This window comes from Arthrobacter crystallopoietes, assembly GCF_017603825.1.
Classification (GTDB): Bacteria; Actinomycetota; Actinomycetes; order Actinomycetales; family Micrococcaceae; genus Crystallibacter; species Crystallibacter crystallopoietes_B.
Genome location: NZ_CP072014.1, coordinates 165428 through 221090, shown reverse-complemented (window position 1 = coordinate 221090; position 55663 = coordinate 165428). Strand labels below are relative to the sequence as shown.

General features: G+C 64.2%; 60 protein-coding genes and 2 riboswitches (2 of these 62 cut by a window edge). Of the genes, 34 read left to right on the top strand and 26 right to left on the bottom strand.

Going from position 1 to position 55663, the window contains the following annotated elements:
* The 7 genes from J5251_RS01165 to J5251_RS01135 all read left to right on the top strand — a co-directional run.
* Window positions 1-1427: the 3' portion of an amidohydrolase gene (locus J5251_RS01165; RefSeq protein ID WP_139004331.1), read on the top strand. The gene continues 295 nt to the left of window position 1, outside the view; 1427 of the gene's 1722 nt are visible here — the last part of the coding sequence; the start codon falls outside the window, past its left edge; the stop codon is at window positions 1425-1427.
* A 66-nt stretch (window positions 1428-1493) separates the two neighbouring features.
* Window positions 1494-2486: an ABC transporter substrate-binding protein gene (locus J5251_RS01160; RefSeq protein ID WP_208574978.1), complete on the top strand. Its 993-nt coding sequence runs from the start codon at window positions 1494-1496 to the stop codon at window positions 2484-2486.
* Between the two features lie 25 nt (window positions 2487-2511).
* A complete protein-coding gene (locus J5251_RS01155) occupies window positions 2512-3285 on the top strand; it encodes an ABC transporter permease (protein ID WP_139004333.1) in 774 nt (257 codons plus the stop codon).
* A complete protein-coding gene (locus J5251_RS01150) occupies window positions 3285-4058 on the top strand; it encodes an ABC transporter permease (protein ID WP_139004334.1) in 774 nt (257 codons plus the stop codon). The genes J5251_RS01155 and J5251_RS01150 overlap by 1 nt, the downstream gene beginning before the upstream one ends.
* Window positions 4059-4120: 62 nt before the next feature.
* Window positions 4121-4915 (top strand): ABC transporter ATP-binding protein, encoded by a 795-nt coding sequence (locus J5251_RS01145; protein WP_139004623.1) that lies wholly within the window; start codon window positions 4121-4123, stop codon window positions 4913-4915.
* On the top strand, window positions 4912-6510 hold the full coding sequence (locus J5251_RS01140; protein WP_139004335.1) for a sulfatase family protein: 1599 nt from the start codon (window positions 4912-4914) through the stop codon (window positions 6508-6510). Before J5251_RS01145 ends, J5251_RS01140 begins: the two co-directional genes overlap by 4 nt.
* A 204-nt stretch (window positions 6511-6714) precedes the next feature.
* Window positions 6715-7032, top strand: a complete 318-nt coding sequence (locus tag J5251_RS01135; RefSeq protein ID WP_139004336.1) for a DUF3040 domain-containing protein — start codon at window positions 6715-6717, stop codon at window positions 7030-7032.
* Between the two features lie 17 nt (window positions 7033-7049).
* Here the strand turns inward: J5251_RS01135 and J5251_RS01130 are convergent, their stop codons facing one another.
* A complete protein-coding gene (locus J5251_RS01130) occupies window positions 7050-7466 on the bottom strand; it encodes a ChaB family protein (protein WP_139004337.1) in 417 nt (138 codons plus the stop codon).
* Window positions 7467-7759: 293 nt separating this feature from the next.
* On the opposite strand from J5251_RS01130, the gene J5251_RS01125 reads away from it, so the two are divergent.
* The 5 genes from J5251_RS01125 (at window position 7760) to J5251_RS01105 (ending at window position 11312) form a co-directional block, all read left to right on the top strand.
* The gene (locus tag J5251_RS01125) at window positions 7760-8032 is read left to right on the top strand and encodes a hypothetical protein (protein WP_139004338.1); all 273 of its coding nucleotides are present in this window, start codon (window positions 7760-7762) and stop codon (window positions 8030-8032) included.
* A 79-nt stretch (window positions 8033-8111) separates the two neighbouring features.
* Window positions 8112-9197, top strand: a complete 1086-nt coding sequence (locus J5251_RS01120; protein ID WP_139004339.1) for a LolA family protein — start codon at window positions 8112-8114, stop codon at window positions 9195-9197.
* On the top strand, window positions 9194-10165 hold the full coding sequence (locus J5251_RS01115) for an ABC transporter ATP-binding protein (protein WP_139004340.1): 972 nt from the start codon (window positions 9194-9196) through the stop codon (window positions 10163-10165). Before J5251_RS01120 ends, J5251_RS01115 begins: the two co-directional genes overlap by 4 nt.
* 40 nt (window positions 10166-10205) lie before the next feature.
* The gene (locus J5251_RS01110; RefSeq protein WP_139004624.1) at window positions 10206-11054 is read left to right on the top strand and encodes an ABC transporter permease; all 849 of its coding nucleotides are present in this window, start codon (window positions 10206-10208) and stop codon (window positions 11052-11054) included.
* Between the two features lie 48 nt (window positions 11055-11102).
* Window positions 11103-11312, top strand: a complete 210-nt coding sequence (locus J5251_RS01105; RefSeq protein WP_139004341.1) for a hypothetical protein — start codon at window positions 11103-11105, stop codon at window positions 11310-11312.
* Window positions 11313-11434: 122 nt separating this feature from the next.
* On the opposite strand, the gene J5251_RS01100 is transcribed toward J5251_RS01105, so the two are convergent.
* Complete coding sequence (locus J5251_RS01100) at window positions 11435-12382, bottom strand: D-2-hydroxyacid dehydrogenase family protein (protein ID WP_139004342.1); 948 nt, start codon at window positions 12380-12382, stop codon at window positions 11435-11437.
* A 185-nt stretch (window positions 12383-12567) separates the two neighbouring features.
* On the opposite strand from J5251_RS01100, the gene J5251_RS01095 reads away from it, so the two are divergent.
* Window positions 12568-13953, top strand: coding sequence for an MFS transporter (locus J5251_RS01095; protein WP_139004343.1), 1386 nt, complete (start codon window positions 12568-12570; stop codon window positions 13951-13953).
* Window positions 13950-14639, top strand: a complete 690-nt coding sequence (locus J5251_RS01090) for a FadR/GntR family transcriptional regulator (protein ID WP_139004344.1) — start codon at window positions 13950-13952, stop codon at window positions 14637-14639. Before J5251_RS01095 ends, J5251_RS01090 begins: the two co-directional genes overlap by 4 nt.
* A gap of 25 nt (window positions 14640-14664) precedes the next feature.
* On the opposite strand, the gene J5251_RS01085 is transcribed toward J5251_RS01090, so the two are convergent.
* The 4 genes from J5251_RS01085 to J5251_RS01070 are packed head-to-tail and all read right to left on the bottom strand — an operon-like array spanning window position 14665 to window position 16594.
* Complete coding sequence (locus tag J5251_RS01085; protein WP_139004345.1) at window positions 14665-14877, bottom strand: DUF2945 domain-containing protein; 213 nt, start codon at window positions 14875-14877, stop codon at window positions 14665-14667.
* A gap of 12 nt (window positions 14878-14889) precedes the next feature.
* Window positions 14890-15435: a hemerythrin domain-containing protein gene (locus tag J5251_RS01080; RefSeq protein WP_240792975.1), complete on the bottom strand. Its 546-nt coding sequence runs from the start codon at window positions 15433-15435 to the stop codon at window positions 14890-14892.
* A complete protein-coding gene (locus tag J5251_RS01075) occupies window positions 15429-16025 on the bottom strand; it encodes a protoglobin domain-containing protein (protein ID WP_208574977.1) in 597 nt (198 codons plus the stop codon). Before J5251_RS01075 ends, J5251_RS01080 begins: the two co-directional genes overlap by 7 nt.
* Before the next feature lie 56 nt (window positions 16026-16081).
* Window positions 16082-16594 (bottom strand): class I SAM-dependent methyltransferase, encoded by a 513-nt coding sequence (locus J5251_RS01070; protein ID WP_208574976.1) that lies wholly within the window; start codon window positions 16592-16594, stop codon window positions 16082-16084.
* A gap of 121 nt (window positions 16595-16715) precedes the next feature.
* Here J5251_RS01070 and J5251_RS01065 point away from each other — a divergent pair, with 121 nt between their 5' ends.
* The 5 genes from J5251_RS01065 (at window position 16716) to J5251_RS01045 (ending at window position 22794) form a co-directional block, all read left to right on the top strand.
* Window positions 16716-17813 carry a DNA alkylation repair protein gene (locus J5251_RS01065; protein WP_139004348.1) on the top strand — a complete coding sequence of 366 codons (1098 nt, stop codon included), beginning with the start codon at window positions 16716-16718 and terminating at the stop codon, window positions 17811-17813.
* 580 nt (window positions 17814-18393) lie between these two features.
* Window positions 18394-20115 (top strand): FMN-binding glutamate synthase family protein, encoded by a 1722-nt coding sequence (locus J5251_RS01060; RefSeq protein WP_139004349.1) that lies wholly within the window; start codon window positions 18394-18396, stop codon window positions 20113-20115.
* Between the two features lie 62 nt (window positions 20116-20177).
* Window positions 20178-20293, top strand: a riboswitch (SAM riboswitch).
* Between the two features lie 36 nt (window positions 20294-20329).
* A complete protein-coding gene (locus J5251_RS01055) occupies window positions 20330-20869 on the top strand; it encodes an OsmC family protein (protein WP_139004350.1) in 540 nt (179 codons plus the stop codon).
* Window positions 20870-20925: 56 nt separating this feature from the next.
* Complete coding sequence (locus J5251_RS01050; protein ID WP_139004351.1) at window positions 20926-21111, top strand: DUF1918 domain-containing protein; 186 nt, start codon at window positions 20926-20928, stop codon at window positions 21109-21111.
* 252 nt (window positions 21112-21363) lie between these two features.
* Window positions 21364-22794 carry an APC family permease gene (locus tag J5251_RS01045; protein WP_139004352.1) on the top strand — a complete coding sequence of 477 codons (1431 nt, stop codon included), beginning with the start codon at window positions 21364-21366 and terminating at the stop codon, window positions 22792-22794.
* A 106-nt stretch (window positions 22795-22900) separates the two neighbouring features.
* Here the strand turns inward: J5251_RS01045 and J5251_RS20445 are convergent, their stop codons facing one another.
* From J5251_RS20445 to J5251_RS01010, 8 genes are all read right to left on the bottom strand, one after another.
* Window positions 22901-23035: a hypothetical protein gene (locus J5251_RS20445; protein WP_276608378.1), complete on the bottom strand. Its 135-nt coding sequence runs from the start codon at window positions 23033-23035 to the stop codon at window positions 22901-22903.
* A 41-nt stretch (window positions 23036-23076) separates the two neighbouring features.
* Complete coding sequence (locus tag J5251_RS01040; RefSeq protein ID WP_139004353.1) at window positions 23077-23256, bottom strand: hypothetical protein; 180 nt, start codon at window positions 23254-23256, stop codon at window positions 23077-23079.
* Window positions 23257-23352: 96 nt separating this feature from the next.
* Window positions 23353-25011, bottom strand: a complete 1659-nt coding sequence (locus J5251_RS01035) for a long-chain-fatty-acid--CoA ligase (protein WP_139004354.1) — start codon at window positions 25009-25011, stop codon at window positions 23353-23355.
* A 19-nt stretch (window positions 25012-25030) separates the two neighbouring features.
* The gene (locus tag J5251_RS01030) at window positions 25031-26212 is read right to left on the bottom strand and encodes an acyl-CoA dehydrogenase family protein (protein WP_139004355.1); all 1182 of its coding nucleotides are present in this window, start codon (window positions 26210-26212) and stop codon (window positions 25031-25033) included.
* Window positions 26205-28247, bottom strand: coding sequence for a 3-hydroxyacyl-CoA dehydrogenase NAD-binding domain-containing protein (locus tag J5251_RS01025; RefSeq protein WP_139004356.1), 2043 nt, complete (start codon window positions 28245-28247; stop codon window positions 26205-26207). The genes J5251_RS01030 and J5251_RS01025 overlap by 8 nt, the downstream gene beginning before the upstream one ends.
* 49 nt (window positions 28248-28296) lie before the next feature.
* Entirely contained in the window at window positions 28297-28992 is a 696-nt protein-coding gene (locus tag J5251_RS01020) for a TetR/AcrR family transcriptional regulator (RefSeq protein ID WP_208574975.1), read from the bottom strand.
* A gap of 79 nt (window positions 28993-29071) precedes the next feature.
* The gene (locus J5251_RS01015) at window positions 29072-29659 is read right to left on the bottom strand and encodes a hypothetical protein (RefSeq protein ID WP_139004358.1); all 588 of its coding nucleotides are present in this window, start codon (window positions 29657-29659) and stop codon (window positions 29072-29074) included.
* A 245-nt stretch (window positions 29660-29904) separates the two neighbouring features.
* Window positions 29905-30747, bottom strand: coding sequence for an IclR family transcriptional regulator (locus J5251_RS01010; protein ID WP_279633606.1), 843 nt, complete (start codon window positions 30745-30747; stop codon window positions 29905-29907).
* A 192-nt stretch (window positions 30748-30939) separates the two neighbouring features.
* On the opposite strand from J5251_RS01010, the gene J5251_RS01005 reads away from it, so the two are divergent.
* From J5251_RS01005 to J5251_RS00995, 3 genes are read left to right on the top strand one after another with little or no spacing between them, the layout of a single operon-like run.
* Window positions 30940-31878 (top strand): ABC transporter substrate-binding protein, encoded by a 939-nt coding sequence (locus J5251_RS01005; RefSeq protein ID WP_244250747.1) that lies wholly within the window; start codon window positions 30940-30942, stop codon window positions 31876-31878.
* Window positions 31879-31887: 9 nt separating this feature from the next.
* On the top strand, window positions 31888-33096 hold the full coding sequence (locus tag J5251_RS01000; RefSeq protein WP_208574972.1) for a cytochrome P450: 1209 nt from the start codon (window positions 31888-31890) through the stop codon (window positions 33094-33096).
* 24 nt (window positions 33097-33120) lie between these two features.
* A complete protein-coding gene (locus tag J5251_RS00995) occupies window positions 33121-33435 on the top strand; it encodes a 2Fe-2S iron-sulfur cluster-binding protein (protein WP_208574971.1) in 315 nt (104 codons plus the stop codon).
* A 275-nt stretch (window positions 33436-33710) separates the two neighbouring features.
* Here the strand turns inward: J5251_RS00995 and J5251_RS00990 are convergent, their stop codons facing one another.
* On the bottom strand, window positions 33711-33938 hold the full coding sequence (locus J5251_RS00990) for a hypothetical protein (protein ID WP_139004363.1): 228 nt from the start codon (window positions 33936-33938) through the stop codon (window positions 33711-33713).
* Between the two features lie 155 nt (window positions 33939-34093).
* Here J5251_RS00990 and J5251_RS00985 point away from each other — a divergent pair, with 155 nt between their 5' ends.
* The 4 genes from J5251_RS00985 (at window position 34094) to J5251_RS00970 (ending at window position 37432) form a co-directional block, all read left to right on the top strand.
* Window positions 34094-35047: an aldo/keto reductase gene (locus tag J5251_RS00985; RefSeq protein WP_208574970.1), complete on the top strand. Its 954-nt coding sequence runs from the start codon at window positions 34094-34096 to the stop codon at window positions 35045-35047.
* A 189-nt stretch (window positions 35048-35236) separates the two neighbouring features.
* A complete protein-coding gene (locus J5251_RS00980; protein WP_208574969.1) occupies window positions 35237-35611 on the top strand; it encodes a cupin domain-containing protein in 375 nt (124 codons plus the stop codon).
* Between the two features lie 237 nt (window positions 35612-35848).
* Window positions 35849-36316 (top strand): DUF3237 domain-containing protein, encoded by a 468-nt coding sequence (locus J5251_RS00975; RefSeq protein WP_139004366.1) that lies wholly within the window; start codon window positions 35849-35851, stop codon window positions 36314-36316.
* 63 nt (window positions 36317-36379) lie between these two features.
* Window positions 36380-37432, top strand: a complete 1053-nt coding sequence (locus J5251_RS00970; RefSeq protein ID WP_139004367.1) for an alpha/beta hydrolase — start codon at window positions 36380-36382, stop codon at window positions 37430-37432.
* A gap of 15 nt (window positions 37433-37447) precedes the next feature.
* Here the strand turns inward: J5251_RS00970 and J5251_RS00965 are convergent, their stop codons facing one another.
* The 5 genes from J5251_RS00965 to J5251_RS00945 all read right to left on the bottom strand — a co-directional run bounded on the left by J5251_RS00965 (window position 37448) and on the right by J5251_RS00945 (window position 41822).
* Window positions 37448-37834, bottom strand: coding sequence for an RNA-binding S4 domain-containing protein (locus tag J5251_RS00965; RefSeq protein WP_208574968.1), 387 nt, complete (start codon window positions 37832-37834; stop codon window positions 37448-37450).
* 124 nt (window positions 37835-37958) lie between these two features.
* The gene (locus J5251_RS00960; protein WP_139004368.1) at window positions 37959-39365 is read right to left on the bottom strand and encodes an NAD-dependent succinate-semialdehyde dehydrogenase; all 1407 of its coding nucleotides are present in this window, start codon (window positions 39363-39365) and stop codon (window positions 37959-37961) included.
* Between the two features lie 127 nt (window positions 39366-39492).
* Entirely contained in the window at window positions 39493-40311 is an 819-nt protein-coding gene (locus tag J5251_RS00955) for an IclR family transcriptional regulator (protein WP_139004369.1), read from the bottom strand.
* 132 nt (window positions 40312-40443) lie between these two features.
* Window positions 40444-40839, bottom strand: coding sequence for a universal stress protein (locus J5251_RS00950; protein WP_139004370.1), 396 nt, complete (start codon window positions 40837-40839; stop codon window positions 40444-40446).
* Window positions 40840-40871: 32 nt separating this feature from the next.
* A complete protein-coding gene (locus J5251_RS00945; RefSeq protein WP_139004371.1) occupies window positions 40872-41822 on the bottom strand; it encodes a 2-hydroxyacid dehydrogenase in 951 nt (316 codons plus the stop codon).
* Between the two features lie 295 nt (window positions 41823-42117).
* Between J5251_RS00945 and J5251_RS00940 the strand changes: the two genes are divergently transcribed.
* From J5251_RS00940 to J5251_RS00915, 6 genes are read left to right on the top strand one after another with little or no spacing between them, the layout of a single operon-like run.
* The gene (locus J5251_RS00940) at window positions 42118-43689 is read left to right on the top strand and encodes an ABC transporter substrate-binding protein (RefSeq protein WP_205676783.1); all 1572 of its coding nucleotides are present in this window, start codon (window positions 42118-42120) and stop codon (window positions 43687-43689) included.
* 31 nt (window positions 43690-43720) lie between these two features.
* Window positions 43721-44650, top strand: a complete 930-nt coding sequence (locus tag J5251_RS00935) for an ABC transporter permease (protein WP_139004373.1) — start codon at window positions 43721-43723, stop codon at window positions 44648-44650.
* Window positions 44651-44659: 9 nt separating this feature from the next.
* Window positions 44660-45700: an ABC transporter permease gene (locus J5251_RS00930; RefSeq protein ID WP_139004374.1), complete on the top strand. Its 1041-nt coding sequence runs from the start codon at window positions 44660-44662 to the stop codon at window positions 45698-45700.
* Window positions 45700-46785 (top strand): ABC transporter ATP-binding protein, encoded by a 1086-nt coding sequence (locus tag J5251_RS00925; RefSeq protein WP_139004375.1) that lies wholly within the window; start codon window positions 45700-45702, stop codon window positions 46783-46785. Before J5251_RS00930 ends, J5251_RS00925 begins: the two co-directional genes overlap by 1 nt.
* Window positions 46778-47824, top strand: coding sequence for an ABC transporter ATP-binding protein (locus tag J5251_RS00920; RefSeq protein WP_139004376.1), 1047 nt, complete (start codon window positions 46778-46780; stop codon window positions 47822-47824). Before J5251_RS00925 ends, J5251_RS00920 begins: the two co-directional genes overlap by 8 nt.
* Window positions 47821-48540, top strand: a complete 720-nt coding sequence (locus J5251_RS00915; protein WP_139004377.1) for a sulfite exporter TauE/SafE family protein — start codon at window positions 47821-47823, stop codon at window positions 48538-48540. Before J5251_RS00920 ends, J5251_RS00915 begins: the two co-directional genes overlap by 4 nt.
* A 68-nt stretch (window positions 48541-48608) precedes the next feature.
* Here the strand turns inward: J5251_RS00915 and J5251_RS00910 are convergent, their stop codons facing one another.
* From J5251_RS00910 to J5251_RS00900, 3 genes are read right to left on the bottom strand one after another with little or no spacing between them, the layout of a single operon-like run.
* Complete coding sequence (locus J5251_RS00910; protein WP_139004378.1) at window positions 48609-49628, bottom strand: 2-hydroxyacid dehydrogenase; 1020 nt, start codon at window positions 49626-49628, stop codon at window positions 48609-48611.
* Window positions 49622-50920, bottom strand: a complete 1299-nt coding sequence (locus J5251_RS00905; protein WP_208576006.1) for a glucarate dehydratase family protein — start codon at window positions 50918-50920, stop codon at window positions 49622-49624. The genes J5251_RS00910 and J5251_RS00905 overlap by 7 nt, the downstream gene beginning before the upstream one ends.
* Window positions 50921-50945: 25 nt before the next feature.
* The gene (locus tag J5251_RS00900; RefSeq protein WP_205676794.1) at window positions 50946-51857 is read right to left on the bottom strand and encodes a 5-dehydro-4-deoxyglucarate dehydratase; all 912 of its coding nucleotides are present in this window, start codon (window positions 51855-51857) and stop codon (window positions 50946-50948) included.
* 123 nt (window positions 51858-51980) lie between these two features.
* Between J5251_RS00900 and J5251_RS00895 the strand changes: the two genes are divergently transcribed.
* Window positions 51981-52907, top strand: coding sequence for a LysR family transcriptional regulator (locus J5251_RS00895; protein WP_208574967.1), 927 nt, complete (start codon window positions 51981-51983; stop codon window positions 52905-52907).
* An 88-nt stretch (window positions 52908-52995) separates the two neighbouring features.
* Here J5251_RS00895 and J5251_RS00890 read toward each other — a convergent pair whose 3' ends face one another.
* Together J5251_RS00890 and J5251_RS00885 are read right to left on the bottom strand one after the other, a co-directional pair.
* Window positions 52996-53502 (bottom strand): flavin reductase family protein, encoded by a 507-nt coding sequence (locus J5251_RS00890; protein ID WP_139004381.1) that lies wholly within the window; start codon window positions 53500-53502, stop codon window positions 52996-52998.
* 60 nt (window positions 53503-53562) lie between these two features.
* Window positions 53563-53681, bottom strand: a riboswitch (SAM riboswitch).
* Between the two features lie 65 nt (window positions 53682-53746).
* A complete protein-coding gene (locus J5251_RS00885) occupies window positions 53747-53995 on the bottom strand; it encodes a hypothetical protein (RefSeq protein ID WP_139004382.1) in 249 nt (82 codons plus the stop codon).
* A 260-nt stretch (window positions 53996-54255) separates the two neighbouring features.
* Here J5251_RS00885 and J5251_RS00880 point away from each other — a divergent pair, with 260 nt between their 5' ends.
* Entirely contained in the window at window positions 54256-54975 is a 720-nt protein-coding gene (locus tag J5251_RS00880; protein WP_139004383.1) for a PIG-L deacetylase family protein, read from the top strand.
* Between the two features lie 15 nt (window positions 54976-54990).
* On the opposite strand, the gene J5251_RS00875 is transcribed toward J5251_RS00880, so the two are convergent.
* Window positions 54991-55663: the 3' portion of an aldo/keto reductase gene (locus tag J5251_RS00875; protein ID WP_139004384.1), read on the bottom strand. 314 nt of this gene lie beyond the right edge of the window; only the last 673 of its 987 coding nucleotides appear in the window; its start codon lies beyond the right edge, outside the window — the gene reads right to left on this strand; the stop codon is at window positions 54991-54993.

The following is a 55663-nucleotide window of genomic DNA, read 5'->3' as shown; positions in this document are numbered from 1 at the left end:
ACGTCTGCCGCATCATCGAGCAGGCCCGCCCGGAGGCCGACGGATGGGTCAGGGCACATGGCTGGGATGAACTGGTGTTGGGCCCCGGCGGCCCGGAACTGATCCTCGATTGCAAGCCCGGTACACCCGTGGTGGTTTTCGACCAGACCGGCCACCAGCTCCTCGCGAACCGCGTGGCCTTGGAAATTGCTGGCATCACGGTCTCCACTCCAGCTCCCACAGGAGGTGTCATCGAACGGGATGCGGACGGTTCGCCGACCGGCCGCCTGATCGACGCCGCCATGGAACTGATGACCCGAGCGCTGCCAGCCCTGCCGGTTCCGGTCATGCGCGATGCTGCCCTGAGGTTCCAGCAGGTCCTGCATGCCCAAGGCATCACTTCGCTGACGGAGCCGGGCCTTGGTCCCGGCGCAGGCGGACTGTTGGACGGCTCCTGCACTACGGCAGCACTCGACCTGCTGGGGAATCTGGCGCTCTCCGGGGAGCTCACCCTGCGCATCAACACGCTGCTCCTCTTCGCCGGCACCGGGGGGATCAGCGCAGGCTTGGTCCGCGACGGCCTGGCATCCGGGTTGCACCGGGCCTACACCGAGCGCGGCATCGACAGCAGTCAGCTGCGGATCGCCGGCGTCAAAGTCTTCGCTGACGGTACCCCACGCAGCGGAACGGCCTGGATGACCGAACCCTACGGCCACGCCTGCACCCATGGCTCGATGGTGATCGCGGGTAACACCGACGCCGAGCGTTCCGCCGAGCTGGATGAGATTGTCCGGCTTATTCACTCCGAAGGCCTGCAGGCCGGGATCCATGCCACCGGCGACGCCGCAACGGAGGCAGCCATGAACGCCGTCATCCGGGCGCAGGCAATCCAGCCGGGGGATAACCGGCATTACGTCATCCACGGTTCCTTTCCTTCCAACCAGTCGTTAACCGGCTTGGCGGAACACGGCATCGGCTACAGCACTAACCCGATGATCCGGTCTGGCGGAGGCAGCTTGCTCGAGGGCATCCTGGGTCCGGAACGTTTCCGCCGGCACCAGCCGCTGCGCTCGGCCGCGCGCCAAGGAGTCCGGTTCAACATTGCCTCGGATTCGCCGGTGACCACAACGGACTGGCGGCGGACCATTTTGGCTGCAGTGACCCGCTCAACCGTCGACCATCCGGAACCCGTTGACGACGGCGAAGGCCTCGGTCTGGTCCAGGCACTGGCGGCGATGACCTCGCAACCAGCCTGGCAGGACCACGCGGAACAGTTCAAGGGAACCCTGCGCCCCGGGCTGACGGCGGACCTCTGCATCCTCGACGCGCCCTGGCCTGCCGATTCCGAACCGGATGCCCTGCTCGAACGCCACGTCGCTTGGACCATCAGCGGCGGACAGATTGTCCACGAACCTTCTATGGCGCCGGCGGCCGGGCTGACCCTGTAGCCGGACCAATTGACACTGCGTCTCCAACTGCAACTTCGAAGAACCATCCTCAACCAAGGAGAACTCATGCGTTTCAAGCTTCCCCTCGCCCTCGCCGCCACGGTGGCACTGGGCCTCACTGCCTGCGGCTCCGAGTCATCGCCACCGGCGGCGGCGGACGGCGCCAACGAAACCACGCTGAAAGTCGGCACCATCGGCATCGCCGCCGATGCGGCCATCCAGTCCGCCATTGACAAGGGCTACTTCGCCGAGGAAGGCATCGACGTCGAAGTTTCCGTCGTCGCCAATCCTCCGGCAGGCATTGCCGCCGCCCAAAGCGGCCAACTGGACCTGACGTATACCCCGTCGATTCCCATGCTCAATGCCAAGAGCCAAGGCGTGCCGCTGACTGTGGCGGCCGCCGCCGATGGCTACCCTGACGATGCGCTTGAGCAGGAAGACCTGAGCCAAGTGGACGACACCGGGCTCTACGTCGCAGCGGACAGTGGAATTGATTCGCCCAAGGATCTGGAGGGCAAGCGGGTATCTGTGCCTGCCCGCAGGGCACAGCTCGAAGTAACAGTCAGCCAATTGGTGAAGGACGACGGCGGCGACCCCGCCAAGGTGAACTGGATGGTGCTGGATCCGGCCTCCGCTCTGCAGTCTCTCAAAGACGACCGGATCGATGCAGCCTCGTTGGTCACGCCGTTCACCGGTCAGGCCGCCTCTGCGGGCAACACTCTCCTGGCCTCGCCCGGCGTCGAGTTCTTTGAAAAAGGTGCCATTGGCCTTTGGGTAGCGGGATCCGCGCAGGCGGAGTCCAAGCAGGACCAGTTGCTGGGCTTCCAGCGCGCCATCTATAAGGCCAACGCGTACGCCAACGACAACCTGGACGAGTCCCAGAAGCAGGCGGCCGAAATCACCGGGTTGGAACTCGAAGCCGTCAAGGCTGGCGCCACCCCGTTCTGGCCCGTGGAAGTGCGGTTGGAGGACGTCCAGCGGACCGCAGCCCGGATGACCGCACTCGGATTCCTTGCCGAGGAGCCGAAGCTGGACCAAAGCCTGTTCCTGTCCGAGTAAACCTGGCGGAAATCCTGGAGTAACCGTGAAAACACAAATCAAACCTGCCGCGGTAGGTGCGCTGGGGATTGCCGGGGCGCTGCTCCTGTGGCAATTCGTGGCCACCGGGCCGATGAACGGCAGCGCTCTGCCTGCCCCGGGTCATGCCGTCGCCGAACTGGCCGCCCTGCTGGCCACCGGGACTTTCTGGGCGGACCTGGCCGACACGATCCTGATTGCCCTCGGCGGGCTGGCAATTTCCGCCGTCGCCGGTGTTGCCGCCGGGCTGCTGATCGGCAGTTTCGGGCCGGTGCGCTACGCGACCATGGCAGTGCTGGAGTTCCTGAAGCCCATTCCGCCGATTGTGGTGCTGCCCCTGGTAGTGCTGGTGCTGGGGCCAACGGCGCAGATGTCCTGGGTCCTGGTTGTCATTGGCTGCGCCCTGCCGATCGTGATGCAGACCGTCGCCGGGGTACACGACACCGACCCGGTAGCACGGGACACAGCCCGTTCCTACGGCATGGGCCATGCCGAGATCCTGCTGCGCGTCACGCTGCCTGGCGCCATGCCCTTTATCGGTACCGCTATGCGCGTGGCGGCCCCGGCTGCACTGGTCGTGGCGGTCGTCGCCGGCCTGCTAGGCGGCGGGCCGGGACTTGGCCAAAGCATCTACCAGGCGCAGGCTGCCGGCGATTTCCCGGTGCTGTACGCGCTGGTATTGGTCCTGGGTCTATTGGGCCTAGTGTTCCAGGGCGCCACGCGGCTGGCCGAACGCCGGCTTCTCCATTGGCACGAGTCCTACCGGGAGGTGGTCCTGTGATGAAACGCAAGGCTTTGAATTGGTCCCTAGGCATAGCGACCCCGGTGCTGCTGGTGGCCGCGTGGTGGGCGGCCTCGGCCAACTCGATGAATACCTTCTTCCCGCCACTGAGTGCCATCATGATCCGTTTCCGCCAGCTCTGGCTGTTCGACCACTTCGGCTCGGACATCCTGCTCAGTCTGCGCAACCTGCTGCTTGGCTACGCTGTGGCGACCGTTGCCGGCGTCGTTATTGGCTTTGTCACCGCGCTGGTGCCGGTCGCCCGGTGGGCGCTGGATCCTGTGATCCATTTCCTGCGGGGAATTCCACCAGTGGCACTGGTGCCGATCTTCATCTCACTGATCGGTTTTGGAATCGAGATGCGGGTGGCCAGTATCGCCCTGGCGGCCCTGTTTCCGACCTTGATCGCCACCGTGGACGGAATCCGCAGCGTGGACACCACACTGAAAGACGTCAGCTCGGTCTATCGGCTGACCCGTGGCGAAAAGCTCGCGCAGGTCTATCTGCCGGCGGCCGGACCTCAGATCGCCTCCGGTATGCAGGTCAGCCTGCAGGTAGCGTTCATCGTAATGATTGCGTCCGAGATGCTGGGCTCTTCCGAGGGCATCGGCGCGATGACGCTGCTGGCGCAGCAAAGCTTCATGATTCCGGACATGTGGGCCGGCATCCTGCTGCTCGGCGTGATCGGGTTCGGCGCGAACCTGGTCTTCGAACTGCTCAAGAACCGCATTCTGGCCTGGCATGCAGGCTCCCGACGATTGGCTAACTCATGACCGCGACTGCCCCTAACCGCTACCGGCGCACCGCAGGCCGGCACACCGTCCAGGAGGACCCGATGACCGTCCGCAACGCAGCTGCCGCTCTGCCCCGGCTCGAAGTCACAGCACTGTCCAAGACCTACGGCAGCGGCGCGTCCGCCAAATGCGTGATCGAGGACCTGACCTTCACCGTGAACACCGGCGAAGTAGTGTGCATCGTAGGTCCGTCCGGCGTCGGCAAAACCACGCTGCTGAAGTGCCTGGCTGGGCTGCAGCCGGTCACCTCCGGAGCCGCCGCTATCGACGGGCGGAAAATCGACGGTCCGCCCGCCGAGATGGCCCTGGTCTTTCAGGATTACAGCCGGTCCCTGATGCCCTGGCTGACCGTCCGCAAGAACATCCGGCTGCCGCTGCGCCACCTGCGACTGCCGGCAGCCGAGCTGAACCAGCGCATCGACACGGCACTTGAAGCTGTGGGGCTGACACATGCCGCGAACCAATATCCGTGGCAGCTTTCCGGCGGTATGCAGCAGCGAGTGGCCATCGCCCGGGCCCTCGCGTACCGGCCCGAAATCCTGATTATGGACGAGCCGTTTGCCTCGGTGGACGCGCAGACCCGCTTCGAGCTGGAAGACCTGTGCCTGAAGATCCGCGACGACTTCGGTATGACGATCCTGGTGGTCACGCACGACATCGATGAGGCCGTGTACCTCTCCGACCGTGTGGTGGTGCTTGGCGCCAAGCCCGCCCGGGTGCTGGACGTGGTCGGCATCGACCTGCCGGCGCCGAGGGACCAGATTTCCTCGCGTGCACTGAAGGAATTCGCGGACCAGCGCACCAATGTTCTGTCGATGATCCGGAAGCCCGCATGAGCGGCGGGGAGACACGGCGGCCCAATGTTTTGGTCATCATCGCCGATCAGTTGCGTGCCGACCATCTGGGTTTCGCCGGCAACCAAGTGGTGCGGACTCCGCATTTGGACAGGCTGGCCGCCCAAAGCATGGTATTCACCGAGGCAACCGTCACCAATCCCACGTGCATGCCCAACCGCGCCAGCCTGCTGACCGGCCGATGGCCGTCGACGCACGGCACACGTTGCAACGGGATAACCATGGACCCGGACGCAAATAATTTGGTTAAGCAGTTGTCCTGCGGCGGGTACTTGACTCGGGCCGTAGGAAAACTTCACCACCAGAACATGGGGTGGGACTTTGAGCCCATCCAGCGTGCCGAGATCGAAGCCACGGACCCGCTGCTGCTGGATCCGCGGTCCTCCGATGCCCGCACGCGGTCCGGCCCGGAAGGCTGGGACCAGTGGGAAAATGCGGCGGCGCATGCGGAGGGCTTCATTCCGCTGCCCGAGGGGTACTACGGCTACCAGCACGTGGACCTGGTCATCGGGCATGGCGACCGTCCGGGTGGGCACTATGTGCACTGGGCACGTGAACGTGGCATCGACCCTGTGGCGGTCGGCGGTGCCGAGAACGCTCCGAAGCGTCTGGATACCTGGGATCAGGTGTACCAAACCGGCATCCCGGCAGAGCTGCATCCAAGCTCCTATGTGGGCGAACGTGCCGAGGAGCACCTGGCCGGGTTCGCCGAATCTGCGGAACCGTTCTTCATGTTCGTCTCCTTCCCGGATCCACACCATCCGTTTTCACCGCCGGAAGGGTACGCGGAGATGTACTCTCCGGATGAGGTGGAGCTGCCCAGCGGGTTCTACCAGGACCACGCCAAGTCCCCATCGCACATCCGCCGGATGTTCGACCGCCGCGGCGAACCGAATGAAGACCCCACTATGACTTTCGCCGCCGATGAGGCGCAGTACCGCCAGGCCGTCGCTGCCCAGTACGGTTTGATCACGCTGATGGATGAGCAGATCGGCCGGATCCTTGCAGCACTCGATGACAACGGATTGGCTGAGGACACGATTGTTGTCTTTACCAGCGACCACGGTGACCTTTTCGGGGATCATGGTTTGATGCTGAAGCACTTCAGCCACTACCGGGCCGTCACCAACGTGCCCCTAACGATCAAAGTCCCCGGCATGAATCCGGGCAGCACCGATGCCTTGGTCTCCACTGCGGATCTCGCACCCACATTGATGGAGCTCACTGGAACACACCTGTATAGGGGAATCCAAGGCACATCCCTGCTGCCGTTGCTGGAGCGGAGTGCCGCCTCGGTTCGGGACGCCCTCATCATTGAGGAGGACCAGCCGTTCGGACTTCCCGGGCTGCCGGGCCCCGTTCGTACCCGCTCGGTGCTGACCAAAGCAGGACGCCTGACGAGGTACTTCGGCACCGACATCACCGAACTCTACGACCACCTGTTGGACCGCGAAGAGCTCAACAACGTTGCCGGAGAGGCTAAATTCAAGGACCTTGAGGATGTCTTGGCCCTGGCGATGATGGAGGGGATGGCAGCACTGGCGGATACCGGAACGGCGCCAACGGCAGCGGCTTGACCGCTTGCCGATCGTGAGGACTTCCTCCTCCTGAAAGCAGCTGTTTTGTGTCCCTATGACTGCTTGGAATCAGCTAGTAGGGAAAGCACGCTCTAAAACTAGCAATTTCCGATTTAGAAGCGGATGATAGCTATACCGGCGAAAGCCCGGCCTTCATCGGCCGGCGCTTTTGTTTCTCCGGACTTCTGATCAAGGGGGTGCGTTATGCCGCTGTCGGATGAGGAGCGGGAGCAGCTTCATGCGCTGGAGTTGCAGTTGGCCGCCGAGGACCCGGAACTCGCCCAGATAATGCGGTCCGATCTTTTAGGACCCGACCATGGACAGCTTGTTCTGGCGGTGCTTGCCTGGATCATCGGTTTGGTCTTGTTGATCATCGGCGTTGCCACACAGCTGACCGTCGTGGGTGTCGGTGGCTTCCTGGTGATGGGCGCGGCTGGTTACTGGGCGATGCGCCTCTACCGCTGGGGAAGCGGAATCGATGATCACGTCGCAACCGACAAGGGGACGCACGGCGTCAGGTGATGCTTACCTGCAAGTAGCTACCGGGACTTCCTGGTCTCCCTGTCGTTTGCCTTCTGTATGGCGTCGACCAGATCGGACTTGTTCATCTTGGAGCGTCCCGGCACGTCGAGCTTCTTGGCCAGGTCGTACAGGTGCTCCTTGGAGGCGTTGGCATCCACGCCGCCGGCAGTCTTTCGGGAGGTGTCCTTGCCTCCCTTGGCCTGCTTGTCCGAGGGCCCGGCCTTCTCCTTGGGCTCCCAATGGTCGCCGACTTTCTCGTGGGTGTGCTTCAGGGCGCTGTAGGCCACACGGTGTGCGCGCTCCTCGTCCCCATAGCTCTCGGCGGCCGAATCATGAGCCTCAGCGAAGGTTTTCTGGGCCTTCTTGCCGGAACGCTTGAGAGTGCCGGGAAGCTCGCTCTTCTTCGGCTTCCCGCTCTTATCTGTCTTGGGCATCCGGATCGCCCTCCTTGAATTGTTGGTAGATCCACTTTCCAACGTGGCACAGTTCGATGCTTCTGCCAAGGGGGTGTGGCTTCCCCTGATACCAGGGCCGCCGGAAGCGGCCATAGCTTTGTGACCTGCGAGTTCACTCCGTCTTTGTAATAAAGGTCACTATGACGTAAATTACAGTCTGCTATTCCAACTTTGGCCTCAACCGCCTATGGTTCGATAAAGCAATCAAACAGAATCGTCGAGGGGAAACGACTTTTCTGTTGCACAAAGACGTATATATAGGGGAGAAATACATGAACGAGCGACTGGCGGAAGCTATCGCCATTTTGGGTGACGTCGAGGCCGACGACGCGAGCAACGATGCCCGCGGGCGTCGGGCTCATGCGCGTGTCATCGCCATGATCGAATTCGCCGACGAAGTCTCAGGCATGCGGCGCGAGCAGCGGATCGCGAATTTGCTGACGCTGGCCCAGATGGACAAGAAGGATTCAAAGACCGCGCTCGAAGAGGCTCGCCGGCTGCTTGAACTCGACACGGCGTCTCGGGTTCTGAAAACTGCGGCCTGACCTCGGCCAGAAAAGCCCGGTGAACACCTGATCGATTGAGCGTAGTCTGAAAAGAAGACTTGCAACGTCGGAGGTTGTCATGACACCTGTATGGAAGCGCTGGCTCCCTGCCGCCGTCGTCCCTGCGGTCATCGCGGGCGGCGCGTTGCTGGGCACAGTCCAGGCGGGCGCGGCCACGGACTTGCCGGACAAAACACCTCAGGAAGTCCTTGAAATGGTGGCGAACAGCTCCGTCCGCTCGCTGTCCGGAACTGTTGAGCAGTCGTCCGAACTGGGTTTGCCGCAACTGCCTACGGGCGGACCATCCGGGGAATCCGATGCTTCGTCCGGTATACCTTCCGGCGTAGCCTCCGCCCTTGAACTCCTCAGCGGATCCCACACTGCACGCGTTTATCTGGATGGCCATTCCCGGGCGCGCGTGCAGGTGATGGACCGGCTGGCCGAACGCGATGTCATCCGCAACGGCCGGGACGTATGGCTGTACAGCTCCAAGCAGAATGCCGCCGCCCATCTGATCCTTCCGAATGCCTCAACGTCCGAGGAGTATCACGGCGATAAAGCGTGGACCCCAGAGGATCTGGCCGAGCACTTCCTGTCCTCGGTCGAGCCCAGTACGGAAGTGACTGTGGGCTCGGACTCGGAGGTTGCCGGTCGTGAGGCCTATGAATTGGTGCTCACCCCCGACAGTTCGGAGACGCTGGTCGGGTCCGTCTCGATCGCTGTTGACTCGGAAACGGGGCTGCCGCTCAGTGTGGACGTCCAAGCCCGAGGCCAGGATGCTCCTGCTTTCGAGGTTGGCTTCACGGAACTGAGCCTTGAGGCGCCGTCTGATGATCTTTTCAACTTCACGCCGCCGCCGGGCGCCACCGTGACGGAGCGTGTTGTCAAGGACCATCATGCTAAGCACGCCAAGGGTGACCGCGGCGAGCACAGCAAGGACTACGTGAAGTACGGATCCGGCTGGGAAACGGTGATCGGTTTGCCGGCAGATGAAGTGCCTGCGGAATTCATGGACTCGCCGCTTATCGCCGAAACCGCCCAAGAGGTCGACGGCGGCCGGTTGCTTTCCTCAGCGCTCGTGAACGTCTTCGTGACCGACGACGGCCGGGTGTTCGCCGGACCGGTGCCGTTGGAGCAGCTGCAGGCGGCAGCGGAGGGCCGGTGAGCGGCACCTTCCCATCTACCGAACTCGCGATTGAAACCACCGGGCTGACCAAGCGCTTCGGCCACCAGACAGCCGTTGACGGCATCGACTTGGCAGTTCCGCACGGCTCCGTCTTCGGCTTCCTCGGCCCGAACGGATCGGGAAAGACCACCACAATCCGCGTCATGCTCGGCCTAGCAGCCGCCACGAGCGGGAACGTCCGGGTACTTGGGCAGGACATGCCGGCGAACCTTCGCGAGGTGCTTCCCCGCGTCGGAGCCCTGATCGAAGGGCCGGCCTTTTACCCGTTCCTCTCCGGCGCCGCGAACCTGCACCGCTTCGACACCGCGGACCGCCACGCCTCCTCGGCCACCCGGCGGGCTCGGGTGAGCCAGGCGCTTGACCTCGTGGGGCTGTCGCACGCCGCCGGCAAGAAAGTCCGCGCCTACTCTCTGGGCATGAAACAGCGCCTGGGCATCGCCAATGCCCTGCTGATGCCGCGCGAACTGCTGGTGCTGGATGAGCCGACCAATGGCCTCGACCCGCAGGGAACGCGCGAGGTCCGCAGTCTGGTGCGCTCGTTGGCAGCTGAAGGCACCACGGTTTTCGTTTCCAGCCATCTGCTCGCGGAGGTCGAACAAATCTGCACGCATGCCGCCGTCATGAGCGCCGGCAAACTGGTGGCGCAGGGGACCGTCGACGAACTCCGGCGGGTCGGCCTCGCCCACGTTAAAATCCAGACGCCCGACACCGAGGATGCCCGCAGTGTCCTCCAGCGGCTGGGTCTCGCACCTGAACCGTCACCTCCAGACAACGACGGCGGCAGTACCGTCCGCGCTCCGCTCGCCGACCATGCGGTGGCACCGGAATCGATCGTCGCCGCCCTCGTAGCCGACGGCGTCCGCGTCCGAGGCTTCGCGGTGGAAAGTAGCAGCCTCGAGGAGCGGTTCGTCGCTTTGACGGGGGAGGGGTTCGACGTTGTCCAATAAATTGCCCGCATCTGCACCAACCGGACCGTCCTCTGGCGGCATCCGATCACGAGCGGCCTCATCCCCGGTTACCGCTGGCTGGGCTCTCCTTGGGTCCGAGCTTAAGGTGCTCTTCCGGCGCTGGCGAACCTGGGCGATGCTGGCCGCGCTGGCTGCCGTCCCGGTGCTCATTGCGCTCGCAGTCCGGCTTTCCTCGCGGGATCCGGGCCCGGGCCAGGGTCCGCCGTTCCTGGACCGTGTATCCCAAAACGGGCTGTTCATCGCGCTGACCGGGATGGTTGTCTCCATCCCGCTGTTCCTCCCACTGACCGTCAGCGTCGTCGCGGGGGACACGATCGCGGGCGAGGCAGGCCACGGAACCCTACGGTATCTGCTCGCAGCGCCGGCGGGACGGGTCCGTCTGCTGGCAGTGAAGTACGCGGCAGCCGTCGTCTTCTGTCTCGCCGCCGCGCTCTCCGTGGCGACGGCGGGAGTTCTGATCGGCTCAGCGCTCTTCGAGGTAGGGCCGATCCCCCTGCTCTCCGGCGACACCATCAGCCTTGGGGAGTCATTGCTTCGGCTGCTCCTGGTGGCCTGCTACGTGGGCCTGTCCCTGCTTGGACTCGCGGCCATCGGTCTGTTCATTTCCACCCTGACCGAGGTCCCTGTCGGAGCCATGGCCGCGACCGCTGTGCTCGCCGTCGTGTCCCAGATCCTCGATAACCTTCCACAGCTCGAATGGCTGCACCCGTGGCTGTTCAGCCACCATTGGCTCGGCTTCGCTGACCTGCTGCGCCAACCGATCTCTTGGGACTCCTTCGCCGCCAACGGCCTGCTCCAGGGAGGCTATATAGTCGTCTTCTGCGCACTCGCCTACAGCAGGTTCGCCACCAAAGACGTGCTGTCCTAATCGACTACGGTCTGGCCTGTGCGGGCCCGCGGGACCTAAAATCTTGTTGTGGAAGAGCGCTATCTAAAGGCGCTGGAACAGGCATCTTCTGTTGCCGAGCGCGACAGTATCCGTCGGCAGATTGCGGCTGAGGAACTCGCCGCGCTGCGCAAGGAGCTCGATAAACACACGGTGGACAAGATCCAACGGCAGATGATGAAGATTATCGAGAGCGAACGCCGCCGCGATATTCAATCGCTAAAGGATGCAGGTCTCTGACCGTCATCAGCGCTCGTCGTACCTTTGGCTGCCACGTCGGGCCTCTATTCGGGCGTTGCGGGACTGCCCGCCGCGCTGGAGTCTGTGTCAGCACCGTTGTTAACCGTGTCGCTGTCAGCCTCTCAGGGTTCCATGACACGCACGGGCGCACCGGCGGCGAAAGCAGCAATGTCTGCCACCGCATCCTGATAGAAGATCCGGTACTGCTCCTCCGTCACGTAGCCCACGTGCGGGGTGAGGACCGCCCGCGGGGCACTGCGCAGCGGGTGGTCGGCGGGGAGGGGTTCGACGTCGAAGACATCCAGCGCTGCAGCGCCGAGGCGTCCAGAGTGCAGCGCATCGAGCAGTGCGTCCTCCTGGACGATGGGTCCTCGCGAGGTATTGACCAGCACTGCATCCTGTTTCATCAGCGCCAGTTCCTCAGCCCCGACCAGGCCGCGCGTCCGGCGCGAGAGGACCAGATGCACCGACAGGATGTCGGAGGCGCTGAAGAGGTCTTCCTTCTCCACGCGCTGCACACCGTGTTCCGCCGCACGTTCTGCCGTGAGGTTTTCGCTCCACGCGATGACGTCCATGCCGAAAGCCAGACCTACCTTGGCCACGCGAGAGCCCAGATTGCCTAGGCCGAGCAGTCCCAGTGTCCGACCGGCGAGCCCTTGCCCGACTGTACTTTGCCAACCACCGGCGGCGATGGCGCCGAGTTCGACGTCAAGGTGCCGGGTGGCCGCATGGATCAGCGCCCAGGTGTGCTCTGCCGCAGGTTCCGGACGGTAGCCCGTGTGGCTGACCGTGATGCCTAACCTCTGGGCAGCGGCGAGATCGATCGAGGCGTTGCGCCGGCCGGTGGACACAATCAGGCGCAGGTCCGGCAGCCGTTCGAGCCGCGCCTCGAGCAGCGGCGTCCGCTCGCGCATGGCGACGACGACGTCGAAACCAGCCAGGGCGGCAACGACCGAATCGTCGTCGTGGCCGAGATGCTCGTCGAAAAAGACCACCTCGGACTTAACGGAGTCCCAGTCGCCGAGGGAACGGGCAACCTGCTGATAGTCGTCAAGGACCGCGATCTTCATACGCTGAGCCTAATGGAAATCCTTAATGCCGATCGAAGCTGTGAGAGGGGACAGGAAACAGTCATTGCCGGGACCCGGCAACATGGCGTGGATGAGGACGGACTGTTTGAAGAGATCGGAGTCCCGTTGACGGGATGAGTGGATGGAAGTTGCTCCGGGAGACATCAGACGTCTAATGTTTAGGGATGCCACGTGATGCCGCCAAATTCCGGAGTTCTCTTGCCCCAGCCCTGCCGGCGCACGGCAAGGAGGCCGAGAACCTTGGCGAAACGCTGGGCGAAACGCTTGCTCCGGAGCTGGACGAACGTCAGATAGCGCCGAAGCCGGCCACACCGAAAAGGTTTGCTGCCTTCTTGGCGATTGTCGCCGTCGTACTTATTGGTCTGAACCTGCGCGTGGGGGTAGCCAGCGCCGCCGCCCTGTTCCACGATTTGCAGCTGCTGCTGGGGTACGGACCGCTGGTGGCGGCCACGCTGCCGTCGATTCCCGTCATCTGCTTTGCCGTTGCCGGCGCCGCCACATCCTGGCTGACCAGACTCGTCGGGTTGGAGCGGGCGATCGCTGTTGCGTTGACGCTGCTCACCGCGGGACTGGCGCTGCGCGTGGTCGATTCGGTCGGCATGCTGCTGCTGGGCACGGTGGTCAGCATGTCCGGGCTGGCCATCTGCAACGTGGCGATGCCCTCCTTTATCCGCAAACACTTTGCGCACCGGACTTCGACGATGACCGGCGTCTACACCATCACCATGTCGATCGGTGCGACCACTGCCGCCGCGCTGAGTGTGCCGGTGGCGATGCAGCTGAACTCGCCCGTTGCAGGCCTTGCGTCGTGGTCGCTCCTGGCCGTCGTCGCCCTGCTGGCGTTCCTACCGCTGGCTGTGGCCGGCAAGCCGCGCCCGGTGGCCGAAACTGGCGCGGGCGTCTCGCCGTGGCCGTTGCTGCTCACCAGAAAAGGCCTGCTGATCACCGGGCTCTTCACTGTGCAGGCGCTGCTGGTCTACACAATCATCAGCTGGCTGCCCTCCATCCTCATCGCCCGCGGCCTGGATCCGGCGTCCGCGGGACTGATGCTCGGGGCCCTGCAATTGATCAGCATTCCCGCCGTCGTCCTGGTGCTGTGGATGGCCAGCAGGCCGCCGCTGCTGCGACCGGCGTTCATGGTTTCCACCGGTGCCAGCTTCCTGGGTTATGTGTGTCTGCTGGTCATGCCCAACCAGCTGGTCCTGATTCCGGTGCTGCTGATCGGCGTCGGCTTTTCGGTGTTCCCGATCGTCATGGTGGTGATCAGCCGCAGCGGCAGCAACGCGGCGGAAACTACGGCGATGTCCACTCTTGCCCAGTCGGTGGGCTATCTCGTGGCGACCGTGGGGCCTTTCGGCTTGGGGTTGCTTCACGCGGTTACCGGCGGATGGACGCTGTCGCTGGAGCTGATGGTGGCCGTGGCAGTGCTGCAGCTGTTCCTGGCATACTGGCTTAGCGCCGGTGCTGGCGCTGCTGGTGGACGGAGCCGGGTACGCTCGGGCGGCCGAGGGCGTTTGCTTGGGCGTCGCGGCGAGGGGAGCCAGGCATGACGCTCGGTTCAGTCCATCGCCCGCAGCTTGCGGACGAAGTCACCGAGCGGCTGCGCGAGGCGATCGTCTCCGGCCAGTGGCCGCTGCAGGAACGGATCCCGCCCGAACCTGAACTCATGGCGCAACTCGGCGTCTCGCGGGGGACCTTGCGCGAGGGGATCAAGGCGCTGGCCCACGCGGGGATGCTGGAGGTTCGGCGCGGGGACGGCACCTACGTCCGCGCAGCCAGCGAGATCCATGGAGCCGTCCGCAAGGCCTACCGGGATTACGAGGACGAGGATGTATTGCAAGTCCGCTTCGCTCTGGACACGAAGGCCGCGCGTCTCGCGGCCCGATTAGCTAACGACGGCGACATCGCGGCTATGCGTGGGATGCTCGCCAAGCGCCGCGAGGCTTGGGCGGCGGAGGATCTGGAACAGTGGATTGCGGCCGACTGGGATTTCCACCTGAAGGTGGCGGAATCCTCGGGCAACAGGTTGCTGCATGAGCTCTACGGCAGTTTCGGAGATGTCTTCCACGGCACAAAAATGGCTCAGCGACTGCGCAACGGCTTTGACGGTTGCCTGGAAGAGGGGCATGAGGCGCTTGTTGCAGCCATTGCCGCCGGCGACGAGGAAGCGGCCGTGGGGACAGTCAACGCCAATCTCAACTACTGCATGTCATGGATGCAGCCGGCGGGGGACTAGCAATCCAGGGGCGCGCCCGGCCCGCTCACCCGGCTTTGTGCAGCGCCGAGCCTTTATGGACCGCGATGTGGTCCGTCTTATCGCTCTTGATCTCGTACTGCGGGTCATCCGGCGAGCACCGCCGGGTGCGGCCTTTGAATTCGAAGTCCTTGGTGTGGATCTTGGTGATCTTGCCGGAAGCCTCGCCGCCCTCTGTGTTCCACCGCACGTGGTCGCCGGTCTTAAATGGTGCAGCCATGTCGGTCTCCTCTCAGCCCAGCCGGGTTTCCGTCGTCGTATGCAAGTGCTCGCCGCCGTGCGGATGGGCCTCGCCGACGATTTCATGCAGCCCTTCGACCGCCTCGACGAGGGACAGATCCGGTTGGGAAACGATGAAGGGCAGCAGCAGCTTGTTTTCCTTGTCCAGGTGCTGGGCGAAGAGGCGCTCGATCGCGGTGGCCAAGGCAGCAGCCCGGATTCCCTGAGCGCCGCGCAGTTCCTCCAGTGTATCGGTGATCACCCGGTGTTCGGCGAGCATGCCCTCGACAAGAAGGTTCGCCTCGGGCCGGGAACGGGCCCGTTCGTAAAGGGCTGATTCTTCTGCCAGGGCATGCGGAATGAGGTCGATTTCGCACCACTCCACCAGCAGCGCGTGAGCGTCATGCTCCGCCGGTTTCTTCCCGCTTTCGACGGCCTCAACCAACGCGCGGGTCAAATGGTTCAGCCGTGTCAGCATCTGCCCATGATGGTGTTCGACGGCGGCGATGGCCTGCTGGTCGCTGTTCACATCTTTGGCTTCGTTGACCATTTCTACCATTGCCCTTCCCGCGTGTACGGCCGCGACCACAAGGCAATTTGGAGCAGCACCGCTTTGAGCCAGGCCTGCATCATTGCATCAACCTGTTCGCCGTCGTTTTCCTTGCGCGCCAGGAAGGGACGGACCGTGATCGTGACCGGCCCGGTCAACGCGATCAGATGCCGCAGCGGCACCACCGAGGTGGAGCCGACATGGTCCGTTTCGTTTTTGTGGGCAGGGGTGTGCCGGAGCGCGATCTCGTTCTGGTAATCCAGCCACTCCTGATCGTAGGAGCGGGAACACGTGTCACGGATCCATTGCCCGAACCGCGGACGGACCGCCGCGAGGTACTCATCGATGGGCGGACCGCCGGGCTGGGAAAAGTGGGCCACCAGTTGCGGTTGGCTGGCGACGAAGCCGTACCAGACATCGAGAATGTCATCGACCTGGTCATCGAGAAGCTCACCCGCCCGCTGCAGCAGCGCCGCGTCGCGTTCATCGAGCATCACGCTGACCTTGAGTTCTTCCAACTCGGTCAGGGTGACGGGCGAATGCTCGGCGCTTCCGTAGTTGTAGCCGGGAATCTCTGTGTTGGTCGACTCGGACGACATGGCCATACCTCCAACTAGTTCGCGTCCCTCATTCGTACCCCCGGGACCAGCCGGGGTCAATGGTTTGCGGACACGGCGTGGAAGGCAACCAGGAGGCTGCTACCCAGCGGCTGAATGGTGCAAGTGCTTTCAAAACCGGCCTTGGCGAGATTTACGGACACCTGTTCAACGATCCTCTGGGCGGGTGAGCCTGGCGGAGGTTCGAAAAAGAGCCGGAGGACACCGTCGTCGGTCAGGACGCGGGCGATACTCCGAAGCTCATCGACGGCGTTCCGGGTCCAAAAGAGGTTAACGTTGATCGCAAAAGCCGTGCCGAAAGGGCCGTCGGACTCCAACGCGGTGTGTTCGAGCGCTGCACGCCGCACCTCCGCCGTGCCCCGGTCGACGAAGCCTGCGAGGCGTTGCCGGCTCGCGGCAACCGCCTTCTCGGATCGGTCGATCCCCAGGTAGCGTCCCGTTTTCAACTGGGCGCAGATCAGGGATGCCGCAGCGCCGGTGCCGCCGCCGATTTCCAGAACTGCCTGTTCCGGGCGAAGAGCCAGCATCTCCACGGCTCTACGTACTCTCAATGGCACAGAACCTGCCGTCAGTTTCACCGCCCTCAGCAGCTAGCAGCAATCAAGTCCTGCGCACCATAAGATGCCGAAGAGGGGATATTGGCAAGAGTTGTTCGGAAACCGGGAGGACCGCATGGGTGCAATGAACGACCTGTTGGGCACGGAGGCCGTCGATGGACTGCGGAGAACGCTTGGCCAAAGCTCAAACAGCTCGGGCTGGCCGGCGCTCGCCGCGGCCGAGGCGAAGCTGGAGCCGCTGTCGCTGCGTGCGCGCTGCGACCTGCTGGCAGCAGCACTGCTATCCGATCTGGACGTCGGCTACGAACAGGCGGCCGAAATCATCCGGACTGCCCTTGAGGATGAGTCCTTCACCGGATGGATGATCTGGCCAGTCTCGGAGGCTGCCGTCACGCTCGCCTTGCAGGACGGTACCGCGCGTGCCTTCGACGATGCCCTGGCCTTGCTCTTCGAGCTGACTCCCCGGCTCACCGGGGAGTTCGCGATCCGCCGCCTGCTCCTGCAGGACCTTGACCGGGCGCTGGGGCAGATACAGGACTGGACGCAGCACCCGGACGAGCAGGTCCGCCGGCTCGCCAGCGAAGGGCCGCGGCCGTACCTGCCTTGGGCGGTCCGGGTGCCGGAAATCATCGCCCGGCCGGAGGCGACGCTGCCGCTCCTGGATGCCCTGCACTCCGATCCAAGCCAGCTGGTCCGCCGGTCCGTGGCAAATCACCTCAACGATATCGCCCGCCACGACCCGGAAACCGTGGTCGCCCTCGCAGGGAAATGGCAGGGGGAGCACGGCGACGGGACTCCGTGGGTGGTGCGGCACGGGTTGCGGACACTGATCAAGAAGGCACACCCCGGGGCGCTCGGATTGCTGGGATTCACTCCGAATGCGGTAAGCATCTCGGTGCCGGAGCTGGACCAGGCCGAGGTGCAGCTGCCGGCCGAAATCGCGTTCACGGTGGCGGTCACCAACGACTCGCTGCACCCGGCACGCCTGGCTGTCGACTACGTGGTCCACTACGTCAAGGCCAACGGATCCCTGGCTCCTAAGGTCTTCAAGCTCGCCGTCGCGGAACTGGAACCGGGCGAGACCCGCCGGTTCAGAAAGGCCCATGCCCTCCGGCCGATGACCACCCGGGTACACTACGCCGGCCGCCACCTACTCCAAGTGCAGGTGAACGGCCAGCTATCAGCGGCGGCGGAGTTCGACGTCGTTATCTAGCGGCGGCAGGGGAGCGATGGCAGGAAATTGACGGAAACTGGCAGTTTTCCCGGCCATGGAATCCGGTGTGCACGGCGTTGACGCTAAGACCTATCGGAATCCGTGAAGAAAGCAGGACCAGTCATGAGCCTCCAACCTCCGGAATACTGGCTGAAGATCCACAACATTGAACTGCAGCAGCTGATGGCGCAGGCAGAGCGGACCCGCCAGCGCTCGCGGTACCAAGGGCGTGGAATGGCGTTACGGTCACCCGCTCAACGGGCCCGGTCTGTGGCTTCAGCGAAGAACACTGTTCCAGCCCTTCCCTGGGCTGCAGCCAACCCGAGCGACATCCGCGTGCTGGCCTGGTTCCGCAGCGTGATGCCCAAGCTAAGGAGGGGAGTAGCGTCAGCCCCCGCTCCGGCACCAGCTGGGCGACAGCCGGCGGACTGCTGCGCCTGAAATCCGGGTCCTGGCAACCCGGGTCTGACTGCCGCGTCTGGCTTCACGCCTGATTCCAGAAACTCGTGCCTATTCGTCATGACCGGACGAATCTCCTTGATTCGTCCGGTTCATCCGGCGCCGGTCGTAGACTCAAGCCATGGCACGCTTCCTAGTCTTTGTAGTACTCGCCGTGCTGGGCTTCATCACCATCGTGGCCGCCTCGTTCGGCTCCGTTGGCTGGTGGGTGCTGGCCGCCATCGTTGTGGCGCTCGTGGTGATCGGGGTCTGGGATGTGGTCCAGACCCGGCACTCCATCCTGCGGAACTACCCCATCCTGGGGCATATGCGGTACGTGCTGGAATCCATCCGGCCGGAAATCCAGCAGTACTTTGTCGAGCGGAATGTCGACGGGAAGCCGTTCAACCGCGATGTGCGGTCGCTGGTCTATGCACGGGCCAAGGGCGAGAACAGCCATAAGGCCTTCGGTACGGAACGCGAAGTGAATCAGATCGGCTACGAATACTTGATCCACTCCACCGCTCCGGTCGCGCCGCCGAAGCAGCATCCGCGCGTGCCGCTCGGCGGACCCGACTGCCGCCAGCCCTACGACATTTCGCTGTTTAACGTCTCTTCCATGAGCTTCGGCTCGCTGTCGAAGAATGCCGTGCTCGCGATGAACAAGGGCGCGGCTTTGGGCGGCTTCGTGCAGGAAACCGGTGAAGGCGGCCTCACCAAGTACCATCTCGAATACGGGGCCGACCTGATCTGGGAAATAGGCTCCGGCTACTTCGGCGCGCGCGACAAGGACGGCCACTTCAGCCCAGAGGCCTTCATCTTGAAGGCGGCGCGGCCCGAGGTCAAAGGCATCAGCATCAAGCTTTCACAAGGGGCCAAGCCCGGTCTGGGCGGTGTCCTGCCAGGCGCGAAAGTCACCCCGGAGATCGCCGAAGCACGCGGCGTGGAAATGGGCGTTGACTGTGTGTCGCCTGCCAGCCACAGCGCCTTCGGCACGCCACGGGAGCTGATCCGCTTCGTCAAGCAGCTGCGCGATCTCTCCGACGGCAAGCCCATCGGCTTCAAGCTGTGCGTGGGTTCACGGGTGGACGTGCTCGCCATTTGCAAGGCGATGCTGGAGGAGAAAGTGACTCCGGATTTTATTGTCGTCGATGGGTCCGAGGGCGGGACCGGCGCGGCGCCGCTGGAGTACCAGGACAACGTGGGAACGCCACTGACAGAAGGCCTGATGCTGGTACACAACGCCCTGGTCGGCGTGGGGCTGCGGGAGCGCGTCCGCATTGCCGCCGCGGGGAAAGTTGCCTCCGGCTCGGACATCGTCAAGCGCCTGATCCAGGGCGCGGACTTCACGCTGAGTGCGCGGACCATGATGATGGCCACCGGCTGCATCCAGGCGCAGAAATGCCACACCAACGAATGCCCGGTGGGCGTGGCCACGCAGAACCCGCGGCTGGTGCGCGCGCTCAACGTCGAGGACAAGGGCCAGCGCGTTTTCAACTACCAGAAGCTCACGGTGGACGAGAGTGTGCAGATCATGGCGTCGATGGGCTGTAAATCCCCGGACGAGGTCTCGCCGCGGATGCTTCGGCGTCGCGTGGACCATCTGACCACGCGTTCCTACGAGAACATCTATAACTGGATGGAGCCCGGCGAACTGCTCAACGATCCTCCCCGCGGCTGGAGCGAAGACTGGAACCTGGCTAACGCTGACTACTTCCGTGAACCGCCCAAGAAGCCCGCCGAGGACGAACACAAGGCGGAGCCCGTACCAGGCAGTCCGGAGTATGACCGGGCACGGATCCCCGGCGACAAGCATCAGCCGGAAGGCCAGGTCGGCCGCCCCGAGGGCGAGCTCGGACGCTAGGAAGTCCTCGTGTTACGGCGCGGTTGAGTGCTCCGGGGTGCGGCGTGCAGAATCGGACGCAGAATCAAGAGTTCCAACCTTCGGCCCTGGCCGGTTGGACGGCAACCCTCGTAGCTGTAGCGGGGTGCCCCAGGTGAAGATTCGACGCCGGCCCAAACGGGAGGCGTAAGTATGGCGCCCTGCTCCGGCGTGCGCCGACAGGAAGGATTCCACCATGACTGAAACAGCTCTCCGTGATCTGGCCGAAGACCGTGCCGCCCGTCTGGATGAGGCCGGCGCCTTCTGGACCGGCAAGATCGCCGCAGACACCGCCAACGCCAAGCTGACGTTCAAGGTCGCAGGCGAGGGAACCGGCCCCGTGGCCACCCGCGTCACCGCCGGCAAGCACGAGTTCTCCGTTGACGAGCCGGCGGGGCTGGCCGGCGAAGACACCGCCGCAAGCCCGGTGGAGTACGCGCTCGGCGCCCTGGCCTCCTGCCAGGTAGTGGTCTACCGGCTGTACGCCCACCAGCTGGGCATCCGCTTCGACGAGATCAGCATCGACGCCGAGGGTGATCTGGACGTGCAAGGCCTGTTCGGGGCTGATGAGAGCGTGCGTCCCGGGTTCAGTGCCGTGCGGCTGAGCGTGAACATCAGCGGCCCGGAATCGCAGGAACGCTACGAGGAGCTGCGCCGCACAGTGGACGCCCACTGCCCGGTGCTGGACCTCTTCGCCAATCCCACCCCCGTGAGCGTCGAAGTTTTCAAGAAGTAGCGCCTATTCCCCTTCCGCGCCGTCCCTCGTACCCTAGGGCCAGGAGGTAATTCACGATGAAGGCATCGCCAGGCAACAGGATCATTGTGCGCGGCAGGACGGTCGAAACATCCGACCGGCACGGGGAAATCGTCGAGGTCAGGGGAGAGGACGGCGCTCCGCCGTACTTCGTGCGGTTCGACGACGGACACGAATCGGTGGTCTTCCCCGGTGGGGACTTCGTGGTTGAGCACAACCCCTAGCCACAGGTTCCAGCCCGTTCACCAGCCGAGAGCGGATGTGAGGGCGAGCAGCATGATCATGCTGCTCGCCCCTGCGCTGTCCAACGTCGGCCGGCTACCGGGCAAGAGAACGCCGCCAACGCCACATGGCGGTTTCAGTCCGAAACATCGTAGTAATGTCGTGCAGTTACATTTGCCGTGATCGGTGCCACCTTCGCGCCGCCGGCAATTTCCCATGTCTGAACGGCATCTGAACGAGAAAGGGGCATCGGCGTGGCTGTGTCACAACACGAATCCGAACCCTCATTGAAGAAAGTACTGGGACGCCTCGACGTCCTCGCCCTGGGCTTCGGGGCCATGATCGGCTTCGGCTGGGTGGTCCTGACCGGCGGCTGGCTGGAGTCCGCCGGAACCATGGGCTCGGTGACTGCCATGCTTGCGGGCGGCATCATCATGGGCGTGGTCGGGCTGACCTATGCCGAGCTGTGCGCGGCGATGCCCAAGGCTGGCGGCGAGCACAACTACATCATGCGGGCGATGGGTCCTCGCCCGTCCTTTATCGGATCCTGGGCGATCATCGGCGGCTACGTGACCATCGTGGCCTTCGAAGCGGTGGCGCTCCCGCGGACCGTCCAGTACATCTTTCCCAACCTCAGCCAGATCAAGCTCTGGAACGTCGCCGGTTTTGACGTCCACCTGACCTGGGCGCTGGTAGGGGCCGTTGCCGCCGTCGTTATTACCTGGATTAACATCCGTGGTGTGAAGGAAGCCGGCGTTGTGCAGACCTTCGTGGTGCTGTTCCTGCTGGCCATCGGTCTGGTCATGATCGCCGGTGCCTTCACCGGCGGCGAGATATCCAACATGGAGCCGTTCTTCAATGGCGGCATGACCGGCTTCTTCGCGGTGCTGGTAGTGGTGCCGTTCCTGTTCATCGGGTTCGACGTGATTCCGCAGTCCGCGGAGGAAGTGAACATTCCGGCCCGCCAGATCGGCGGGCTCGTGGTGGTCTCAGTCATCCTGGCCACCATTTGGTACGTGATGGTGGTGCTGACCACGTCGTCGGCCATGCCGGCCAGCGAGCTGGCGGGGACGGATATTGCAACGGCGGACGCCGTGGGCGCGATGTTCGGTTCGGACATCATGGCCAAGGTACTGATCGCCGGCGGTATCGCGGGCATCCTCACCTCGTGGAACTCGCTGCTGCTGGGCGCGTCCCGGCTGATGTTCTCGCTGGCGCGCTCCGGGATGCTGCCGGCCTGGTTCGGGAAGCTGCACCCCAGGCACGGCACCCCGCACAACGCCCTGCTCTTCGTCGGCGGGCTGAGCGTCCTGGCACCGTTCTTCGGCGTGGAAATGCTGGTCTGGCTGGTGGATTCCGGTGCGCCGAGCATTGTGCTGGCCTACACCATGGTGGCGATTTCCTTCCTGATCCTGCGGCGCCGCGAGCCTGAGATGGACCGGCCCCTGCGGATCGGCGGCAAGGGCAAGGGCGGCATCGCGATCGGCATCGCCGCTGCTGTGCTGGGCGTGGCCCTGTTCAGCCTGTACATGCCGGGAATGCCGGCCCAGCTGGGCATCGAGCCGTGGATCCTCTTCGGCCTGTGGTGGGTCATCGGGCTGGTGTTCTTCTTCCGGGTGCCCGCTGGCATCAAGGCCGGGCCGCTGGCGGAAGAGCATGTGTTGGCGCGGGTCCGCTCGCGCTGATGCGGCGCACGCTGCACTGACCGCAAGACCAACGACGGCGGTGCCTGCCTTACGTACTCGCCCCGGCAAGGTGCCGGGCGAGGGGAAGGAGGCATCGCCGTCGTAATCAGTAGCGGTATGGGTTGTCGTCGGCGGCACCGTGGCGGGCGTGCTCGTAGCCTTCCTGCCAGGCATCCCGGACAGCGTGGGTCAGTTCCGCCAGCAGGCGGTACGTGGGATGGTCGGGGCCGACCCAGAGCATTTCTTCCTGCGCCCGGTCAAGAATCCCGTGGATCCGTTCGCTCAGTGCTTTCTCCTCAAGGCGCCCATGATTTTCCCGCCGATGCCGCCGTGTTCCGTGCCGGCGGTTCCATAGGTGCCCCGTGTTCTGCCCCTGGTGCTGCCGGGGGTATGCCCTGTGTTCATCCTGCCCTTGCCGCCCAACCGCTCGGCGGCCCGCTTGATCCTGTTACCTATACCCATGGTGATTCTCCTATGGCTGGCAGTGCCTGCCTGCAAGGACGCCGACAGGTCACGCCACCATTTTAAGACGGGGTATGGGCGAGCGCACCCGAAAGATCAGATTTGGCCGGCTTCTGCCTGAAGGGCGGAGGCGCGCAGGTCCGCTTTCATCACCTTGCCGGTGGAAGTGCGCGGCAGGTCGTCGGTGAACAGGATCCGGTCCGGCAGTTTGAACCCGGCCAGCCGTCCCCGCAGGTGTTCCCGCAGACGCGCATCATTGACGGTGGCGTTGCTGCTGCGGATCACGAAAGCCATTGGCCGCTCGCCCCACTTTTCGTGCGGAACACCGACGACGGCGGCATCGAGCACCTCGGGGTGGGAGACGATCGCTTGTTCAACTTCGATCGTGGAGATGTTTTCGCCGCCGGAGATGATGATGTCCTTGGCCCGGTCCTTGAGCTGAATGTAGCCGTCGGAGTGCATGACGCCCAGATCGCCGGTATGGAACCAGCCGCCGTGGAACGCCTCCGCGGTGGCTTCCGCATCCTTGTAATACCCGAGCATGACGTTGTTTCCGCGCAGGACAATCTCGCCGATGCTGGTCCCGTCCGCGGGCACGTCGTTCATGTCCGGATCCACCACGCGGGCACTGTCCGCCTGCAGCATGCCCACGCCCTGACGGGAGATCTTCTCGGCCCGTTCTACAGCGGGGAGCAAGTCCCACTCCGCCTGGTGCTCACAGATGGTGTTCGGCCCGTACACCTCGGTCAGTCCGTACACATGGACAACCGTGATTCCAAGGGCTTCGAGCTTGCCGATGATGGTTGGCGACGGCGGTGCTCCCGCCGTCGTGAGCCGCAGCGGCGACTCCAACGGGTGTGCCTGGCCGGCTTCGGCAATGATGCTGCAGACTGTCGGCGCTCCGCAAAGGTTGGTGATGCCCTGGTTGTCGACGGCGTCCCAGACAGCGTCGGCGCGGACGGCGCGCAGGCACACATGCGTGCCGGCCGCGGCGGTGACGGCCCACGGGGTGCACCAGCCGTTGCAATGGAACATCGGCAGCGTCCATAGGTAGCGGGTATCTCCGGTGAAACCGTTATGGAAGGTCTCACCGAGGGCATTCAGGTAGGCGCCGCGGTGCGAGTAAAGCACGCCTTTGGGCCGTCCTGTGGTTCCCGAGGTGTAGTTCAGCGTGATCGGCGTGCGCTCATCAACCACGCCCCACGGCAGATCCGGTGCAGCCGGTGCCGCGGCCAGGAACTGCTCGTAGCTGGTTGTCGCAATGGTACCGGTAGCGCTGGACACAGCCACGGGTTGAGCCGGCGCGACCGTGCTGTCGGCGACTTCCACGACTTCGGCGAGTTGGGGCAGCTGCGCCTGCAGTCCTGCCAGCGACCCCAGGAACTCGGAGTCCACGAACACCAGCCTGGACTCCGAATGTTCCAGAATGTACTGGATCTCGCGGGGCGAAAGACGGGTATTGAGCGCCACCAGCACGCCGCCGGCCAGCGGCACAGCGAAGTGCGCGATCAGCAGTTCAGGGACATTCGGGCAGAGGAACGCCACCCGGTCTCCCGGCTCGATCCGGTTCCTGATGGCCTTGGCCAGCCGCTGGGCTTCGTTGGCGAAATCCTGGTAGCTGTAGCTGCGGCCACCGTGGATGATTGCGGTCTTGCCGCCGAACACCTCGGCCGAACGCTGCAGGAAACGCAGCGGGCTCAGGGGAGTGTCGTTGGCAGCCTGGATGTCGGCGGGAATTACTGACGTCACTGTCATGCTCCTGGGTTGGCGGGGTTTAGGCGAAGGCGCTGTGGCCGGTGACCTCGCGGCCGATCAGCAGGGCCTGCACACTTTCGGTGCCCTCGTAGGTATGGATGGATTCGATGTCGAGCAGATGGCGGACCACATGATTCTCCAGCAAGATGCCGTTGCCTCCAAGCATGTCGCGTGCGATGGACGCCAGCTCGCGTGCCTTGCGGGTGTTGTGGTATTTCGCCATCGAGGCCTGCGTTGGCCGCAAGGCGCCGGCCGCGTCCAGTCCGGCCATGTGGACGCAGTGCAGCTGCATGCTGGTCAGCTCGGCGAGCATGTGGCTGAGCCGTTCCTGGACCAGCTGGAATTTGGCCAGCGGCTTGCCGAACTGCGTCCGCTGCTTGGCGTAGTTCAGCGCGGCCTCGTAGACAGCAGTGGCGTGGCCGAGCGCGGACCATGCCACGCCCAGCCGGGTAGCGACGAGCACGGTTGAAGCGTCCTTGAAGGTGCGGGTGCCGGGCAGTACGTCGTCCACCGGAATGCGGACATTTTCCAGCCGGATCCGGGCCTGGTAGATGGCCCGCAGCGAGGCTTTGCCGGTGATCGTCTCGGCCTCGTAGCCCGGGGTGTCCTGCCGAACCAGGAATCCGCGGACATTGCCTTGCTCGTCCCGCGCCCAGACGACCGTGACTCCGCCGACCGAGCCGTTGCCGATCCATTTCTTCTCGCCGTTCAGCACGAACTCATCGCCGTCGAGCACCGCGGTGGTCTCCAAAGAGACGGAGTCCGATCCGTGGTCCGGTTCTGTCAGGGCAAACGCACCGAACTCCTCACCGCGGGCGAGCGGGCCGAGCCACCGATCCTGCTGTTCCTGAGAACCGAAGTAGGCGATGGAACGCATGGCCAGCCCGCCCTGCACCGCGATTACCGTGCCAAGCGAGCCGTCGCCGCGGGAGACTTCCATGTTGACGAGGCCGGCGGCCAGGGGCGACATCGGCTCCTGCCCGGGGACATGCAGGCCGTCGGAGAGCAGGTCCAGTTCGCCCATGCGCTTGACCAGATGGAGGGGGTATTCCGCGCGGTCCCAGTAATCGTTCATCTGCGGCACCGCTTCATCGGTGAACGCCCGGGCTCGTTCCCAGACAGCTCTGTCCGCCGCGGATATGCCGTCGAAGACGCCGTAGTAGTCGGTGTCCAGGGGAGCGGAAACGTCGTAGTCAGGCACTGATGCTGTCCTTTGTGCTCGGGCTGCCCGCGCTGACGGGCCTCGGGTGGTGGGTGGTGCCGGCAAGCCGCTCAAGCAGCGGAGTCAATCCGCCGGTGTGGAAGGGGTAGTTGGCGCCGAGGATCATGCAGAGGTCGATTTGCTCCGGCCCGGCCACCACGTCCTCGGTGAGCATGTGCGTCACCTCGTCGGCCAGCGCCGCGATGATCCGGCTGCGCGCTTTGGCTGGGTCCACGCTGCGTGCCGCGGGCAGGAGGGCGCGGACCTCGGGCGGGACTTCGCCGTCGTGGTCAAGATAGCCGGGCAGGCCGGCATCGACAATGTTGTGCAGGGTATCGCTGAGCCGGAACCGGTGCGGAAAGGCGCTGTGCATGGTTTCGCAGATATGCTGCTGTACCACCGGACCGATAAAGCGCAGCAGCGCCAGCGGCCGCATCGGTAGCCCCAGCTGATCCAGAACCCGGTCGACGGCGGCAGGGTCACCTCCGTTGTCAATCAGCGCCAGCACCTCGCTGAACATTCTGGTCAGCAGGCGGTTGACCACAAATCCGGGAGCATCGGCGACCAAGACGGCAGTCTTGCCCAGCCGGGCGGCGAGCTCGAAGGCCGTGGCCAGGCTCGTCGGGTCCGTCTGCGGCGTCCGCACCAGCTCCAGCAGCGGCAAGACGGCCACCGGGTTGAAGAAGTGGAAACCGAGCAGACGCCCCGGATGCGTCAGGCGGGTGCCCATGGCTGCGATGGACAGCGATGAGGTGTTAGTCAGCAGCAGGGCATCCGGCCGCAGGATGGGCTCCAGCTCGGCAAAGACGTTCTGCTTCACTGCGAGATCTTCAAAGACGGCCTCGATCACCGCGTCGCAGGGAGCAAAATCCTGCTTGTCAGTGGTGAGGCTGATCAGTCCGCGGATCTGGGTGGCCGAGTCCTCGGTCAGTGTGCCGCGCTGCACCTGCTTGGCCAGCTGGGTATCGACCCAGTCCAGTGCTTTGTCCAGCTTTTCCACTGAAAGGTCCGTCATCAGCACCGGAACCCGCAGTTGCCGGGCGAAGACCAGCGCCAGCTGGCTGGCCATCAGGCCGGCGCCGATGACTCCGACGGAGGTTATCGGGCGGGGATCGACGGCCGGACGCCCCGCAGGGTTCCGGGCCAGTGACTGGGTGAGGCGGAAGGCGTAGATGCTGGCGCGGGCCTCGGGGGAGAGGACGAGCTCGCCGAAGGCGCGGACCACTGACTCGGGGGATGCTGCGTCTTGAACTGTACGGTCGATGAGTTCCAGTGCTCGGTAGGGTGCAGGCGCGGCGCCGTGGAGCCGGCTGTCCAGCTCGCGGCGGGCCGCTCTCAGCGCATCCGCCCAACCGGCCTGGCTCGGCTGCGGCCGGGGGACGGTCTTTTCGCCTGCGAGGATGGCAGTGGCCATGTCCAATGCGACGGCCAGGAATTCGGACTCAGCTACTACCGCGTCGACCAGTCCGGCGGCCTCCGCATCCCGTGCAGTGAGATTGCGGCCGGCCAGCGAATCGTGGACTACCAGCTTGGCCGTAGCTTCGGGTCCCATCAGCGACAGAGACAACGGAATCCCCGCCCAACCGGGGATCAACCCGAGCCGGACTTCAGGGAAGCCGAATGCGCGTACCGAGGATGCGGCGATGCGGTAGTCCGCGTGGAGGGCCAGTTCGAGGCCGCCGCCCAGCGCCGCACCGTTGAGCAACGCGAAGGTCGGTACCGGCATCGCTGCCAGCTTGGCTAAAACGTTCAGGCCCTGCCGGGCGATGCCTTCCGACTCTTCAGGAGTTCCGGCCTCCAATATGTTGTTCAAGTCGGCGCCGGCACAGAATACGGCGCCTGTCCCTGTCACGGTCACAGCATCGACATCGGAGAGTTCCACTGCGTCCAGGGCTGCGCCCAACTGCTCCAAGGCGGCCGGGCCGAGCGTGGCGGGCCGACCGCCGGGACCGGACAACGTGAGCAGGGCAAACCGAAAACCATGGTGCTCAAAGTGGGAAGTAACGACGTCGGAACCTGATGTGGGGGTAGTCACCGTAGAAGTATGCGATGAAACTCGGTGTCAGGTCAATAGAAACTCAGTTTCAGGAGTTGCTTCCCTGCAGTTTCTGCTGCAGCCGACGCGCGAGTTCCGCCGGTGGCAGGGACTTGGGAAACACTGCCACTACCACTTCCTCCTCGGCAGGGGGCCTTGCGTCGGCAGGCGCGAGCACGCCGTACAGGCGGCGCACATCATCGAGCGCAGCTTGCAGTTCCCCAACGTCAAGTTCTCTTTCGTTGCGCATCAGTTCACGGAGCAGATAGTTGTGCGTGCTGATTACCGTTGCCGCAAAACGTACGGCATCCAGCGGAGGCAGACCCGGGACGGAGTCGCGAAGGTGTTGGCCGAACAGGCGTTCATAGCGGAAGACCGTGACAAGTTCGCGATCACGCAAGGCCGGCACAGCGTTGACCACCTGATAGCGCTGCCGGGACGTTTCGACCTGCTTCGCAAAATGCTCGAAAACGATCGCAGCGGCCTGGCAGACCGCTTCCCACGGGTCGGTATGCTCCTGCGCCAGCAGCACCTCCGCCTGCTCCAGCAAGGTCTCGTGGTCAGCGAAGATGACGTCTTCCTTGGAACGGAATTGCCGGAAGAACTTGCTGCGCGAGATGCCCGCCGCCTGCGCAATCTCATCGACGCTGGTGGCCTCATAGCCTTGGCTGACAAAAAGCCCCAGCGCTGTCGAAGCGACGCCGGAGCGAAACTGCGCCTGTTCATCAGTGCTGTCATTGTCCATGGCCTTCACCATCAGGCTGCCCTGCTGCCGGCCGGAAACTCATCGCGAATCACCGTTCCACCGTACGGTACCGGCACGGTCACCGCAGGAAAGCGATGTACGTGGCGAAGATGCATAGACCGAGCACCCAGCCCACAACCACCTGCGGCCAAGTGTGGGCCAGCAATTGAACTCGGGACCATCCAACCGCCAGGGGAATCGCTGCCCAGAGGAGTCCCAAGGGCAGGGTGGCCGAGGCCAGCATAGCTCCCAGTATCGCAGCAACCGCGGCGTGCACGGATACCTTCCAGGCCAGATTTATCAGTAGGGAAGCAACCAGACCCAGCAGCACGGCGTAGATGAGCGAATGCAATGCCGGCGGTGCATGCATCAGGGTGAGCAGCCAGAGGCCAACCCCGATCGAGACGGCGGTCCCTGCCAGGATGGGAGTGCGCTGGGTCCGTGTTCCAATGTGGATGTCGCTGAGTTTTCCGCGCCGGGTCAACAAGACCACAACGCTGAAGGGCAGGAGCGTGACAAAAAACGCGGCCACGGCGGCCTGCGCCGCGGTCACCTCCGGCAGAGTGAACGGCGACGTCGCCAGCACCAGCGTCACCAGGACAGCAGGCGCGAAAATCTCGGTGATGACGCGTGCGATCCGGTGGATGCGTACAGGATTCCGGGACACCTTCCAGCCTAGCTGGATTGCCGGCTAATCGGCTGGCCGCTCAGCCGCCGTACGTGGAGCAAGGAGGCTTTTCCCAGGTGCTGACGGCCGGAAGGAATCGAAAGTGGCGGTCCTCGCCTGACAGCGACATCCTTACCCAACCACCTACGAAGTTCGACGCCGGCACTTACGAAAGTGCCGGCGTCGTCCTGTGAGATGGGCAGGCTTCCGGCCTGCCGTCGGAGTGCGGACGGAGCCGAACGGCCTTACCTGCCAGCGCGCGTTGGCCGCGGTGCCGTCGGCAGGTACTCCATGGAGTCTGCCGACGAATTCACGAGTTGGCGGAAGCGTCCTCCCGGGGCGGACTGCGGATCATTCGCGGGAGTGTAGGCCGCCAGCAGATCCTGGGTGATGGCGGCTGAAGCCCCTTGGATCAGGCGCACCAGGGGCACCGTCGGCGCATCGTCGTTCGGCACTACCACGCTGAGGCCTGCCACAATCGTGTCGTTAACCCCGCGCACCGGTACCGCGATGCCCCGGGCATCAGGATGGATGAAACCGTTGCCAATGGCAAAGCCATCATGGCGGATCTTCTGCAGGAGCTGGCGCAGGGCGACCGGCGACCGGACGGTTTGCTCCGTGTAGCGGAACAGCTCGCCAGAGAACACTTCGTCCTGGAACTCTTCATCGGCATGGGCCAGCAGGACGAGCCCGCTGCTGGAGGCGTGCAGCGGCAGCCGGCCGCCCACCAATGTCACGTTGACCACCGCATCGCGTGCGGAGAGGCGTTCGAGGAACAGCACCTCCTGACCCTCCAATATGCCCAACTGGGTGTGTTGGCGGACTCTGGATTGGACGGACTGAAGGTGCGGCATCGCGATCTCGCGCAGACCGAGCGCACCTGGGGTTCGGCAAGCGATCTCCCAAAGCCTTACCCCCAGCCGGTAGGTCTTGTCGGGTTGCCGCTCCAGCAGGCCGAAGTCCTCCATCTCGGCAACGATCCGGTGTGTTGTGGCCAGCGGCAAGCCGCTGCGCGCCGACAGCTGCGAGATGTTCAGAAAGACCGCATCGACGTCGAACGCTGTAAAGACCTGCATGATGCGGCTCAACGCCGATCGGCCGCCGGATGATCTGGCCAGAACTTTTTCCTTTCAAATGAAAGCAGGCTGTTCGGACCATTGTGTCATGGGTCATAGTCCTTTTACTGCCGGTCGCAACGTAGCGAACCGGGCTTGGGGAACGCGGGCTGATTTTGCCCAGTGACGAGAGGGAGTGCGATGGTTCAACGAAGAAGCATCAAAATGACAACGGTCGGCGCCGTATTGACGACGGCGGCGCTCGCCTTGAGCGCGTGCGGCGGCGGTGCTTCCGCCGGCTCGGGAGATGAGTCTGCCGAGCAACTTCAGCTAGGTTATTTTCCGCTTGTGCACACGTCCACCGCGGTCAACGCGGATGAATCCGGAATCTTCGCCGACAACGGGCTCGATGTTGAACTCGTTCCCACGCAGGGTGGGGCGGCTGCCATTCCGGCCCTGGTCTCCGGCAGCGTGGATCTGACCTATACGAACTACACGTCGGCGCTGCTGGCCGTCGAACAGGGCCTGCCTATCCGACTTGTCGCCGGTAACGACGTGGGCAAAGCCGACCACGGCATCTTCGTTGCGAAGGACTCAGGTATCGGAACGGTGGCGGATCTGAAGGGGAAGACCTTCGCGGTTAATAACCTGCAGAATATCGGCACTGTCGCCATCAACTCGCTACTTGAAGAAGCCGGTATGCAGACCTCCGATGTGAAGCTCGTGGAGATGCCGTATCCGGACATGCAGGCGGCCCTCGAGCGTGGCGCCGTAGACGCCATCTGGCAGGTGGAACCGTTCCAGGCCAGCGCCACGGCAGCAGGCTTGGTCAAGATTGGCGATCTGTTCACCGGCCCCGTCGCGGACATGCCGGTGGGTGGCTGGATCACCACCGAAAAGTTTGCGCAGGAGAATCCCGAGGCAATCGCTGCGTTCCAGGAATCTATCTCCGCCTCTGCTGAGGACCTGCAGGGCAACCGCGAGCGGCTGGGCGAGCTGGTGCCGACGTTCACCAAGGTGACGGCCGACGTCGTCGAAGCCATCGAGATGCCCCGGTTCCAGGGCGAATTGGATACCCAGCAGCTGCAGAAAACAGCAGACCTGATGTTTGAGTACAAGATCATAGACAGCGAACTGGACATCGCGTCCCTCGTCGCGGAGTAGGGAAGAACCTTGACTATCCAATCCACAGCGCAGGAAGTAACGGTCCTGGAGCTGGACCCATTTAGCGACGAGTTCCTGAACGATCCTTATGAGGCCCACGAGCAGATGCGTGAGGCTGGACCGGTGTTCTGGCTGGAGCGCTATCAGCTCTATGGAGTCGCCCGGCACGACGAAGTTTCCCAGGTCCTGGCCGACCATGAGACCTACGTGTCCTCCCGGGGCGTGGGTATCTCGGACTTCGCCAAGGAGAAGCCGTGGCGTCCGCCCAGCCTGTTGCTCGAGGCCGATCCGCCCCACCACACCAAAGCCCGTCACGTGGTCTCCCACATCATGACGCCGAAAGTGCTGCGCGGGCTCAAGGAAGGGTTCCAGGAACGCGCCGACGAACTGGTAGCACGAGTCGCTGCGGGGAAGGGCACGGTTGACGGTGTGGCCGACCTCGCCGAGGCCTTCCCGCTGGAGGTTTTTCCGGACTTCATCGGGTTGCCCAAGGACGGTCGCGAGAACTTGCTGCCCTACGGCTCGATGGTCTTCAATACCTTCGGTCCTCGGAACAGCCACTTCGAGCGCGCCATGGAACGAGGCGCCAAGGCCCAGGCCTGGATTATGGAACAGTGCCAGCCGGGTGCGCCCGCACCGGACGGGCTCGGAGCGAAAATCCACGCGGCGGCTGCCGAAGCGGGTTACGACGAAGTGGACCAAGCCAAGTTGCTGCGCTCCTTCCTCTCCGCCGGCGTAGACACCACCGTCCACGGGATCGGCAACGCCCTGCAGTGCCTGGCCGAAAACCCGGAGCAGTTCGGCTACCTGCGCGAGGACCCGTCCCTGGCCCGTGCGGCCTTTGAAGAAACGGTCCGCTACTCGTCGCCGGTCCAGACCTTCTTCCGCACCACCAACAAGGATGCCGAGCTCGCCGGCATCAGAATTCCGGAGGGATCCAAGGTCCTGATGTTCCTCGCGGCGGCAAACCGCGATCCGCGCCAATGGGAGAACCCGGCAAGCTTCGACATCCGGCGCAAGGCAGCCGGGCACGTGGGCTTCGGATTCGGCGTTCACGCCTGCCTGGGCCAGATGCTGGCCCGGTTGGAAGGCGAGTGCTTCCTGACGGCCCTTGCCCGCAACGTTGGAAAGCTTGAGCTCGCCGGTGAACCCGTCCAGCAGTTGAACAACACCCTGCGCGGGCTGGACAGCCTGCCGCTGCGCCTGACGGCGGCCTGAAAACCTAGGACAAGGAGCGACACCGTGCCGAAGATTACCTACATTTTGCCCGATGGACTGGAGACAGTACTGGATGCGGAGCCGGGCACCAGCGTGATGCGCACCGCGGTTTCCCACGGAGTGCCGGGCATCGTCGCCGAATGCGGCGGCAACGCCATGTGCGCCACCTGCCATGTCTACGTCGAAACAGAGGCTGCGGAAGGGCTGCCCGCCGTCAGCGACGTGGAGGACGAGATGCTGGACTGCACCGCCTCCGAGCGCTGCGCCAACAGCCGGCTTTCCTGCCAGCTGCATGTTTCGGAGGACATCACCGTCCGCCTTCCCGAAACACAGGTCTGAGCTCAGGGCCGGTGCGAGAGGTTCCGCTGGGAGGGAAAACGACGTAGGTTGAAGAAACGGTTCGGCGGCACTCGGAGGGACGTGACTGTGGCAGACGAACAGCGGGAAAGTGTTTCAGAGAACGGGCCGCGGAGCTGTCCTTTCTGCGGCGCGGAACTGCGCGGGCTCGACGAGAGCCAGTGGCCGGCGGAAGGCCCGGTCCCCGAGGGGACTCTGGGCGTCTACCTGTGTGAAGGGCAGCACAGGGTGATCGTGGCGCCGCCCGCAGTCCAGGGCTAGATCTCTTCGCCGGTGTGCCGGTCCTTGATGATCCGGTCGATCTCATCGCGTAGGGTGACAGCGTCTTCCAGATTGAGCTTGAGACTGTCACCGGTCTCAACCCAGCCGATGCTCAGCACTTCGTCGCCGGAGATGCCGGTGATCCCGACAGTCAGCGCCCGGCCGCCGAGTCTGCTCACATCGCCGATAACCATATCGCCGGCGTCGTCTTTGGCAATTTCCATCGTTCGCTCCTCTGTTCGTGGAAGACTTCGCAGCAGCGCTCCCGCTTCTACTATTGCCGGTTTACCGCACACCCCGCTAGGGGCGTTCCGGCACAGGAGTGTCGCGGCAGCCCGCCGTCGCACGCCGTATTGCCTCGCCGAGGGAAGGAATTCCAATGAACGACGCCGGTTCCCGCCTGATTTTCGGCTGCATGGGTTTGGGCGGCGGCTGGGGTTCCGGACCGTTGGAAGCCGGCGATATAGCGGCGGCCAACACGGCCGTTGATGCGGCATTGGAAGCTGGCATCACGGTCTTTGACCATGCCGACATCTACGCCCATGGCAAGGCTGAAGAAGCCTTCGGCCGTGTCCTCACCGACAGACCGGAGCTGCGCGAGGGGATCCAACTGCAGACCAAATGCGGTATACGACTCCCGGCCACCGGCCGCATCGGGCAGTATGACTCCTCCCGGGAAACGGTCATCGCCCGGGTGGAGGAGAGCCTGGAGCGGCTGGGCACGGACCGGATCGATGTACTGCTGATCCATCGTCCTGACCCGCTCGCGCATCCGGAGGAAATCGCCTCCGCCTTCCAGCAGCTCAAGGACGATGGCAAGGTGCTGCGGTTGGGCGTTTCCAATATGTCCGCAGGCCAGATGCGCTGGCTCCAGTCGGCCCTGCCGCACCCACTTGCGGCCAACCAGTTGGAGATGAGCCTTCACCGCAGCGGGTGGCTCGAGTCCGGCGTACTTGTCAATCACTCCGAAGCCACCGAGATCGGATTCCCGCACGGCACCCTTGAGTATTGCCAAGCGAACGACGTGGAACTGCAAGCCTGGGGCGCGCTGGCGCAAGGCCGCTACAGCGGGGCGGCCGGGACGGCGGAAACCGGCCCGGACGCGGCAACCGCAGCCTTGGTCACCGAACTCGCGGAGGACAAGGACTGTTCACCCGAGGCCGTGGTGCTGGGCTGGCTGATGCGGCATCCTGCCCGCATCAGACCGGTGGTCGGTACCAGCAACCCGAAGCGGATCAGGGCCTGCGCTCAAGCCGAACCGGTCGCTGCAGCCATGACGCGGGACGAGTGGTATTCCCTGTGGGTGGCTGCCCGGGGACGCGCACTTCCATAAATGGTGGGATGCGCGGGCTCTCGACAAGCTGAGCCGATCGGAGGAAGGTGGGAGGTGCAAATTTGTGCCAAGATCCCCTTTCGCCGAGACATCCATCAGTGGCGTAAGGGGCAGACCGCTTCCGGAGTGGCTTGAGCCGGGTTGCCCGGAGGGAACGTCTACGGCTCGCCTATTCCGCAGGAGCAGAAAATGGCTACCAATGTTGTATCCCAACTTGCCTCACGGTCCTTTGACGATCCGGATGAGAAACGCCGTCCCGATAAGACACAGGTCGACGTGGTCACGGTCAGTGACTACACCATGGCGAGGTTCCGGTTCGAATCGGGATGGCGCTGGTCCGAGTGCATCAAACCCGTGGTGAAAACCGATTCCTGCCAGGTCAGCCACGTGGGCTTGTGTACCGGCGGGTCGCTGACTGTTGAGCTGAGCGATGGAACTCGTGCCACGGTGAAGGCCGGTGACTCCTATGCCATACCTCCGGGCCACGATGCCTGGGTTGAGGGCAACGAGCCGTTCGTCGGCTACGAATTCCTGAGCGCGGCCGAGTACGCGAAGGAGGCCTGAGCCCCCGGCTGCCAACAATGACGGCGTCGCCTCACCTTGTTGAGGCGTCGCCGCTGCAGGGGGAAAGAGAAAGGCGCCGGCCGGTCTGGAGGTTGGGGGAAAACTCCGACCGGCCGACGCCGCATCACTCGCACCTTTATGAGGTGCTTTCACACTAAGGGCCCAAGTTGTTCATTGACCGTGAGTAACCTGTGCGTTGGCTGAGTATCTCTTTGCGGCCTTGGTATCGTCTCTTCCATGACCACTCCCCAGAACCCTGGCCTGACCTTCCTTGCCACTATCGACGTCGCCGTCGGCCAACCGATCGAGGTCGGCGAAACTGCGGAGGGGCACCGGCGGATCATTCCCATCATCGGCGGCACTGTGCAGGGCCCGGCGCTGAACGGCAAGGTGCTTCCGGCCGGCGCGGACTTCCAGGTCCTTAGGTCCGAGACGCTCACCGAGCTGCAAGCGCAGTACGCCATCGAGACCGACGACGGCGACCGCATCTATGTCTCGAACTTCGGCTTGCGCTCGGGCTCGGCCGAAGATATTGCCGCGCTGGTCCGGGGCGAGTCGGTGCCGCCGGAGCGGATCTATTTCCGCTGCAGCCCGCAGCTGAGCTCGGCCGGGGAACAATGGGCGTGGCTTGGATCCAAGATCATCATCGGCACGGGGGAGCGTCATCCGGAAGCCGTCCGCCTGCATCTTTTTGTGGTGGAGTAGCCGGGGCATTATCCGCTCGTTACAAGTGCTATCCGGCGGCCCGGGCCTCGTTCATAATGAAGCATGAGCGCCGACGAACTCTCCCTCGAGGCGACCTTGGTCCGACGAATGCCGCCCGGGTTAAGGGTTCTCGCCGTCGTCGCCGGTGTTCTGGGTGCACTGGTGGTGTCGCTGTTTTCCTGGAGCCTGGTCAGCCCCAAACCCGCTGTGCTGCTGATCCGGACCGTGTTCGACCGGAACTGGCGCCGGGTCTCGCGGGAAATGGCCAAGCACGTGCCGGAGGGCATTTCGGAGGTTCTGCATGAGCAGTATTTGGACAGCAGCGACCATGCCTACCTGGACGTTTACTATCCGGATCGTGCCGGCACAGCCCGGGGTCTGCCGACCATCGTCTGGCTTCATGGCGGGGCATGGGTTTCCGGGAGCAAGGAGGACGTGGCCAACTACCTGCGGATTCTCGCTTCCTACGGCTTTACCACGGTCGGTGTCGGTTATTCCCTGGCGCAGGCGCAGAAATACCCCGAACCCGTCCGCCAAGCCGCTGCCGCCCTGACCTATCTGCAGCAGCATGCAGAACGGCTGCGGGTGGACGAGGAACGGCTGGTGCTGGCTGGCGATTCCGCCGGAGCCCAGATTGCCGCGCAACTTGCGCTGCTGATTACCGATGCCGACTACGCTGCCAAGCTGGGCATCCCCGCTCCCATCCGGTTGGCGGAACTTCGTGCGGTGCTGCTGCATTGCGGCGGATACGATCTGTCCATCAAGAGCGCCAAGGGCGGCATGGGCAACGGCTTTCTGCGGACAGTGATGTGGGCCTACACCGGTTCCCGGAACTACCTGGCCATGCCGCAGGTGGACCTTGCATCCATCACCGGCCGCGTGGGAGCGGACTTCCCGCCCGCGTTCGTGACTGCCGGCAACGCGGATCCGCTGCTGCCGCATTCCCTCGCACTTGCCGAAGCGCTCAGCGACCAAGGGGCCGACGTCGAGACCTTGTTTTTCCCGGCCGGGTACGAGCCCGCACTCGGCCACGAATACCAGTTCAAGCTGGATAGCAGGGCCGCGCAGCTCGTCCTGTCCAGGAGTGTGGACTTCCTGCGGCGCAAGACGCTCTGAGGTGTCCTGCGGCGCTCAGCCGCGCAGGCCGCGCAGCCGCTCCAGCTCGCGGCGGTCCTTCTTGGTAGGTCGCCCGGTGCCGCGGTCCCGCTGCGGGATGCCAAGCGAGGGCGTGGGCGGCCGTTCCGGCGTGTGGTCGGTATAGCAGTGCGAGGCGGCCTCGGCGCCAACCCGCTTGGCGATCAGTTGCCGGACTTCGAGAATGCGTTCGTAGCCCGGCTGGCGCACCCGCAGGGTATCGCCGGGCACCACGGCCTGCGACGCCTTGGCCGGATTCCCGTTCAGCCGCACACGCCCGGCCCGGCAAGCCGCCGTAGCGGCGGAGCGGGTTTTGTAAGCGCGGATGGCCCACAGCCAGGCGTCGATGCGTACTGACTTCGGACTGCTTGTCGGGATGCTCATGATGGTCACTCAGTTTATCGGACGCCGAAAAGGCCGGAAGCAGCAACGTACGACGCCGGCACTTGGGCGGGTTTTTCGGCTCACCCATGTGCCGACGTCGTACTCTATTTGCCTGCTGACGGCGTCAGCCGGCGATGTAGAAGAGCCGCTTGTTGACGAATTCGTCCATGCCGAGCGGGCCGAGTTCGCGGCCGAAGCCGGAGCGCTTGACGCCGCCGAACGGAATGTCCGCGCCCTCGCCGACGCCGTTGACGTTGGCCATGCCGACCTCCAGACGCTGGGCGATCTTGCGGGCGCGTTCCTCGTCGGTGGAGAAGACCGCACCGCCGAGGCCGTAGTCCGTGTCGTTGGCCAGGGCAATGGCCTCCTCGTCGCTGGAGACCTTGTACACCACGGCGACCGGGCCGAAGAGTTCTTCCTTGTAGGCGCGCATTTCCTTGGTCACGCCGGTCAGGACCGTGGGCTCCAGGTAGGAGCCCGGACCGTCGACCAGCTTGCCGCCGGCGTGGACTGTGGCGCCCTTGTTCACCGCGTCCTTCAGTTGCTCGGCCAAGCCTTCCGCCGCGGCTCGGGAGGAAAGTGGTCCGAACGTGTTTTCGTTGCCCTCGGCCGGGTTGCCGGGCCGCATGTTCTTGGCACGCTCGGTCAGTTCGGCGACGAAGTCGTCATAGATGTCCTCCATGACGATCATGCGCTTGTTCGAGTTGCAGGCCTGGCCGGTGTTTTCCATCCGGGTTTCCCAGGCCTGATCCGCGGCCGCCTTGATATCGGCCGCGTCCAGGACCACATACGGGTCGGAGCCGCCAAGTTCGAGGACGGCCTTCTTGAGGTTGCGCCCGGCGATCTCGCCGATGGCAGCACCGGCCCGCTCCGAACCTGTGAGGGAGACGCCCTGGATACGCGGGTCGGCAATGATTTCCGCGATCTGGTCATGCGTGGCGAAGACGTTGACGTAGGCGCCCTTGGGCAAGCCGGCGTCGTCCATGATCTTCTGGATGGCCAGCGCGGACTTCGGGCAGTTCTCCGCGTGCTTGAGGACGATGGTGTTGCCGAGCATCAGGTTCGGCGCGGCAAAGCGGGCCACCTGGTAGTACGGGTAGTTCCACGGCATGATGCCCAGCAGCGGGCCGACCGGCAGCTTCTGGATCATGGCGCGGCCGCCGCCGATGGCCTTGATCTCCTGGTCCGCCGCGAGGCTCGGGCCCTCGGTGGCGAAGTAGTTGAATATGTCCGTGCAGAACTCTGCCTCGTCCTTGGACTCGGAGATGGGCTTGCCCATTTCTTCGGTAATGATGGCAGCGAGGTCATCGGCCCGCTCGGTGAACAGCTCCGCGATACGGGAAACCACCTTGGCGCGCTCGGCGATCGGCACGTCCTTCCAGGACTGGAAGGCTTCCTGGGCAGCCGCGAGGGCGTCCTGGATATCCGCGTCTGTGGCAGTGGGAAATTCTTCAACCACCTCGCCGGTAGCGGGATTCAGTACCCGGTAAGCGGTCTTCGTGGATGAGGCGGTATTGGTCGTAGCGGTCACGGCCAGTGCTCCTATCTGATCAACGGCACGCCGGAAACCACATTATTTCCGGCTATGCTGCAATCATGTCGCGAAAGACCGGTTTTGTGAAACCGGTCACGGTGCGTGCGGAATGGCTCTCGGCGGGTTAGCCCAGCAGGCCGTCGAGACTGCGAACGATTTTTCGCATTAGTGTTGCAGTCGCGAGGAGTTCATTCACGATCTCCTGCTCCCTGGGCGGGCTCAAACGATCCAGGGGTACCGAACAACTCAAGGCGTCGCCGCCACTGTCATCCAAGTCGAGGCCTACTCCAAAGCAACGCAAACCCAGGGTGTTCTCTTCGTTATCGAGAGCGTAACCTCTCTTCCTGCTGGCCTCCAGATCAGCCTTGAGTCTTCGGCGCGAGGTGATCGTGTGCTGGGTCAAGGGCAGCAGTTTCTCCGGCAAGTGCGCTTCCAAATCGGTGCCCAAATTTGCCAGAACCGCCTTACCGAGTGATGTTGCGTAAGCGGGGAGTCGACGACCGACGCGGTTGGATTTCCGTTCGTAGGCGGGAGATTCCTGTGTTGCCAGATAGACAATGTCGGAGCCATCCAGTCTCCCGTAGTGCACGGTCTCGCCGAGGCGTTTGCCCAGCTCTTCGAGATGTGGCTGGACGATTCGCAACAGCGGATCCGTGTCCAGATACGTGGTGCCGGCGAGGAGGGCCCTGATTCCGATGCTGTACATGGAGCGGGTAGGATCCGTGCGGACCCACCCCAAGTCAGTGAGAGTGCGCAGCAGTGCATAGATGCTGCTGCGCGGGGCGGACAATTCCGAACACAGTTCCCGGATCGTCACTGGCCGGTTGCGCCGTGCAGCGAGAAACTCAAGAACTTCCACGGTCCGGGCCGCCGACTTTACTTCACGAATACCGCTGAGGGCGGCGGTGCCCGCCCGGGAGGGCACCGCAGAAGGTGCGCTCATGGGGCCTCCTTCCAGAGAAGACAAACCGTTGACGACACTGTAGCGGAAACGTATGGTCGTCGCTCAGCCGTCTTCATATGCAGACACTACCGGAGAGACGAAGCGCGGCTGGCGGGGTCGGCAGAGCTGCTGTCAGCCGCGCGGACCCACTGGTGGTTTGACCGCATGGACTGGGCAACCTGCTTCGAGAATCACGCGTTGGGCGGTGCTGCCAAGAATCAGTTTGCCCACCCGGGAACGGCGGCGGACACCAATGACAACCAGCTCGACGTCGTCCTCGAAGGAGACATCAACGATCAGGTCGCCAGGGTCGTCGTCGCCCTCCATGTCCCGGACCGCAGCCTGAACCCCAAGATCCGCGGCACGCTTGAGAGCTTCCGCCAGTTCTGCTTGTGCGGCGGGAGTGTTTTCCGCCAGAGCGGGACCGAGGATCCTTAGATTGGTGCGGCGCAGGGCCGCCTCATTAATGGCACTTTGCAGGGCAATGCGTCCTTCATCCGTGGGGACGAAACCAACGGCAACACTCATCTTTACTCCTGTTTGCTGGTGTATGCGGGAGACTAAAGGACGGGAGTTTCCAAAGTGCCGTCGTCCATGAAGCGCTTGAGGTTGGCCAAAGCCAGCTGTGCCATGTCTGCGCGGGTTTCATGGGTGCCGCTACCTAAATGCGGGAGGACAACGACGTTGTCCAGCCCCAGGAGTTCCACGGGGACCTTCGGCTCGTCGGCGAAGACATCCAATCCGGCGCCAGCCAGTTTTCCCTTGACGAGTGCGGCTGCAAGAGCGGACTCGTCGACGACGCTGCCGCGGGCGATATTGATGAGGTATCCGTCACGGCCCAGCGCCTCGATAACTTCCGCGCTGATCAATCCGGCAGAATCGGGCCCGCCTGCGGCGGCCACGATGAGGACGTCGGAGTCCCGGGCGAGATCAATTAGCGAGTCCTGGTATTCGTATGAAACGCCGTCAACGGGACGGCGATTGTGGTACGAGATGAGGCAATCGAATCCTTCCAAGCGGCGTGCGATGACTTTGCCGATGCGGCCGAGTCCGACAATGCCGACACGCTTCCCGCTGGCTTTCGTCGCCAGCGGAAAGTTGCCCTTGCTTAGCCAGTCGCCTCGCCGGACGTAGCGGTCCGCGGTGCTGATCCGGCGGAGGACGTCCAGATAAAGGGCGAGGGCGGTATCGGCGACACAGTCATTGAGAACGTCGGGAGTGTTGCTGACAGCGATGCCCCGCTCGGCTGCTTGCGCTACATCAGTGGTGTCATAACCGACGCCGAAGTTAATCACGGCACGCAGGTGCGGGAGCTGGTTCATCAGTTCGGTGCCGACACCGAAACGCCCGGACGTCACGGCGACGCCGAACTCAGCGCCTCGTGCTGCAAGGAAAGCTGCGCGTTCATCTGCATCGTCCGGCAAACGCACGGCACCGTACTCGGTAGTGATCGGATCCTGAACGGCGGGCATCAAGGGACCTACCTGCAGCACTGCTTGGGTTGTCGTCATGGTCTGGACATTAGTGATATCGATCGATGCGCGTCCAACTCTGAAATTGGATAGATCAATACGCTTGGTGTATTGATGCCCGGAAGGCCGCAAAAATCCGCGGAATCATGCGGAAGGGTGGGCGAGGTCACATAATTAGCCCCGGTCTGGCGGCGTTTTAGCGGCCGTTCACACAAAAACTGCTTATTGACGGTTGGCGCTTCGAGCCACAAGCTGGGGAGCACCAGCACAGACGTGAGCTTCATACGTAGACAACGAACCCAATGCAGTGCTTCAGACCCGAAGGAATCCAATGATGTCTTCTTCACCGTCCGCCAAACGACAGCTCAGGCTGCAAATACCCGTCGTCGTTGCCGGGTCCGCTTTGCTCCTAAGCGGTTGCTCCGTAGCCAACTCAGAAAATGCCGCCGGTGCTACCGCCGGTGCCGCATCCGACACCCTCCGAGTGGTCCTCCAGCAGGAGCCCCCTACTTTGGAGGCTTGCGAAGCAAACCTGACCTCGACCGGCGTGGTTGTCCGGTCAAACGTCACCCAGCCCCTTATCGAGCGCAATCCGACTACCGGCGAACTCGAGCCGCTGCTGGCGACCGAGTGGGAGGCAACCTCCGATACCGAGTGGACCCTGAAGCTTCGCGATGATGTGAAGTTCCAGGACGGGACCGACTTCAACGCGGAAGCGGCCGCCTACACTATCGATCGCGCTGTTAACTCCGATCTCGGCTGCAACGTCGAAGGGTATGTCTTCGGCGACACCGATCTGGAGGTGGAGGCGGTGGACGCAACAACGCTGAAGGTTACGACGCCGGAACCGGATCCCATTCTTCCGTTGCGGTTGTCCTTCCTCGAAGTGGTACCGACCTCCACCAGCGACACGGAGAAAGTCCGGGAACCGGTCGGCACCGGACCCTACAAGATCGAGCAGTGGGATGCCGGCCAGAAGATTACGCTGGCCACCTGGGACGGGTACTGGGGCGATGCTCCCGCCTTCCCCAAGGCTGAGTACCAGTGGCGTGGCGAGGGCACGGTTCGAGCAGCCATGGTGACGAGCGGCGAAGCCGATATCGCCATGGGTCTAGGGCCGGATGACGGTGCCGGAGATCTAGGCGTGAATTACCCGAACAACGAGACGATCGGCCTGCGGCTGAGCGGCGATACTGCACCGCTGGACGATATCCGCGTCCGCCAGGCGATCAACTACGCCATCGACAAGGAAGGCATTGTCGCCAGCCTGTACCAGAACAAGGACAAGGTGGCAGGACAGCTGATCCCCGAAGGGGTCGTGGGACACAACGCCTCGCTGGAAGCCTGGCCCTTCGATCTTGAGAAGGCTAAGGCCCTTGTCGCAGAGGCGAAGGCGGATGGGGTGCCGGTTGACACCAAGATCACTTTGGTAGCCCGCAATGCACAGTTCCCCAAGGTCACGGAGCTGTCGCAAGTATTGCAGGAACAGCTGGCCCAGGCAGGTCTCAACGTTGAACTCAAGATGACCGAAACCTCGCAACACTTGCAGTACCAGATCCGGCCGTTCGTTGAGGACCAGGGTCCGATCGCGCTCCTGATCCAGCATGGCAACCAGGCTGGCGACGCCGCCTTCACCGTTGAGCAGTACATGCTTAGCGACGGTGCCCAAAGCTCATTCGGAACGGAAGAATTCGACAAGCGGCTGCTTGAAGCGGGCAAGACTTCCGGCGCCGACCGGCAGCAGGCCTACGAAGAAATCTTCACCTATCAGAATGAGAACGTCGTGCAGTTCGCGACCATCGCACACCAGACGGGCATCTTGGGCAAGTCTGCAGCTATCAACTACACGCCTAACTCATCCTCGGGCGACGAATTGCGCCTGACCGAGATGACTCCGGCCAGCTGAAAACGACAGCAGGGAAACGAGGAACGAAACCATGCTGGCCTATCTGAGAAAGCGAATCCTTTCCAGCGCGTTGCCGTTGGTGGCTGTGATCGTGGGGGTGTTCGCGCTTGCCCGATTGACCGGTAATCCGGCGAACCTGTATTTGCCGCTGAACGCGACGGACCAGATGCGGGCGGACTTCACCGCCCGCCATGGTCTGGACCAACCGCTGCTGACGCAGATGGCCGATTACTTCGGCGGGGTCCTCAGGCTGGACTTCGGTGAGTCCCTCAGGACGGGGGAGTCCGCGGCAGCCATGGCGCTGCGGGCTTTCCCGGCCACCCTGCAGCTGGCAGCTACCACCATGGTGCTGGCCATCATCCTGGCGGTGATCGTCGGTTGTTGGGCGGCGTTGAAGCCGAACGGCATTGCTGACCGTATTTCCAGCTTCGTCTCGATGGCTGCCGCCTCCATTCCGGACTTCTGGCTGGCCATTGTCGGAATTTGGATCTTTGCCATCACGCTGGGCTGGCTGCCTACGTCCGGTGTCGGCGGCGCTTCGGCCTGGGTACTGCCGATTGCGACTTTGCTGTTGCGGCCGTTCGGGGTGTTGGTCCAGATTGTCCGGGGTGCCATGGTTTCCGCGTTGTCCGAGCCGTATATCAAACTGGCCCGCAGCAAGGGTGCCGGCGACGTGCGGGTGGTCACCCACCATGCTTTGCGCAACGCTGCGGCACCGGCGCTGACCGTGGCGGGCGATCTGACCGTAGGCCTGGTCAACGGCGCGGTGGTGGTGGAAACCATCTTTGGCTGGCCGGGCATCGGTAAGCTCATGATCGACTCCATCCTGCAGCGCGACTTCGCGGTCCTGCAGGCAGCGGTCCTGTTGACCGCGATTGCAATCTTTGTCCTGAACATCCTCATTGACCTGGGCTACGCGCTGCTGGATGCACGCGTCCGTCCGGCCACTGTGAAGGCGTAGGAGGAACCCATGACCACGCCCGTCACCGCCTCCGGCCACGAGCCGCCGCACACTAACACTTCACAACCTGACAGCGCCCTCCCGGATTCTCCGCCGCCCGGCAGCGATCCCCAGGGCGCGAACGCCGACAACTCGGACAAGAAACTCAGCCTCTTCCGCCTGCTGCTGCGGGACAAGTTCGCCACCGTAGCCGCCGCCGTGCTGGTCCTCGTCGGGCTGGTGGCCCTCTTCGGCCCGATGCTGATGGGGGACCTGGCCACGAGGCAGAACCTCATGTTCGCGAACAAGGCGCCGTTCACCCTGGCCAACGGCTGGGAGTACTTCCTGGGCAGCGACTCCCTCGGCCGCAGTGTGCTCGGCCGCCTGGTGGTGGCCACCCGGACCACGATCTCCGTGGCCCTGCCCGCCGTCGGCATTGCGCTGGTTATCGGCTCTCTTTGGGGAGTGTGGGCCGGCTACCACCGCGGCTGGCGCGAAACCGTCTCCATGCGCATCGCCGATGTGATCATGAGCTTCCCCTCGCTGCTGCTCGCCGTCGTCGTGCTCTACGTTTTCAACCCCAGCATTGCCAACATTGTGCTGATCCTGGCGATCACCCGCATCCCGATCTATCTGCGTACCGCCCGCGCCGAGTCGGCGGAGCTGCAAAGCCGGACGTTCGTGGACGCGGCGCGTACCTTCGGCGCCAGGCCTAACGCGATCATTGGCCGCCATGTCATCCCGGTGGTGCTGCCGACCTTGCTGACGCTTGCCACGCTGGAGTTCTGCTACGTCATGCTGGCCGAGTCATCCCTGAGCTTCCTGGGTATTGGCATCCAACCGCCGGACGTGAGCTGGGGGCTGATGGTGGCTCAAGGCCGGCAATACTTGCAGACCGCGTGGTGGCTCTCCATCTTCCCAGGTCTGGCCATCGTGATCACCACCATCGCCGCGAACGTGCTGGCGGCCTGGCTGCGGATCGCCACCGATCCGGCGCAGCGCTGGCGTCTGGCGCTGCCGCGCAAACGCCTGATCGCCCGCATTCCTGTCAAGACCGAGGAGTCGAAGTAATGAGCGCTCAGACCCAGGCCTCGCCGGTTACGGCCGGGCAGACCGGCACCACGGTGCTGAAAGTCGAAGGACTCACCGTGGACCTGCGCACGGGCCGCGGCACGGTGCGGGCCGTGGACAATGTGGGTTTCGAAGCGCGTGCAGGGGAGACCTTGGCGTTGCTGGGCGAATCCGGCTGCGGCAAGTCCATGACGGCCAAGGCCGTTGCCGGGCTGCTGGATCCGATCGCGGACGTGATCGGCGGCGAGATCATCCTGAACGGGACGGACCTGGCCGCGCTCAGTCCGCGGCAGCGGCGCAAGTTCGCCGGACCGGAGCTGGGCATAGTGTTCCAGGACGCGTTGACCGCTCTCAACCCGGTCTATCCGGTGGGCACGCAGCTGGGCGAGGCCTTCCGGATCCACCATAGACTCTCCGCGAAGCAGGCCAAGGAAAAGGCCATCGGACTCATGAAACGCGTCGGCATTCCGGAGCCGGAGTCCCGGGTCAACGCGTACCCGCACCAGTTCTCCGGCGGCATGCGCCAACGGATCCTGATCGCTATGGCGGTGGCGTTGAACCCGCGGCTGCTGATCGCCGATGAGCCGACCACTGCCCTGGACGTCACGGTTCAGGCACAGATCATGGCCCTGTTGCGCAGTCTCCGCGAGGAAAGCGACATGGCCGTAGTGCTCATTACCCACGACCTGGCCGTTGTCGCCGAAGAAGCGGACACCGTGGCGATCATGTATGCGGGAAATGTGGTGGAAACCGGGCGCGTGGCAGATGTCTTCTCCAACCCCCGCCACCCCTACACCAAGGGCCTGCTGGAGTCGGTGCCGGTCAACGCCGAACGCGGCGGGGAGCTGAACTCCATTCCCGGCAGCCCGCCCGAACTGCACAACATCCCGCCCGGCTGCGTATACCAGTCGCGCTGCCCGATGGCGCAGGAGATCTGCCGGGCCCAGCGCCCGGAACTGCTGCCAATCAACGACGACGGCGGGAGTCCGGGCCGCCATTCCGTCCGGCCTGCCACAGCCACGGCGCTGCCTGTCACCGTGCGGGCTGCGGCCTGCCACTTCAGCGAGGAGCTGGACAATGACTGAAACACTGACCCGGCCGCAGGGGAGCGGGACGCTGCTCGAAGTCGAGGGCGTCACCAAGACCTTCCACGTCCCCAAAGGGCCCTCGGGCAACAGCCAGCTGCGTGCCCTGGACGGCATCAGCCTGTCGGTAGAGCGCGGCGAAACGCTCGGCCTGGTGGGCGAATCCGGCTGCGGTAAATCCACGTTGGCCCGGACCCTGATGATGCTGGAGCGGCCGGACTCCGGAACCGTGCGCTTCGACGGACAGGACCCCTTCGACATGCGCGGCAAGGAACTGCTGGCCTGGCGCCGGCGGGTGCAGATGGTCTTCCAGGATCCGTTCGCGTCCTTGAATGCCCGCATGAACGCCGGAGAAATCATCTCCGAGCCGTGGCGGGCACACAAGGACCTCTACCGCACGTCGCGAGAACGTGATGCGCGGGTCCGTGAACTGCTGCACATGGTGGGGCTGCGGCCCTCGGACGCGAAGAAGTCTCCGCAGGAATTTTCCGGCGGCCAGCGCCAGCGCATCGGCATCGCCCGAGCGCTTGCCTTGAATCCCGACGTGATCATCCTGGACGAACCGGTCTCGGCCCTGGACCTCTCCGTCCAGGCCCAAGTGCTGAACCTGCTTAACGACCTGCAGCAGCGGCTCGGCGTGGCCTACGTGTTCATCTCGCACGACCTGTCCGTGGTCCGCCACGTCGCGGACCGGGTTGCAGTGATGTATTTGGGCCGGATCATCGAGACCGGCGCAACGGAGGAAGTCTTCGACCGTCCCCGCCACCCGTACACGGCCGCGTTGATGTCTGCTTCCCCCAAGCTGGATGTCACCGGCGCGGAGCGCAACCGGATCATTCTGCAGGGCGAAATACCCTCGCCGCTGGACCCGCCCTCGGGCTGCCGCTTCCGGACCCGCTGTTGGAAGGCCCAGGACATCTGCGCCGAGCAGCTGCCCCCGGCCGTCCCCGCCCCCGGAGACGCCTCGCATGCTGCCGAATGCCACTTCCCGCTCGAGCCGATCGAGGTCCGGAACCCGGACCCGGCGCCGGCCCAGTGAGCGCGGCCGAGTATGCCCTCATTGCCGTAGCCGTCTTCGCTGCAGCCGGCCTGCAGTCCTCGATCGGCTTCGGCATGGGCATGCTCGCCGCTCCAGTCATCGCACTCGTAGACCCTGCTCTGCTACCCGCCAGCATCATCATCCTGGCCCTGCTGCTGACCACCATGGTCACTGCCCGGGAGCGGGCTCATCTTGATCTCAAGGGGGCCGGCTGGGCGCTGGTAGGCAGAATTCCCGGCAGCCTGTTCGGTGCCTGGCTGGTAGTGGTCCTCCCCGGCGAGGGGCTGGCCTGGCTGGTCGCCGCAGCTGTTCTGCTGGGGGTAGTGCTGGCCTTCTTCGGCTGGTCACCCTTCCCGGGCCGGGCGAATTTGATTGCTGCGGGGGCTGCCTCCGGCGTCATGGGGACCTCGACGTCCATCGGCGGTGCTCCCATGGCGCTGGTGTGGCAAGGGCAGCAGGGCGCACGGCTGCGCGGCACCATGAGCGCCTTCTTTATGGTCGGCTCAGCGGTTTCACTGGCGGCACTTGCGGCGGCTGGTCAGGTGACGACCGAAGTTCTCGTCCTGACGGCCTGGATGGTGCCTGCCGCATTGGCCGGTTACGTCGTCTCCCGCTACACCAACCGTTTCCTGGACCGCCGCCGGCTGCGTCTCACAGCACTCGCAGCATCCGGATTCGGCGCCGTCCTTTTGGCGGGCCGGTTGCTGCTGGCCTGATAACGAAGGAGAGGCCTGGTCCCAGCAAGCAACTGCCGGAACCAGGCCTCTCCTTCGCCGTCGTCGTTCTAGTGAGCGGCGCGCACGATGTTGAACAGCGGCCGTCCCGCGGCCAGATTGGCGATGTTGGCCGCAATGTCCGCGGCACGGCGTTCGAAGGTCACGCGCGCATGGCCGGAGTTATGGGGCGTTACGACGACGTTGGGCAGCGTCTCGAAGGGAAAGTTCGCCGGCGGGATGCTGCCCTTCGCAGGTGGCCCCCACCAGACGTCGAGCCCGGCTCCCGCGATGCGGTCGTCCGCCAGCGCCTCGTACAGCGCCGCCTGATCCACTACCGGTCCGCGGGCCACATTGATCAGGACGGCTGAGCTCTTCATCCGGGCTATTTCGCCAGCCCCGATCAGTCCATGCGTGGCCGCGTCCAGCGGGACGGTCACTACCACTACGTCGGAAGTTTCCAGCAGCTTGGGCAGTTCGTCCTGACCGCCCACCCACGCCGGATGCAGGTCCTCCGGAAGTACGGCGGCCGGGTTGTTGCGGACGGCCTTCACCGTCATACCCATGGCTTGGGCGAGCAGGGCGACTTCGGTGCCGATCGAGCCCAGACCCACCAACCCCAGCACCATGGAATCCAATGTCGGGTGGAACGGTACGTCCGGGCTGGTGGCGATGGTCTGCCAGTTCCCGGCGCGGATCTCGCGGTCCGCCGTCAGAACCCGGCGCGAGAGCATCAGGGTGACCATCAGGACGTGTTCGGCAATGGGGCGGGCGTGGTGGAACGTGTTCGCCACAACCACGGTCGGGGCCAGTGACCCCATCGCAATTTTGTCGAAGCCCGCCCCGGTGACGTGGACCAGTTGCAGCCGGGAGGCTGCGGCGGCCTGCTCGGCGGGAAGGGCCGAACAGACCACCACGTCCGCGTCGGCAATTGCTTTGCATTGCCGGTCTGCATCCCAAGCCGCGGCCATCTGCCAGCGGTGCGGCCCGCCGTCGTGCTTTAGCTGCGTCTCGAATCGGCTGATGATCGGGTCGGTGACCACTATGTTCAGCGGCCGCTCCACTGCCGTGCCTTCCTGGATCGTCACCATCGCGGGCACTTGAGTTCGTAGGCCGGATGGATCCGCTGCATGTACCCCGTGTCGTCGCGGCTTCGGAGCCCGGAGTCAAGGTACTGGCGGTGCAGTTTCTCCAGCCGGCCCCGGTCCAGTTCCACGCCCAGTCCCGGCAGCGTGGGAACCTCGACGGCGCCGTCCTTGAACTCCAGCGAACCGGGAAGAATGACATCTTCTTCCGGATCCTTCCAAGGCCAGTGCGTATCGCAGGCGTAGTCCAGATTCGGGGTAGCGGCTGCCAGATGGACCATGGCCGCCAGACTGACCCCAAGGTGGGAGTTCGAATGCATGGACAGCCCTAGGCCGAATGTGTCCGTGATTCCCGCCAGCGTCTGCGAACGGCGCAGACCGCCCCAGAAATGATGGTCCGAGAGGATGACATCCACTGCCCCGGCGGCTACCGCAGGCGCGACGTCGGCGAAGCTCACCACACACATGTTGGTGGCCAATGGCATTGGCACCCCGCCGCGGACCTGGGCCATGCCGTCGATGCCGGGAGTGGGATCTTCGAGGTACTCCAGCACGCCGTCGAGCTCCCGGCCCACTCGAATAGACGTCTCGACTGTCCAAGCCGCATTCGGATCCAGCCGCAGCGGCAAGCCGGGGAATTCCGCGCGCAGTGCTTTGATGGCGGCGATTTCCTGATCGGGCTCGAACACGCCGCCTTTGAGCTTGAGGGCGGTGAAACCGTAGTCCCGCACCATCCGGCGGGCCTGCTCGACGATGCCCTGCGGGTCCAGTGCTTCACTCCAGGAATCCTCCTCAGCGTCCGGGTGCCCGGCCCACTTATAGAAGAGGTATCCGCTGAAGTCAACGGACTCCCGGACGGCGCCGCCGAGCAGGTCGCTGACGGGGCGGCCCAGCAGCTTGCCTTGGATGTCCAAGGCCGCGACGTCGAAGGGGGACAGGACACGATCCGTGGTGCTGGAGCCGGTGACCATCCCGCTCATCCCATGGCCGCCTTCGCTGGTGTCTGCGGCCAGCACTGCGGCAACTTTGGCCCGCAGTTGGTTGATGTTGAAGATGTCCGTGCCGGGAAGGGAGCGGGCGGCCGCTTGGAGCCGTGCCAGGTGCGCCTCGTCGCCGTAGGTTTCGCCGAGGCCGCTGACGCCGGCATCCGTGTGGACCTCGACGATCGCCCGCAAGGCAAACGGCTCATGGACGCCCACGGTGTTGAGCAGGGGTGGGTCCTTGAAGGCGACGGGAGTGATGGTTACGCCGGTTATAGCGGCTTGGCCGAGGTTGGCCAGCACAGGAGCCTGTTCCATTATCGATTCGCTCACGGCTCGCCCCTCAGCCCAGCAGGGCGCGGCCAGCGGCCAGCAGACGTTTGAGCTCTTCGCGGTCCTGTTCCGAGGCGTCCGTCAGAGGCGCCCGGACATGCCCGCTCTGGATTCCGCCGAGTTCGGCGCCTGCCTTGACCAGGGCGACGGCGTAACCCGGCACCGAATCGCGCAGCCGCACCAGGGGATGGAAGAATTCGCGGCTCAGTTGGCCGAGACGCTCCTCGTCGCCGGCTTCGAGGGCTTGGTAGAAGGCGACCGCCAGCTCCGGTGCAAACGCGAAGGTGGCGGATGAATACAGGGTCACGCCGATGGCACGGTAAGCCTGCTGGGATGCCTCGGCTGTGGGCAGGCCGTTGAAGAACTGGAAGTCCTTGCCTGTTCCCGCCAGCTCATCCTTGACGGCGCGGACAATGCGCGCCATCAAGTCCAGATCTCCGGCGCCGTCCTTCAGCCCGGCCACATTATCGATGCGGGCAATCTCCGCGGCGGAGGCTTCCGTGAAGCGGGCGTTGGCACGGTGATAGACGATGACGGGCAGGGAAGTCACCCCGGCGACTGCCCTGACGTATGCCACCAGACCCTCTTGCGGGCTGCTCACAAGGTAAGGCGGGAAGAGCAGGATGCCGTCGGCTCCAGCCGATTCCGCCAGACGGACCTGTTCCTTGGCGAGCGCCAGCGCACCGCCGGCTCCCGCATAGACCGGCACGCGCCCCGCGGTTGTAGCGACGGCGGTGGTGACCACATCGGAGAGTTCGACCAGGGAAAGGGCATGGAATTCGCCCGTCCCGCAAGCGACGAAAATACCGCCTGGCCTGAATTTCAGCCCATGCTCCAGATGTTCTTTGAGTGCGCCGTGATCCACGGAATCATCGCGGGCGAAGGGCGTAATGGGGAAGAACAGCACACCGTCAAGCATTATTTAGTCTCCTTGGTAGCTAAAGGACCGGCGCTTCGTTGTCGCCTGCACTACTCTGACGATAGGTGCCGCCGTCGATGCGCGTCCAAGCTAAAATAGGTACGGAACAATACAAGGAGCGCATTGATGTTTACGCTGATCCAGCTGGAGTCTTTTATCGCGGTAGCTGAGGAGCTTCACTTTGGTGCAGCAGCCGAGCGGCTCAACATGACGCAGCCGCCGCTGAGCCGGCAGATCCAGCTATTGGAAAAGGAACTGCACGCCCAGCTCTTCGACCGCACGAGCCGTAGAGTCGAGCTGACAGCTGCGGGGCGGACGCTGCTGCCCAGCGCCCGCCAGATCCTTGACCTGTCCATCAAAACCCAGCTGGACGTTCAGCGCGTGGCAACAGGAGACGCCGGCGCCGTCACTATTGGCTACACCGCCATCGCAGGCCAGAGCGCGCTGCCCAGGCTCCTGAGACGCTCCGCCAATGAACAGCCAGGCGTCTCCCTGCTGTTGCGCGAATTGGTATCCACGGACCAGATGGACGGACTGGTCAAAGGCACGGTAGATATCGGGTTGCTGCGGCCCATCGTTGCACGGCCGGGCATCAAGTACCGGCCGGTGATGCAGGACCGTCTGGTCATTGCCTTGCCCGCGGAGAGCCCGTTGCTGGAGGAGGGGGAGTCCTTGCCGCTGCAGGCCCTGAGCGGTGAGCCTCTGATGATGTACTCGACCAGCGAGGCCCGTTACTTCCACGACCTGGTGCTGCGGCTGTTTGCCAGCGCCGGCGCGGAGCCCCGGATCACCCAGTACGCCAGCCAGGTCCCGGCACTGTTGGCCTTCGTGGAAGCGGGCTTGGGCGTGACACTGGTTCCGGCGTCAACGCGGGCGTTCTCACCGCCGGGGGTGCGGTTCCGCGAGATCGAGGGCTCCCGCGGTACTCAAGCGCTGAACCGCGTGGACCTTGAAGTGGCGTGGAACGAGAACAATACCAATCCGGCGGTTCTGAAGCTTCTGAGCCTGCTGGACGGGAACCTGGACGACCCGTCCTCCAACGACTCCGCTTAGGCTCAACGTGGCAACGTTGCGGTTTGGTACGGTCCATCGCCGGTCCCCGAAACCGAGGCAGCCGCCGTCGTGATTTGCCGGGGTTTCCTCAGATGTAGGCGGGCTGTTCGAGCCGGCGGAACGCGGAGCCGTGGAAGACCAGAGGCTCGTGGGCGCCGTCGTGAGTGGACAGGCCATGCACGCGGAGCAGCACCACGTGGTGGTCTCCGGCGGGGACTTCCTGCTCCACCGAGCAGTCCAGCCATAGCGCGGCTTCCTCAAGGAAGAGGGCGCCTTCGTCCGTGGAGTGCAGGGGCAGGCCGGCGAAGCGGTCCCCGGTCTTCGACGCGATCTGGCGGCAGACGCCGTCGTGCCCGGCGCCGAGGATTGAGACGCCGATCCGTCCGGCCTGCCGGACTACCGGCCAAGTGCGGGAGGTGTTCTGCACCGCGAACATCACCAGCGGCGGGTCCATGGAGACGCCGACGGTGAAGGACGACGCCACGATTCCCTGCGGCGCGCCGTCGATCAGGGCGCACAGAGCAGCGACACCGGAGGGGAAGCGGCCGAAGGCGCTGCGGAGGGTGTCGGGCTGCAGGTCGTCACTCAGGGGCATCGCGGGCTGTCCTTTGCCATCAGGCGGATCCGCTGGCCCGATTCAAGACGTGGGGCGGATACGCGGTACTTGCCGAACCGCTGTTCTTCGGTACGGCCGAATCATCACCTGGAGCACCCCGCTACGCACGAGAGGGTTGCCGGCCAACAAGCCAGGGCTTGATGTTGGCGCTCATGATTCAGCTATCACGCTAAGAGCTTGACCGGCCGCCGGTCAAGCCCAGGCAACAGGACGTAATGCGCGGTCAGGCCGTTGCGGGGCGGGCGGTGTAGTGCAGGACTGATCTTTTCTGCTGCTCCGACAGTTCCTGGACTACGCCGCAGGCGGCGCAGACCAGCACGTACTGCCGCGCCCGGACGATCGGGGCGACCTGGGTTCCGGGTCTGCCCAGATGCTTGTCCAGGCGGTGTTCTCCCACCGAATCGCAGCGGGCGCAGTGCAGGTCAAGGGCGGCCAGGGTACGCATGGCCAGTCGGCGGGGCAGGTTTTTCACGGCAGATCCTTGGGGCGTGAGAAGTGCGCGGATGAAGGGAAAGCTGTGGTTCGGGGCTGTGTCCCGCAGGGACGGGTATTGAGGTTCTTCCATGGTAGGGATGCGGCTCCCCGACGACAATGACCGTAATGGGAAAGAGATTCCGGACGTTGACGCGAGATGGCGCCGTTATCAAGTGGCCGGCCATACCGTGGCGGCTACGCTGGGTGGAACAACAGTCATCGGGCCGATGCAGAGGCCTGTGAACGGGGGAGGCAGCTATGGAAACGTCGTCGGAAATGCCGGCCGATTGGCAGCGGGCGCTGGTGGTTATGGCCCACCCGGATGATCCCGAGTACGGGGCCGCGGCGGCTGTGGCCCAGTGGACCACGGCGGGCAAGAGCATCGGCTACGTGTTGGCGACGCGGGGTGAAGCGGGCATTGCCGGGCTGGATCCCCAGGAAGCCGCGGTGATCCGGGCGGAGGAACAGCGCCGGGCATGCGGTCACGTCGGGGTCGGGGACCTGGAGTTCCTGGACTACGCGGACGGCCGGATCGAGAACATCCCCGATCTGCGGCTGGATATCGCCCGGTCGATCCGCCGGCACCGGCCGGACGGCATCATCACCCTGAACTTCGGCCAGACCTGGGGCCCGGGCAGCTGGAACTCGCCGGACCACCGGAACTTGGGAACTGCCGTCATGGACGCGGTGGCGGACGCGGCCAACGAGTGGATCTTCCCCGAGCTCGCCGCCGAAAATCTGCCGCCGCACGCCGGCGTGCGCTGGGTAGGCGTGTGCACCATGCACCCCACGCACTGGCTGGACGTCGACGAGGACAGCATTGAACGGGCCGTCCGGTCCCTGAGCGAACACCGGCGCTATCTGGAAGCACTGAGCCCGGAGCCCGTTGAAGCCCAGGCCCGGCGCCAGATCGAGCTGACCACCGGGGGCCCGGACACTGCAAGCCGTCGGGTCGGGTTCGAGCTGTACCGGTTCTAGCCCGGCCTGCGCGGCCTAGAACTCTTCGGTGTCGACGTCCGCCTGCATCGCGGGACTGTAACGCGCGCCGTGGACCGTCTGCTCGTTGATCAGCGCGTCCGCCCGCTTAAGCACTTCCGCATTAACGACGACGGCGTCGGCCGCCAGATCCTCGTCCAGGTGGGGAACCCTGGTGGTTCCCGGGAGCGCGATGACATGTTGGCCCTGATGCAGCAGCCACGCGATGGCCAGCTGCGCGGGAGTGCAGCCGGCTTCCCCGGCCAGGCCCGAGAACTGATCCAGGAGTTCCAGGTTCCGCGGGTAGTTCACGGCGGAGAAGCGCGGCATCGCGCGGCGGATGTCCGCTTCCGGCAGCGCATCGACGTCGCGGATCTTCCCCGTGAGGAAGCCGCGGCCCAGCGGGCTGAACGCGACGAAGGCCGTCCCGAGCTCCGCGCAGGCGGCCAGCGTACCGAGCTCGGGATTGCGGCTCCAGAGCGAGTATTCCGTCTGGAGCGCGGCAATGGGATGGACGGTATGGGCCCGCCGCAGCGTTGCCGCCGAAACCTCGGACAGACCGATCCCGCCGATCTTGCCTTCCTCAACAAGTTCGGCCAGGGCACCCACGCTGTCTTCGATCGGAATGTCCTGGTCCCAGCGGTGCAGGTAGTAGAGGTCGATGTGGTCCGTGCGGAGGCGGCGCAACGCG

Coding starts and splice junctions, on each gene's coding strand:
- J5251_RS01160 (WP_208574978.1), top strand. CDS start 1,494: ATGCGTTTCAAGCTTCCCCTCGCCCTCGCCGCCACGGTGGCACTGGGC.
- J5251_RS01150 (WP_139004334.1), top strand. CDS start 3,285: ATGAAACGCAAGGCTTTGAATTGGTCCCTAGGCATAGCGACCCCGGTG.
- J5251_RS01145 (WP_139004623.1), top strand. CDS start 4,121: ATGACCGTCCGCAACGCAGCTGCCGCTCTGCCCCGGCTCGAAGTCACA.
- J5251_RS01140 (WP_139004335.1), top strand. CDS start 4,912: ATGAGCGGCGGGGAGACACGGCGGCCCAATGTTTTGGTCATCATCGCC.
- J5251_RS01135 (WP_139004336.1), top strand. CDS start 6,715: ATGCCGCTGTCGGATGAGGAGCGGGAGCAGCTTCATGCGCTGGAGTTG.
- J5251_RS01130 (WP_139004337.1), bottom strand. CDS start 7,466: ATGCCCAAGACAGATAAGAGCGGGAAGCCGAAGAAGAGCGAGCTTCCC.
- J5251_RS01125 (WP_139004338.1), top strand. CDS start 7,760: ATGAACGAGCGACTGGCGGAAGCTATCGCCATTTTGGGTGACGTCGAG.
- J5251_RS01120 (WP_139004339.1), top strand. CDS start 8,112: ATGACACCTGTATGGAAGCGCTGGCTCCCTGCCGCCGTCGTCCCTGCG.
- J5251_RS01100 (WP_139004342.1), bottom strand. CDS start 12,382: ATGAAGATCGCGGTCCTTGACGACTATCAGCAGGTTGCCCGTTCCCTC.
- J5251_RS01095 (WP_139004343.1), top strand. CDS start 12,568: ATGCCACGTGATGCCGCCAAATTCCGGAGTTCTCTTGCCCCAGCCCTG.
- J5251_RS01090 (WP_139004344.1), top strand. CDS start 13,950: ATGACGCTCGGTTCAGTCCATCGCCCGCAGCTTGCGGACGAAGTCACC.
- J5251_RS01085 (WP_139004345.1), bottom strand. CDS start 14,877: ATGGCTGCACCATTTAAGACCGGCGACCACGTGCGGTGGAACACAGAG.
- J5251_RS01080 (WP_240792975.1), bottom strand. CDS start 15,435: ATGGTAGAAATGGTCAACGAAGCCAAAGATGTGAACAGCGACCAGCAG.
- J5251_RS01075 (WP_208574977.1), bottom strand. CDS start 16,025: ATGTCGTCCGAGTCGACCAACACAGAGATTCCCGGCTACAACTACGGA.
- J5251_RS01065 (WP_139004348.1), top strand. CDS start 16,716: ATGGGTGCAATGAACGACCTGTTGGGCACGGAGGCCGTCGATGGACTG.
- J5251_RS01060 (WP_139004349.1), top strand. CDS start 18,394: ATGGCACGCTTCCTAGTCTTTGTAGTACTCGCCGTGCTGGGCTTCATC.
- J5251_RS01055 (WP_139004350.1), top strand. CDS start 20,330: ATGACTGAAACAGCTCTCCGTGATCTGGCCGAAGACCGTGCCGCCCGT.
- J5251_RS01050 (WP_139004351.1), top strand. CDS start 20,926: ATGAAGGCATCGCCAGGCAACAGGATCATTGTGCGCGGCAGGACGGTC.
- J5251_RS20445 (WP_276608378.1), bottom strand. CDS start 23,035: ATGCTCTGGGTCGGCCCCGACCATCCCACGTACCGCCTGCTGGCGGAA.
- J5251_RS01040 (WP_139004353.1), bottom strand. CDS start 23,256: ATGGGTATAGGTAACAGGATCAAGCGGGCCGCCGAGCGGTTGGGCGGC.
- J5251_RS01035 (WP_139004354.1), bottom strand. CDS start 25,011: ATGACAGTGACGTCAGTAATTCCCGCCGACATCCAGGCTGCCAACGAC.
- J5251_RS01020 (WP_208574975.1), bottom strand. CDS start 28,992: ATGGACAATGACAGCACTGATGAACAGGCGCAGTTTCGCTCCGGCGTC.
- J5251_RS01005 (WP_244250747.1), top strand. CDS start 30,940: ATGACAACGGTCGGCGCCGTATTGACGACGGCGGCGCTCGCCTTGAGC.
- J5251_RS00990 (WP_139004363.1), bottom strand. CDS start 33,938: ATGGAAATTGCCAAAGACGACGCCGGCGATATGGTTATCGGCGATGTG.
- J5251_RS00985 (WP_208574970.1), top strand. CDS start 34,094: ATGAACGACGCCGGTTCCCGCCTGATTTTCGGCTGCATGGGTTTGGGC.
- J5251_RS00980 (WP_208574969.1), top strand. CDS start 35,237: ATGGCTACCAATGTTGTATCCCAACTTGCCTCACGGTCCTTTGACGAT.
- J5251_RS00975 (WP_139004366.1), top strand. CDS start 35,849: ATGACCACTCCCCAGAACCCTGGCCTGACCTTCCTTGCCACTATCGAC.
- J5251_RS00970 (WP_139004367.1), top strand. CDS start 36,380: ATGAGCGCCGACGAACTCTCCCTCGAGGCGACCTTGGTCCGACGAATG.
- J5251_RS00965 (WP_208574968.1), bottom strand. CDS start 37,834: ATGAGCATCCCGACAAGCAGTCCGAAGTCAGTACGCATCGACGCCTGG.
- J5251_RS00955 (WP_139004369.1), bottom strand. CDS start 40,311: ATGAGCGCACCTTCTGCGGTGCCCTCCCGGGCGGGCACCGCCGCCCTC.
- J5251_RS00950 (WP_139004370.1), bottom strand. CDS start 40,839: ATGAGTGTTGCCGTTGGTTTCGTCCCCACGGATGAAGGACGCATTGCC.
- J5251_RS00945 (WP_139004371.1), bottom strand. CDS start 41,822: ATGACGACAACCCAAGCAGTGCTGCAGGTAGGTCCCTTGATGCCCGCC.
- J5251_RS00940 (WP_205676783.1), top strand. CDS start 42,118: ATGTCTTCTTCACCGTCCGCCAAACGACAGCTCAGGCTGCAAATACCC.
- J5251_RS00935 (WP_139004373.1), top strand. CDS start 43,721: ATGCTGGCCTATCTGAGAAAGCGAATCCTTTCCAGCGCGTTGCCGTTG.
- J5251_RS00930 (WP_139004374.1), top strand. CDS start 44,660: ATGACCACGCCCGTCACCGCCTCCGGCCACGAGCCGCCGCACACTAAC.
- J5251_RS00925 (WP_139004375.1), top strand. CDS start 45,700: ATGAGCGCTCAGACCCAGGCCTCGCCGGTTACGGCCGGGCAGACCGGC.
- J5251_RS00920 (WP_139004376.1), top strand. CDS start 46,778: ATGACTGAAACACTGACCCGGCCGCAGGGGAGCGGGACGCTGCTCGAA.
- J5251_RS00910 (WP_139004378.1), bottom strand. CDS start 49,628: ATGGTGACGATCCAGGAAGGCACGGCAGTGGAGCGGCCGCTGAACATA.
- J5251_RS00905 (WP_208576006.1), bottom strand. CDS start 50,920: ATGGAACAGGCTCCTGTGCTGGCCAACCTCGGCCAAGCCGCTATAACC.
- J5251_RS00895 (WP_208574967.1), top strand. CDS start 51,981: ATGTTTACGCTGATCCAGCTGGAGTCTTTTATCGCGGTAGCTGAGGAG.
- J5251_RS00890 (WP_139004381.1), bottom strand. CDS start 53,502: ATGCCCCTGAGTGACGACCTGCAGCCCGACACCCTCCGCAGCGCCTTC.
- J5251_RS00880 (WP_139004383.1), top strand. CDS start 54,256: ATGGAAACGTCGTCGGAAATGCCGGCCGATTGGCAGCGGGCGCTGGTG.